This is a genomic window from Luteimonas sp. A534, from assembly GCF_054072805.1.
On sequence record NZ_JBSVRR010000005.1, the window covers coordinates 110980 to 166609 of the forward strand.

The window sequence follows — 55630 nt, forward strand, 5'->3', positions numbered from 1 at the left end:
GTCGCGCGCGCGCCGGTAGCCGGGGCCGACCTCGGCCAGCAGGCGGGTGCGTTCGGCATCGATGATCCTGCGGCCATAGCTGATCGCCAGCGTGGCCTGGTAATCGAAAGGAGCGAAGTCGTCGTTCTCGTAGCGGCCGCTGCCGATGAGGTAGTTGTGATCGTCGAACTTGTAGCCGCTGGCCGCGCCGAGTTCGTAGCGGTTGGCGCTGAGGTCGTAGCGCGTTTCTTCGGTGCCGTCGCCGTCGAAGTCGCCGGTGGCCTCGCCCTTGGCGCGCATGGCGGCGGCGTACCAGTCGTGCTTCCAGCTGTCGGTCTCGCGGCCGAAGGCAAGCCTGGCATTGAGGTTCTCGGAGCGCGCGTTGCCGCGCGACAGCGCGAAGCCCAGCTCGCCGGTGCCGGACCAGCCTTCGGGCGGCGCGGCACTGGCATCGTCCTGCGCCGAAGCCGGCAGGGGCACGGCGACCAGGGCCAGGACCAGGACAGGTACGAAACGGATGGCGCGATGATGCATGGGTGCAGTGATCCCTTGGTCTTGCGGTTTGTTTTCGTGCGCCGCCGGGCGGCGGCGGCTCAGCCGATCAGCTTGCCGGCGTACTCCGCCTTCTGCTCGCGCGCGAGCAGCCGGGCCAGGCCCTCGGCGGGGGTGATGTCGCCATGCAGGACTGCACGGACATTCACCGAAATCGGCAGCTCGACGCCGTGGGCCTCGGCCTGGCGCATGACTTCGTCGGCGGTCTGCACCGACTCCACCACCTGGCCGATCTCGCGCACCGCGTCGTCCAGGCTTTGGCCGCGGCCAAGGGCCAGGCCCAGGCGCCGGTTGCGCGACAGGTCGCCGGTGCAGGTCAGCACCAGGTCGCCGAGGCCGGCCAGGCCCATGAGGGTCTCGGAGCGGCCGCCGATGGCGAGGTTCAGGCGCAGCATCTCGTTGAGCCCGCGGGTGATGAGGCCGGCACGGGCGTTGAGTCCGAGGTTCATGCCGTCGGCCACGCCGGTGGCCACCGCCAGCACGTTTTTCATCGCGCCGCCCAGCTCGGCGCCGCGCATGTCGTTGCCGGTATAGGCGCGGAACGCGGGGCCGTGGAGGATATCGGCCACGGACTGGGCGAAGGCTTCGTTGTCACCGTGGACGGTGACCGCGGTCGGCTGCCCGGCCGCTACTTCCTTGGCGAACGATGGGCCGGTGACCACGGCCAGCGGCACGTCGGTACCCAGCATCTCGCCGGCGACTTCGTGCAGGAACCGGCCCGAGCCGGGTTCGAAGCCCTTGGTCGCCCAGGCCACGCCGGCATGCGCCGGACGCAGCGGCGCCAGCGTGCGGATCGTGTCGGCGAATGCATGCGACGGCACCGCCACCAACACGAGGTCCGCGCCGGCCAGCGTCGTGGCGAGGTCGGTGCCCGCACGCAGCCCGCGCGGCAGGGCGATGCCCGGCAGGTAGCGCGGATTGCCCTCGCCGGCGTTGATGGCTTCGGCCACGTCCGCGTCCCGGCCCCAGAGCCGGGTCGGGTGGTCGTGGCGCGCGATCAGCGCGGCGAGCGCAGTGCCCCAGGAGCCCGCGCCGAGCACCGCGACCGCCGGCTTGGCCGGCGATGCGATGGAAGGCTGCTCAACCACCTCAGGCGTTGCCGCCGGTCCCGCTGGTGGCCAGGTCGGTCGCACCGGCAGCCTGCTGCCCGGCCGCGCGCTGGCGCAGGCCCTCGGCGTACAGCGCGTCGAAGTTGATCGGCTGCAGCACGAACGGAGCGAAGCCGCCGGCCTGGATCAGGCTGGCAACGACCTGGCGCGCGTACGGGTACAGGATGGCCGGGCAGTGCGTGCCGAGCATCGCGTCAAGCGATTGCTCGTCGAAGCCCGCCATGTTGAACAGGCCGGCCTGCTGCATCTCGACCAGGTACAGGGTGTCCTCGCCCACCTTGCAGGTGAGGTTGATCCCGAGCACGACCTCGAACGCCACTTCGGAGATCCGCGTGACGCGCTGGTTGAGGTTCATCTGCAGCTGCGGCTGGCCCGTCTCGGCAAACGCCTGCGGCGACTTCGGGGACTCGAACGAGACGTCCTTGACGTAGATCTTCTCGACGGTGAACTGCGGCCCGGCAGGCTGCTCGGGGGCGGCACCGGCGGCACCGTTGGCGTTCGTGGCTTCTTGGTCGGACATCGGGTGTAGCTCCAGCGGAGTTCAGGTAAGAGGAGGATTATCGCATGCCGGGCACGGCTACTTTCCGCGTCCCTTGGCCAGCGGCAGGCTCTCGCCCTGCCAAGCGGCGATGCCGCCTTCGAGCACGTAGACCCGCTCGAAACCGGCTTTGCGCAGGCGCTTGGCGGCGTCGACGGCGGTCGTGCCCATCTTGCACACCGCGACCACGGGCAGCGTCTTGGCGCCGGCCAGGGACTTGGCTTCGGGGTCGAACTGGGCCATCTGCACGTTCTTCGAACCGGGGATGTGCCCCTTCTCGAATTCGGCCGACGGGCGCAGGTCCACCACCAGCGCGTTCTCGCGGTTGACCAGCGCGGTCAGCTCGGCCGGACGCAGGCCCTTGAAGCCGCGGAACACGCGCATGACCTCGGTGTAGACGATCGCCACGGTGATGCCGGCCAGTGCCAGCGCCAGCATGGGGTTGCGGCCAAGGAAGGCCGACAGTTCTTCGAAATTCACGTTGCGTGGCCTTGCGTCGGCGGGCAGCGATTGTCGCCCAGTGCAGGCGGCGGCGCAAAGCCGGGCCTGCGGCGGCAGGCCTTACTCGCCGCGCCAGAAGTCGGGCAGGCCGCCGGTGATCCACCAGGTGCGCGCCTGCTCGTCGTAGCGCCAGGACTCGCGGTAGCGCAGGCCGCGCTCGGCCATGGTGTGACGGTTGATGACGCCGATGTCGATGTCGCGCACCACGATGTCGCCGGTCGCCTGCTGGGCGCCCATCTCGCGGTAGTGGGAGACCTGGATCTGGTTGAAGCGCTCGAACTCGACCTCGGTCAGCGGATGCTCCTCGCGGTAGTCGGGGTCGACCAGGTTCCAGGCGCCTTCGAAGTCGCCCCAGCGGATCGCCGCCGACCAGGCGTACTGCGCGCGGTTCAGGGATTCGCCCTTGCCGGTGCTGGCGCAGCCGGGCAGCAGCAGCGCGCAGGCCAGCAGCACGAGGATGGCGAAGGCGGTGCGGTGGCGCGTCAGTCGCATGGCAGGGTCCCCGTGGCGTCGGCGGCCATGCTAACCCCTGGCGATGGCGGCGTAACCCGCGCGCAGGGTGGTGGCGATGCCGCCATCGGGCAGCGGCACGGTGGCGGCGATGCGCACCCGCGCGCGTCCGCGGCTGCGCAGCGCGTCGTCGAACGGCGCCCAGCCGCTGCCGTCGGCCAGCGCGGCGGTGGCCTGCAGGTCGCTGAAAAGCGGCGCCAGGTAGCGGATCTCGCTGTCGGCCACGAACACGTCGGCGTCGATGCCGAGCTGGTGGCAGCGCAGGGTGACCAGGCCCCAGCCGGCCAGGGTCATCAGCGACACCAGGCTGCCGCCGAAGGCACAGGCCTTGTCGTTGACGTTCAAGGCCAGCGGCGCGCGCAGGGTGAGCGTGTCGCCCACGCGCGCGGCGATGGCGATGTCCATGGCCGCCACCGGCGGCATCGAGCGGTAGTGCGCATCCAGTGTGCGGAGTTCGTCGTCCAGTTGCATCGAGCGCATTCGGTGTCGTGTCCGTGGGTCGTGGGGCCGCCGCCTTGCGGGCGTCGCCGCGAGGCACCAAGCTGATGCGATGCCTGCGCACGCCACCCCCGGGCGACTGTCCGGATGCTACGTCATCTCACTGCGACCGGTCGGTGGCCACGGCACCGTGCGCCGCGCCGCCGCGGCGCTGGGCGCGCGCACCCTGGCCCTGTCCCCGTGGCGCATTGCGCAGCTTGATGACCCCAACGTACGCGGCACGCTGCAGCGGACGTTGGCGTCGCCGCGGGTGGTGTTCACCAGTCCGGCCGCGGTGGCCGCGGCGGCCACGCTGCAGCCGCTGCGTCCACGCCCCGACCAGGCCTGGGCGGCCGTGGGCGCCGGCACCGCCCTGGCGCTGCGCCGTGCGGGCGCAGGCCACGTCGGATCCCCGGAACGGATGGACAGCGAAGGCCTGCTGGCCCTGCCCTCACTGCGCGATGTCCAGGGCCTGGACGTGGGCCTGGTGACCGCGCCGGGCGGCCGCGGGGTGATCGCCGCGACGCTGGCCCGCCGCGGCGCGCGCGTGCTGCGGGCCAACGTCTACGAACGCGTGCCGATCGCACCGTCGCCACGCGCGGTCGCCACGCTGCGCGCACTGGATGCGCCGGCCTGGCTGCTGCTGAGCAGCGGCGAGGCGCTGGAGCACGTACTGGCCACCCTGCCTGGCGACGCCCTCGCGCGCCTGCAGGAAGCCGCCGTGGTGGCTGCCAGCGAACGCCTGGCCGGGCTTGCCCGCGAGCGCGGCCTGCGTGTGGCCGCCGTCGCTGCCAGCGCGCGCGCCGCGGCGATGCTGGCCCAGTGCTCCGGGGCAGCGCCGAAGCCCTAACATGGGCGCCCCCATCCGCGCATTCCGCCGCACCCTGTGAACGCCACCGAGTCTCCCCAGCCCGCCACGCAGCCCGCGCCGCGACGTCGCACCTCTGCCCTGGCCTGGCTGTTGCTGCTGGTCCTGCTGCCGGTCGCCGGCACCCTGGCCTGGCGTGCCTGGCAGGCCGAGACCGGAGCGCGGCGCGCCGCCGACGCGCAGGAGGCCGTCCGCGTGGATGCGCTCGAGCAGCGCCTGGCCCAGTTCCGCGAAGGCCAGCAGGCGCAGGCCAAACGCATGCAGCAGGCCGAAGCCACCAACCGCCTGCTTCGCGATGAACTGCTGGCCATCGGCCAGCGCGCCGCCCTGTTGGAAGAGAGCGTGCAGCGCCTGGCCGATCCGGCGCTGGACGCCGCGCGCGCCCTGCGCCTGGACGAGATCGAACTGCTGCTCGCCCAGGGCCAGCAGCGCCTGTTGCTTGCCGGCGACCTCGAAGGCGCGCGCCGGGCCTACGCCCTGGCGGCGCGCCTGCTCGACGCGCTGACCGACCCCGCGGACATCGACCTGCGCCAGGTACTGGCCCAGGAACGCGCGGTGCTCGACGCGCTTGGCGCGGACCCGCGGGTGGCCGCCGTCGCCCGCATCAACGCCTTCGAGGCCGATATCGGGGCCTTGCCGGCGGGCCTTCCGACCACGGATCCCGCCTCGGACGCGGCAGCGCCCTGGTGGCAGCGCCTGGCCGGGCGCATCGTCGCCGTCCGCCGCAGTGATGATCGTCTGGCGGTGGACTCCGGCGAACAGGCCGCCGGACTCGCCGCGCTGCGCCTGGAGCTGGCGCTGGCACGCACCGCCGCCGAGCGCCGCGACGGCAGCGGGCATGCCGCAGCACTGGCGCGGGCGGCGACCTGGCTGCCGCGGCTGTGGCCGGATTCCCCCGCGCGCGACGCGCACCGGCGCGAGCTGGATGCCATCGCCGCGATGCCGCTCGAGCTCGCGCTGCCCGAGCTTGGCACCACGCTGGACCAGCTGCGGCTTCGCCGCGATCGTCCCGCGGCGGCGCCTGTCCCCGCGCTGGCTGGCTGAACGCAGGCTCGCGGTCCGGTGGCCATGAACACAGCCACGACATCCCCGTCGCTACGGTGGTCCGAGTATCTGGAGGTCTGCCATGAACCTGTTCCGCAACCTGCTTGTCTGGATCCTGCTGGCCATCATCGGCGCGCTCGCCTGGAACCTGCTCGCCCAGGATCCCGGCTACGTGCTCGTGCGCTACCGCGGCTGGGACTACACCACCAACCTGCTGTGGGTGTCGGTGGCCGTGGTTGTCGCGCTGTTCGCACTGTGGCTGCTGTGGTCGCTGGTGGCGGTGCCGCTGCGCGCCTTCCGCCGCCGCCGCGAGCGCCAGTCGCGCGAACGCCTGGGCACGGGGCTCGAAGCCCTGCACCAGGGCCATTACGCGCGCGCTGAAAAGCTGCTGCCGCAGGCGTCCGACGAGAGCGACGCCGCGGTTGCCCGGCTGGCCGCGGCCCGCGCCGCGCTGGCCCGCGGTGACCATGCCGCCGCGCGCAGCCACCTGGATGCGATCGACGCACGCCACGCCCTGACCCGCGCCATCGGGCGCGCCGAGCTGGCCCTGGCCGAGGGCCGCCCGACCGATGCCCTTGTGGCGTTGGACGATCCCGATGCGCAGCCGCTGTCGCCCCGAGGCCTGGCCCTGCGCGCCGACGCATTGGCGTCGTCCCGCCAGGCCGCCGAGGCCTATTCGCTGCTGGGTGCGCTGCGCCAGCAGCAGGCCTGGCCGGACGCGGCGCTGGCCGATCGCGAGCGCGTGTGGGCGGCGCAGGCGCTGGACGAGGCCACCGACGCCAATGCGCTGGCCGAGCGTTGGGAAGTCCTGCCCAAGCCCCTGCGCAGCGAGCCCGCCGTGGTCGCGGCCTATTCCGAACGCGCCGCCGCGCTGCGCTGGGAGGACGCCGCGACGTCGAGCATCGAACACGCGCTGGACACGCGCTGGGACGAAGACCTCGCCCTGCGCTACGGCCGACTGCCGGTGGAGCGCATCGAGCACCGCGTAGCCGCGGCGCAGCGCTGGCTGCAGCAGCACCCGGGCAGCCCGGCCCTGCTGCTGACCCTCGCCCGATTGGCGCGCGCGCGCGGCCAGTGGCCGCAGGCCGAGGACCATCTGCACCGCGCGATCGCGCAGGGTGCCGGCGCCGAGGCCTGGGAAGAGCTGGGTGACGGCCATGCCATGGCCGGTGACGACGCCCGCGCCCGCGCCGCCTACGCCAACGCACTGCGCGCGCAGCGTGGTGAAGCGGTCACGCCGTTCGCGGACCGCGACCTGCGCCAGGGCATCCACGACGCCGCCGCCATCGAGGACCGCGACGAACACGGCATGCCGCGCCTGCGCGAGTGAGCCCGCTCAGCGCTCCAGGATCGCGACCACGCCCATGCCGCCGGCGGTGCAGATCGAGACCAGCGCGCGGCCGCCGCCGCGTTCCTGCAGCTGGCGCGCGGCGGTCGCAACCACGCGCGCGCCGGTGGCGGCGAAGGGATGGCCGGTGGCGAGCGACGAGCCCACGGGATTGATCTTCACCGGGTCGATGCGGCCCATCGGCGCGTCGAGTCCGAGCCGGTTGCGGCAATAGTCCTCGCTCTCCCAGGCGCGCAGCGTGCACAGCACCTGGGCGGCGAAGGCCTCGTGGATCTCGTAGATGTCGAAGTCCTGCAGCGTCAGATTGTTGCGCGCGAGCATCTCGGCCACGGCCACGGTCGGCGCCATCAGCAGGCCCTCGCCGTGGACGAAGTCGACCGCCGACACGTGCGCGTCGCGGACGTGGCACAGCACCTCGTGCCCGTGCTGCGCCGCCCACTCGTCGGTGGACAGCAGGCAGGCGGCGGCGCCGTCGGTGAGCGGCGTGGAGTTGCCGGCGGTCAACGTGCCGCGGCCCGACGTGCGGTCGAAGGCCGGCTTCAGCGTGGCCAGCTTTTCCAGCGTGCTGTCGGCGCGCAGGATGTTGTCGCGCGACACGCCCCGGAAGGCCACGATCAGGTCATCGAAGAAGCCGCGCTCATAGGCCGCGGCCAGCTTGTGGTGCGACGCCACCGCGAGCTCGTCCTGCGAGTCGCGCGCGATGTTCCACTCCTTGGCCATGTCCTCGCAGTGCTCGCCCATCGACTTGCCGGTGCGGGGTTCGGCCACGCCCGGGAAGTCAGGCTTCAGTTCGCCCAGGCGGAAGCCTTTGAACTGCGCCAGCTTGTCCTTCGTGGTCTTGGCCGCATTGGCCGCGAGCAGCCGGCGCCGCAGCGCGCGACCGTAGACGATCGGCACGTCGGAGGTGGTGTCGCTGCCGCCGCCGATGCCGCTGTCGATCTGGCCGGTGGCGATCTTGTTGCCGATGGTGATGATCGAATCAAGCGACGTGCCGCAAGCGCGCTGCAGGGTGATGCCGGGGGTCAGCGGTGACAGCCCCGAGGACAGCGCCGCCTCGCGGCCGAGGTTCCAGTCGCTGGAGTGCTTGATCACCGCGCCCATCGCGACCTCGCCCAGGCGCTGGCCGTGGAGGCCGAACTTCTCCACCAGCGCGCCCAGGGTGCGCACCGACATGCCGAGGTTTCCGACGTCGGAATACGCCGTGTTCTGGCGGCAGAAGGGAATGCGGACGCCGCCGAGGACGGCGACGGGGCGACCATGCAGCATCTGGGACCTCGCGGGCGACCCACCGACCATGGCGGGCATAATGGAGCGAGTTTAGCGCCGCCCATGCGCAGGGCCAATGAACAAGACCGCATCCATTCCCCCCCGTAGCCCGCGAGTGCTCGGCGCGCTCGCGCTGGAGCTGGCACCGGGCACCCGCGCCGCGCGCGACGCGGTCCCGCAGGCCGACGGCGGCGCACTGGCCGCGCTGGTTGCCGCCGACCTCGCGAAGTTCGCCCCAGATGCCACCGGCCTCGACCTGACCCTGGTCGCGGCGCACTTCGACCCGGTCGAACTGCTGCGCCCCGGCTGGCCCCTGCATCAGGAACTGTGGCAGCTCGCCGCCAAGGCGCCGCGCGCGCCGGGCGGCGGCGCACGCGTGCTCGCGTTCGGCAGCCACGAAGGACAGCTCCCGGGCGCGCTGTCGCCGGCGCCGGAGTACTCCGGCGGCCCCCTGCGGCTGCTGCCCTTCGTCCTCGACGGCGACGCCGCCGCGCTCGCCCGCGTGTCCGCGCGCTGCGAGGCCGACCTGATGGAAGAAGGCATGGCCGGTGCCGGCACCGCGCTGGCCGCACAGGAGGCCTTCGGCATGCAGGTCGAGCACGCGCGCTACCTCACCGTGCACGACCTCTGTGCGCTCACCGCGATGCAGTACGAGCACGCCGGACTGGCGCCGCTGTGGCCGGTGCTGGAAACCGCGCTGCTGTCGCCCACGCGCGAGGCCTGGCTGGACGCGCCGCCGGAACCGCTGCTGCGCTATGCCGCGGGCGAGGTGCGGATGGCCTTGTTCACGCATGCCGGCTGGCTTGCCCGCCATGCCCCGGACGCCGCAGGCGCCGACGATGAGGCGCGCGCCCGGCTTGAGCGCCTGTACGCCCACTTCGAAGCCCGCCAGCGCCAGCTGTCCAGCCTGCTGCGCGCCCATGGCCTGGCAGTGGAGTTCATCCACTGCCGCGGCGACGCGCGGGCGGAGCTCGAGGCCCCGCCCGCGCGCTGAGTCACATCGACTGCGTGATCACGCCGCAGGCCAGGCGCGCACCGGCGTTGCCGGTCGGCTGGGTGGCGTAGTCGTCCGGATCGGCGTGCACGATCACCCCGCGGCCGAGCACGTCCGACGGCGCGCCGTCGGCAAGCGTGGCGCCGTCCAGGCGGGTGTCGATGATCGCCACGCCGGTATCGTCGGCCACGATGTTGTCGGTGTCGCCGACGTGGTGTTCGTCGGAACCGATGCGGCCGTGGGCCGCGCCCGCGGGATTGAAGTGGCCGCCGGCACTGGTGGCGTCGGGCGCGCTGCAGTCGCCGGTCTCGTGCACGTGGAAGCCGTGCTCGCTGTTGGGTGGCAGGCCGTTGACCTGGCCGGTGATCGCGACGCCGCCGTCCACGGCGGCGAACGCGATCTCGCCGGTGACCGAATTGCCCTCGGTCGCCGACAGGATGGCCACCGTGTGCGCTGGCGGCGTGGTGGTCATGTCGGGCGCGGTGTCCGCGGGCATGGCCGTCGGTCCGGCGGGAGGCGTTGCCGCCGCGTCGGGTGCATCCTGCGGCGGGTTGCAGGCCGCGAGGCCGAGTGCGAGCGAAGCCGCAAGCAGGGTCGTCTGGATCGTGCGCATGGGTGTTACTCCTGTTCCAGTGAGGCGCCGTCGGGCGCGATGGTGATGACGCCGCAGGCGATCCGCGCGCCGGTCGCGCCGGCGGTGGAGCCGAGCACGACGAGCGAACGCCCGGCGATGTCGTTGGCCGAGCCGCCGCCGAGCACGGCGCCGCGGACCCGCTGGTCGACGCGGGCCACGCCGCGTTCGTTGGCGATGATGCGGTCGCTGCCACCGTCCAGCGCGCCGCTGCCGCTGGCATCGAAGTACGGACCGGCGCTGGAGGCGTCGACAGCACTGCAGTCGCCCAGTGCGTGCACCTGCAGGACATGGGCGCCATTGCGGCTGAGGCCGCCGACGTCGCCGCCCAGGCGCACGCCGTCGGCTTCGGCGCGCAGGGTGATGCGGCCGCTGGCCAGCGTGGCCGAGGCCGCGGTCAGGTTGGCATGGGCCAGGCGCGCGGTGCCGGCATCCGCGCGCGGCGGGGGCGGCAGTGGCACGGGCTCGCGCTGGGCGGGCGGCGTGCTGGCACACGCGGCGAGCAGGCCGGCGGCGACAAGGGCGGTGATCGGGTGACGCATCGGTCTCACGGTGGTTCGCGGAAGCGACAAGGGTAGCCGCGCCGCGGTGTCGGATACGTGAGCCACGGATTCAGCGTCCTGGGCGGCGCGCACCGAGCTTTCGCGTCAGCGTGTTGCGCCCCAGGCCGAGGCGGGCGGCGGCCTCGCTGCGACGGCCGCCGGTATGCTCCAGCGCGACATCCAGCAACACCTGGTCCAGGCGCTCGCGGGCTTCGGCATGGATGCCGTCGCCGTGCGCGGCCAGCTTCGCGCGCGCCCAGTCACGCAGGTGGGCGGCCCACTCCGGGCCTTCGCCGGCTGCGGGCGCACTGGAGGCGCCGGTAGCAACCTTGTCCGGCCCCAGCGCATCCGCGAGATCCGCCGCGCCGATGACGTCACCCGGCGCCAGCGCGGCCAGCCGCCAACAGACGTTCTGCAGTTCGCGCACGTTGCCCGGCCAGTCGTACCCCTGCAGGCGCTCGAGTGCCGGGCGCGACAGGCGCTTGGGCGACGCGTCGAAGCGCCCCGCCGCGCGCTGCAGGAAGCCTTCGGCCAGGCGCGGGACATCACCCCGGCGCTCGCGCAGCGGCGGCAGCCGCAGGCGCACCACGTCCAGGCGATGCAGCAGGTCGGCGCGGAAGCTGCCGTCGCGGACCTTGGCCTCGAGATCCTGATGGGTGGCCGCGACCACGCGCACGTCGACGCGGATCAGCTCGCGGCCGCCGACGCGGAAGAACTCGCCCTCGGCCAGCACGCGCAGCAGGCGCGTCTGCAGCGGCAGCGGCATGTCGCCGATCTCGTCGAGGAACAGGGTGCCGCCGTGGGCCTGCTCGAAGCGGCCGACGTGGCGGCGCTGGGCGCCGGTGAAGGCGCCGGCTTCGTGGCCGAAGAGTTCGCTTTCCAGCAGCTCTGCGGGAATCGCCGCGGTGTTGAGTGCGACGAAGGGCCCGCGCGCGCGCGGCGATTCGCGGTGCAGCGCGCGCGCCACCAGTTCCTTGCCGGTGCCGGTCTCGCCGGTGACCAGCACCGACAGTGGCGCCTGCGCCAGGCGGCCGATGGCACGGAACAGCTGCTGCATCGCTGGTGACTCGCCGAAGAGCATGTCGTCGCCGTCGGTCGCGCTCGCCACGGCGGCCGGGACCGTGGCTGCGTCGCCGACCTTGCCCAGCGCGCGCGCGGCCAGGGCCACGGCGTCGTCGAGGTCGAAGGGTTTCGACAGGAACTCCTGCGCGCCGCCGCGGAACGCCCCGGCGGTGCTGGCAACATCGGTGTGCGCGCTCATCACCACCACCGGCAGCGATGGCAGCCGCCGCTTCAAGGCATCGAGCAAGGCCAGGCCGTCGTCGCCGGGCATGCGGACATCGGTGAACAGCAGCTGCGGTCGCGCGCCACCGCGGTCGAGCGTGGACAGTACGTCGGTCGCGGACTCGAAGCCGGTAACCGCGTAGCCCGCCTCGCGCAGCGCGGTGGCGAGCACGAAGCGCACCGCACGGTCGTCGTCGACGACCCAGATGCGGGCACCGTCAGTGCTGGTCATCACCCTTCTCCTCGACATTGCCAGCCACGCCTCGCGCCGGATCCGGGATCCTCGTGACCCGAGTCATCAACCGCGATCGCCGCTGCATAGGGCAGCAGCAGGGTGAAGACGGTATGCCCCGGCCGCGATCGGTAGGCGAGGCTGCCGCGGTGCTCGCGCGCCGCCTGCTGCGCCATCGCGAGGCCAAGCCCGCTGCCCTCGGCGCGACCCGACACCAGCGGCACGAACACCTGTTCGGCCAGCTCCTCGGGCACGCCGCGCCCGTCATCCACGATCTCCAGGCGCAAGGCGAGCGCGTGCAGCACGCTGCCGATGCGCACGCCGTGCTCGGCGCGCGTGCGCAGCACCACTTCGCCCGCGCCGGCCTCGAGGGCATTGCGGACCAGATTCCAGATCGCCTGCGTGAGGCGATCGGCATCGCCTTCGAGTTCCGGGAGGCTGGGGTCGTAGTCGCGCACCAGCTTCACCGCCCAGCCAGCGTCGGCCTCGGCCAGGCGAAGCACGCGCTCGAGCACGGCGTGGACGTTGAGCGGCGCGTACGGGTTCGGCGGTGCGGGATCGAGCAGCCGGTCGACCAGCTGCGCGAGGCGCGTGACTTCCGAGTCGACCAGATCGACCAGCTCGCGCGCCGAGGCGTCGTCGCCGGGAATGCGCCGCGCGAGGAGCTGGGCCGCGCCCTTGAGGCCGGCGAGCGGATTACGCAGTTCGTGGGCCAGCCCCTTGAGCGCGGCCGACATGGCCAGGGGCAGCGCCGCGACCGGGTCGCCGCCGGGGAATTCGTCGACCGGATGCAACTCCAGCAGCCAGCCGCCGGCCTCGCGCGGGGTCAGCCAGGCCTCGGCGAACCGTGGTGTGCCGCCGGGGTACGCCAGGGCCAGGCGTGGCAGGCGGACCAGGCCGGACGCGCTCGCGCCGCGCCCGGACAGCGCATGCCCGGCATCGGACGTCGAGCCAGCGTCGGCCGCCACTGCGCGCGCCAGCGCGTCGCCGTCCACCTCCAGCGCCGCCGCCGGAAGTCCGGCCAAGCGGCGCAGCGAAACACTCAGCCAGCGCCCGCTGGCCAGGTTTCCGGCCTCGACCACGCCCGCGACGGACACCGCGAACACGGGCGTGCTCAGCTGGTCATGGGCGGCGTGGAGTCCGGAAGGCATTGCACCAATTTAGTGCAATCCGGGGGCCGGGGCGACTGCGGGCACCACGCGTATTCCGGGCTGCCTGGAAGCCCGGAAGGTGCCCGCGACATGCGTCACGGCATCGGCGCCGTCCCTGTCGATCCCGGCAGGGGCGCGGCGACCACTCCTCTGCGGGCCACGAAATACCCCGCCACGAGCCCCAGCAGCAGCGCGGCGATCCCAAGCAGCGACCCGCCGCCCACATGCTCCAGATCGATCAGGATGACGTGTCGCGCCAGTGCAATGATCCCCACGACCAGCACCACCTCGAGTCGGAACACGCTTTCTTCGACATACGCCCGGATGGTGGCCAGCAGTTCGAGTCCGATCATCACCAGCAGCACGCCGGCGAACCCCCGCTCAAGCAAAGCCTGAAGATCCTGGACCGAATCGACTTGACGGGCGTGTTCGACCACGCCCTTGGCCAGCAGGTAGAACAGTTCCACTGTCGCGAGTCCGACAAGCAGGATCAGGAATACCTGCAGCCCCGACAGGATCACGCGTTCGAACCGTGTCGTGACCTGGCTTGGTGGCCAAAGTGCGCTCATCGGCACTCATCCTTTCCATCGTTACATGTGCAGGAGCAGGCCCAGCCGCCCGGCCTCGCGGACGAGGGACACGCTGTTGGTGGCACCCAAGGCCCGCATGATCGAATAGCGATGGGAATCCACCGTTCTGATGGATATGCGCAGGGTGACCGCGATCTCGCGCGAACGGAGGCCGCTCGAGAGCAACTGCAGGACACGCAGTTGCATGGGGGTCAGTTTCGGGACCGCTTCCTGTCCCGACACCCAAGGCCAGACTTCCGGACTCACATACACGCGATCGTTGACGACCTCTTCGATCGCCTTCAGCAGCTCCTCGCCCGCAGCCGCCTTGAGCACATACCCGCGCGCGCCCGCCAGGATGGCTTCGCGCACCATGGCCGGTTCCGTGTGCACGGTCATGAATATGACCGGGATCCTGTAGCCCGCGCTGTTGAGATTGCGGACAGCGGTGATGCCGCTGCAGCCGGGCATGGACACGTCGGTGATGATGAGGTCCGGGGCGTGCTCAACCGCGCGTTCGAACAGTGCATGTCCATCGGACACGATTTCGAGCAGTTCGCACTTTTCCGCCACCAGTCCGGCGATGCCTTCGGCGACCATCAGGTGATCGTCGGCCAAGAGGACGCGCGGACGATGCTCGGGGGTCATGCGCGCAGCTCCACGCTCACGCAGGTGCCCTTGCCAGGCCTGGACCGGATGCGGAACCGGCCGTCCACCGCGGTGACACGCTCCTTCATACTGACCAGGCCAAGACCCCTGCCGGCACTGGCGGCACTGGCGGCATCCACATCGAATCCGCAGCCGTTGTCCGTCAGATGTAGGCGCCACTGCGCTCCGCGTGCGAGCAGCACGATGCTGATGACGTCCGCGCCGGAATGTTCCATCGCATTGCGCACGGATTCCTGCGCGACGCGGTACATGCAAAGCGTCTGCTCCGGCCCGAGGCGGGTCGCTGAAGGATCGATCTGGCTCCTGACCAGCACCGTCCCGCCCCAGCAGCCTTCGGCACTCCGCGCCAGCTCGTCGATCCCGCCCGGCAGCCCGGCGTGCTCAAGCACGGCAGGATGCAGGTTGTGCGAGATGTTGCGGACCTCATCCATCAGCTCGCGGATCGACCTCCTCATGTCCTCGAGCGTCGGACGCACCTCGGCCGGCACCCTGCCCGCCACCGTGCTGAGCGCGATCGAGTACAGCGTCAGCTTCTGGTTCACCCCGTCGTGCAGCTCCCGGGAGATCCTGACGCTCTGCTCCTCCTGGTTCTGGATGATCCGGGCCGCGAGGCTCCGGTTCTTCTTGCCCTGGGCCAGGAGCCTTTCCAGCATCTCGTTGCGTTCCCGCGCCTGGATCGCCAGTGCGTGCACCAGCACCCCGGAAGCCAGGGCCCACATCTGCATGATGTAGCTGTTGATGAGATCGGTCTCGAACATGTCGACCCGGTCGAGCGCGACCGAAATGATGATCGCCGGGATGAATGCAACGGCCAGGCCCATGCTCGGCCCCAGCCGTCCGAACTGGAAGGCCGCCAGCATCAGCAGCGGCACCGGGGCGAACAGCAGCAGCGGAAGGCTGCTGACGTTGGCGGGCACGCCGTGCCAGACGAGGATCGACACCACCCACAGGATCACCGTCAACAACAGGAACGTGAGCGCGCTCGAACGGATTCCGCGCCACGGTGGCAAGCCTGAACGTGCGATCCCCACCGCCAGCGGCGTGATCAGCATGAAGCCGACCGCATAAGCCGCTGAACTCAGCATCCACAGGCGCGGCAGCGGAACATCGTCCCTGATCAGTCCCACCAGTCCTACGAAGCCGAGCGCGCAGGAAGAGGACACACCGATGACGATGACGACCACGAACCTGCCCAGGTCCCTGATCGTGGGGAGCATGTCCTGCTGTCCAGGCGGGACCCTGACCATGTGTGCACCGGACACGATGCATGCACTGATCCACAGGTAGCCCACGAACGGCACGAGCACCATGCCGTTGCGGATGGAAAAGGCCAATGTTCCGCCGGCAATGAAGCCCGCGACGAACGCGGGCCAGGCCCGGGGCGGACGCAAGACCAGGAACGCGAGCAGGAGACCGCCCGGAACCCAGATCGCCGTGATTTCCGCCGGCTCCACCAGCAGAACGTGGGCAAGCACCTGCCCCGCAAGACCGGCGAGAAATCCGCCGGCGGCAAGCAAACACCAGATCCACGCCCGACCGCTGCGGCGTGGCATCCCCAGACCAGCGATCTCCCGGGCTTCTCGTGCCGACATACGCCTCCCTGTCCTTGCGTCGCAAGGCAGTCCATGGCGGCGGATCCCCGGATGCGATTCTCGCGTTCATTCCACTTGAACTCAAGGCGGCAAATATCTCGGTGTTTCTACTGAGACGCTGTGCGCGCCCTGGTTCCGCAACGAAGCCAGTCGGCATTAATACCTAGCCCTGCGTCGGCCTTTTACTTCATTGACTGTCTTGGACCGAAATGGAACCTTCAAAACAGGACAACGGATGCAGTCGATCCCAACACCCGTGCGAGGTCACCATGCCGCCAGCATCGCTTGCATCCCGTGCCGGACCGACGCCAGGACGCATCCTGGCCGCGTTACTCGCCTCCGCCGGCGTGCAGGCGTCGGCCGCTGCCGCGGACGGCGAAGCCAACAACGGAACGGACCCGACGCGGCTCACCACCACCGCCGTGCTTGCCTACGAATACAACGATCTCGCGCCCGGCGGTTCACGGCACGCGCCGCGATTCGACCTGACCATTCCATTCGGCGATGGCGATCATTCCAGCGTACGCCTGCGCGTGCCGGCAGTGCGCAACGATGTGCTTGGCAACAGAGGCTTCGGACTCGGCGATGTTTCGATCATGGGTACGCACGTCTTCGGACTGACTCCGCAGCGCGGCATGGTCGTGCAGGGCGAACTGGTGTTCGACACCGCGTCGCGGCCCGAGCTCGGAACCGGGAGGAACGTCTACAAGGGCACCTTCATCTACGCGAAGTTCCTGCGCAGAGGCATCTTCGCGCCGGCAATCGTCCACAGCATCGACCTCGGGGGCGACAGCGGCAGGACGCATGTCAACACGACGTCGCTCGACTTCTACTACGTCCCCAGGCTCGCGAACCCGAAGCTGTTCGTCACCATCGATCCGTCGCTGACGTTTGACTGGGAAAACGACAGGCGATTCCCCAGCCTGGCGGTCACCATGGGCACCGCCGTCGGCCCCATGTTCGGAGGGCTGGGGCAGGTCTATATCAAGCCAACGCTGCTGGGCGGAAGCGACCGGCCGGGTGACTGGAGCATCGAGGTCGGCTTCAAGGTGCTCGGGTTCTAGGGCCGCGCCATGAATGATCGTATCGGTCGGACTGCATGGTTCGGCGTTTGCATGACTGCGTGCCTGTCCGGTGCCTTGGGCATGATCGCTCCAGGCGTCGTCCATGCGGCGAAGGCCACGGAAGCACCCTGCGCATCACCGGACGGAAGCCGGCCATCGATCGGCCTGGCGCTCGGCGGCGGCGGCGCGCGCGGCATTGCCCACATCGGGATCCTGAGGAAGCTCGAAGAACTGCAGGTCCCGGTGGACTGCATTGCCGGCACCAGCATCGGCGCGCTGGTGGGGGGGCTGTATGCGTCGGGTCATACCGTGGACGAGCTCGAGGCCCTGGTCGCGGGCATGGACTGGAAGCGCCTGTTCGACGACACGCTCGAACGCAGGGAGCAGTCCTTCCGCCGCAAACAGGACGACCGCCTGGGCCTGGCGACGGTCGGCCTGGGCCTGCGCCGCGGCAACCTCCAGGTCGCCCCGGGCCTGCTGCAGGGCCAGCGCATCCTCGCGCTGTTCGAGAAGGAAACGCTCGCGGTCAGTGCGATAGACGACTTCGACCTGCTGCCCATTCCCTACCGCGCAACCGCGACCGACCTCAACACGGGCGAGGCCGTGGTGCTCGGCAGTGGCAGCCTGGCCATGGCCATGCGCGCGTCGATGTCGCTGCCCGGCATCTTCCGGCCAGTGGAAATCGACGACCGCATCCTGCTCGACGGAGGCCTTGCCAGCCAGGTTCCGGTCGAGGTCGTGCGCGCCATGGGTGCGGACATCGTGATCGCGGTCGACGTGGGCACGCCGCTGACCGTCCACGGCACCGATGCCAGCGCCTTGGCCGTCGTCTCCCAGCTGACCACCATGCTGACCACGCGCAACGCCGCGGAGAGCATCACCGCGCTCGGCACCGGGGACGTGCTCATCGTCCCCGGACTGGGCACCGAGGTGGCGACCGCCGACTTCGACAAGGCCGATGCCGCCCTGAGGATTGGTGCGGAGGCCGCACGCGACGCGCACGGCCGGCTGGCCACGCTCGGCATCGACGAAGCCCGGTACGCGTCACACCTGGTGCAAAGGCAGGCCCGTCGCCCGGGCGGGGTGGTCGTCGAGTTCGTCACCATCGACAACACCACGCCCTATGCGGACGACGTGCTGGTCCGGGACGCCGACGACTGGATCGGGAAGCCCCTGCGGCCCGGGACGATCGAGGACGAACTGCTGCGCGCCTACAGCCTCGGGACCCTGGCCAGCATCACATACGAGGTCGCGGAGGACGACGGCCGCACCGGCATCATCGTGCGGGCGCGGGAAAAGACGCACGGCCCCAACTACCTCCAGGTCGGGCTGCGCACGGGCGTGGACTTCTCCGGCAACCACGAGAGCAACCTCCGTGCCGCGCTGCTGTTCTCGCCTGTGTCGCCCCATGGCGCCGAGGCCCGCCTGATCACCGACATCGGCACCGAACCCGGGATCAAGCTCGAGTACTTTCATCCCTTCGACGCACGCGGCCGGTATCAGGCCTATGCGGCGATCGGGTACAGCAGCCCCAACGTCCACCTCTACGGCGACAGCGGGAACAAGCTGGCAACGTACAACGTACGGACCTGGGGCGGCGAGCTGCTGCTTGCGCGCGAGTTCGGCAACCATGCTGCGCTGTCCGCCGGGATCAGGCGCTCGCACGGCCGGGCCGAGGTGGAGATCGGCTCGCCGCTGCTGCGCGAATTCGATTCCGACACCGGCGCTTGGTTCGCGATTGCGACCGTCGACCGCCTGGACAGCCTGTTCTTTCCCCGCTCGGGCTACTACGCATCGCTCCGCTATGACTCCGCGGTCGAGTCGCTCGGGAGCGACCTACCCTACGAGCAGGCGGGATTCGACTTCATCGTCGCGCATGCCGCCAACCGCCATGCGTTCCAGTTCGGAGGGGAGTACCACAGCACGATTTCCGGCCTCGCGCCGTTGCACGAGCGCTATCGCCTCGGTGGACGGGGCAGGCTGTCCGGCTTCCATTACAACGAGCTGACCGGGCAGCACTACGCCATCGTCTCCGCGGGCTACAGCTTCCAGCTCGCCGAGCTCTTCAGCCGCTCGGCCATCGTCGGCATGACGCTGGAATTCGGCAATGCCTGGGAACGGCGCTCGATGATGGCGTGGGACAACGGCATCCTCAACGGCAGCATCTACATCGGTTTCGACTCCTGGCTGGGCCCGCTTGTGTTCGGGTACGGGCTGCGGGAGGGCGGCGAGGGCGCGGCGTTCCTGGAACTGGGGAAGCCGTTCTGATGACACCGTGCCGGGCCCGCGGGCCCGGCACGATCTTCAGCGCGCGCGGGCGTCGGGGAAGGACCACGTGCCGTCGAGAAGCTCGCTGCGCGGACGGTACAGCCGCACCATGTAGTTCCAGCCGTCGCTGATGGGCAGGCAGTTGGGGGTGCCCGCGGTGCAGTCGCCGAACTGGATGGAAATCGACCCGTCGGCCGACTTCTCCCCGGTCACGCTGTTCACCACATAGGCGTCCAGGTCGTTCTTCTCGAAGTAGCCCTCGCGGTTGTAGACACTGACCGACCAGAACGCGTCGACCGGCACATCGGCAACGTCGAGCAGGTAGACCGCCTTTCCGTCGTTGCGTTCCGGGAACACGTTGAGGTAGATCGCGTCCTTGTCGGGATTGAGACCCCAGCCGGAGGCCGCGGCGATGAGCCTGCGCACGGGATCCACCGACGCCGGGCCCGGCCCCGCCGCATACCGCAGGTCGGGAAGCGTGCTGGACAGCGCGAGCAGCGCATTGCGCACCTGTTCCTGGCTGGCCATGTCCCACTCGGGCACCTCCAGGCGTCCCGGCCCGCCGGGCTGGCTCACGGTGATCGCGTCCTGCAGCGCGTTGGCTTGCCGCATGTCCTCCGGATCATCGGGGTCGGCAAGGATCCGCACGCCGACCATGACGTAGCGGGTGCCCACGCCATCACGGGTGAGCGTGTACGTCCCTGGCTCGTAGTAGACCTCCCGGTTGAAGTGGTCTTCATTGATCAGCATCGCCGAGAGGAAGCGCTCCCCCGCATCCGGCAGGGTCAGCTCCACGGGACCGGCGTCGAGATCGAAGACCGCTGAGGAATAGACCGTGTCCCGGTTCAGCCGGATGATGTTCTGGCTGTCGATGGGCGCCGGGACGCGGGTGTGCTGGAACTGTCCGAAGGCACCGACCTTCGCTTGGCCCGCCATGTACAGGTTCGATTCGGCGCGGATGAAATTGTCCGGCGTCACGAGCACCCTGCCGTCCGCATTGCGGACCCAGAACGCCTCGTCCGAAAGGTCGGGCACCCCGGCCGCCGCCTGCGGTTCCATTACAGCAGGGGGCGGAGCAGCCACGACCGCCTCTTCGGGGGCCGCGCGCTCGGCACAAGCTGCGAGCGCCGCCGCAACCGTGATCGCCAATGACACCCGGATCAATTTGCGCTTGTTCATGTTTCTGCTCCCTGGAAAGAGGTCATGCCATCGGTCCGGCCGGCCACGTAGCGGTCGGTCGGGAGGTCAGTCGGCCGCGCGCACAGCCGGCGGTTGCTTCCAGCGCCCATCCAGCATCTCCGGCTTCGGCCAGTACGCCCGCAGCACCATGAAGAAGGGACCGTCCGGTGCCGGCAGCCAGTTCGCCTGCCTCTCCGCCACTGGCGAATCCTTCTGCACGTGGATCGTGATGCCGCCGTCCGCATCACGGACCAGGTCGGGGACCATCGCAGAGTTGATCAGGTAACGATCGATCCCGTTGTCGATCAGCAGGCGACTCGGAAGCTCGTACATCGTGATCGACCAGAACGAATTCACCGGCGGCAGGCCGCCTGGCCCGAAGTGCATCGTGTAGCGATTGCCGGACGCATTCAACGGCACGCCGTCCGCGTCCGTGAAGTAGGCCGGATAGACCGCCTCCTCCTTGGAATTGCCGTAGATCCCCAGAACCGCGGATGTCATCCGTACCAGGTAGTCGTTGCCGAGGAATTGGCGGGTTCCGAATCCGTCCGCGCTGTTGTGCTTGCCGGTGTCGATCTCGACAGCCTTGAAAGCGGCGAACCCGACCCAGGCGTCTGCGATGCCCTGCTCCACGACCGCCAGTTGCTCCGGCGGGATCCCGGACGCGTCGAATGGTCGTCCGGGGGCGATGCCCGCGGCGGCGAACCGCTCCCGCAACGCGACTTCGCTCGAGTGCGTGGGGGCGAACTGGAGCAGGAAGTTCAGCACGCCGAAGAACTCCGGCGAGCTTTTCTGCGCCTCTGCCATCAGCGGGCGCTGGAACTGCATTGCGGGCGGCGCCGGCGGTGGGTCGACGCCGGCATACGCGGACAACGGCATCACGCTGAAGCCGGACTGGACCGCCTGCACGCCCGCGAGGTCGTCGGGGCCGAGCAGCTGGGTGCGGTAGAGCACGAGCGCCAGCTCGGTCTCCGAACGGATCACCGAGTCCACGCCGTCGGGCACGCCCCCTTCCCAACCAGGCCCGGCCAGCAGATAGCGGCCGGCCGCGTTACCGGTGGCGCGGCTGCCCACATAAGCGAAGTTGTGGGTATAGAGGTCGATGAACTGCAGCGCGTAGTAGCGGTCGCCGTCCACTGCCGGCACGCTGAGCACCAGCGGCTCGCGGCGCAGGTCTGCGCCCAGGAAGGAATAGGGCGTGTCCGAGTTCGGGGTCTGGATCGCCTTGTCCTGTGGCGTGAACACGCGGGCGATGTTGTGGACTTCGTTCCAGGGCCCCTTGTATTCCGGATCGTTCCGGTCGACGAAGTACGAGTACATCACCCGGTAGTTGTCGACCATCGGATAGCCGTAGACGTACGCCTCCCTGTAGACCGCGGCATCGATGGAAGCCGCTGGTGCCGATGCTTTCGAAGCGCGGGTGGGCGCACCGCTCGCGCATCCGGCCAGCGCAGTGGCGACCATCGCGCCCATGAGCAGCGTCGCCGCAATTCCTGCGACGCGCCGCTGGCGTGCGGATCCCGTCCGGGTGCCGGCGGGGTTCATCGTGTCAGCGTCCATCTCACACCCTCCTGGTTGCCATGGGACCCGCGCGCCCTGGTCTTGCCAACGCGGACTCAGAAAACGAATGCGTATCCGAAGAGCGGGCCGCTCATGGCCAGGTCCACCTTCGCGCCGCCGTCTTCGATGGCGATCTCCAGGTGCCGGTAGCCGACTACCCACGCTCCGTTGGACGTGCGGTACTGCGCGATGAGGCTGGCGTTCCATGCGTCCTCGGTGTCGCCGAACGACCCGTCCGCGCGTGCCGTCAGCCGCCATCGCTCGCTGAGGACCCAGCTGTACCTCCCGCCGGCCATGACATCGAGGTAGTTCTTGCCGACGTCCACGACGTGACGGTCCAAGGCCGGGTTGAGCGGCTCGATCACGAGCTTCAGGTCGGCGTCGAGATACCGCAGGCCTCCGAAAAGATCGAGCCCCTCCAGCCTGCTGCCGCCGGGCGACCAGACCCATGCGGCTTCGAACAGCCGCGTATCGAGATCCGCCTCGTAGTCGGCGAAGCTGCGATGGGTGGAGTCGGAAATCCCCAGATAGGTGAAGTCGAGGAACAGGCCGTGGCGCGCGCCGCCGCCCTCGACGTGCAGCTGCAGCGAACCATCGAGCTTGTCGAGGATGTCGCGGAACTCCATTTCCGAGGAGCCGGCTACCGGCGGCAGTTCGGTGCGCAGGTCCGTCTGGATGCTCGATGCCCAGGCGTAGGGTTGGACGGCCCATGACCACTCTTCGGCCGCAGCGGGGCATGCCAGGGCGATGGAGGCGATTGCGACGGCCGCAAGGGCGGTCAGCTTTCGAAAGCGCGATGCCATGCCGTACCCCGCATGCTCGGAGAGGAGGTGCGGATCGAGTCTGCCACCGCCCATTCGCGATACATATCCGGGGAAAGCGCAGATCGCGCTAAGCAGAAATACTGAGTCCCGCCTCGGTACCGGGCGGGCGCGTCAGTCCGCGCGCTGCGGCGCCAGGCCGGCCCCGCCGGGAAGCGTCAGCGCATGCAGGATCCGCAGGTCTTCTTCGTCGAGGACGGTTTGCGCATCACCGCGGAAGCGCAGCCGGAACGCACGGACCACGGCCCCGGTATCCGTGGTGTCGTAGCCCACCAGCCGCAGCGCGCGCATGGCATCGAAGCCTTCCGGCGCCGGCGGTGCATCGTCGGCCGGCCAGATTCCGAACCCGGCCTCGGCCAACCGCTTCCACGGGAACAGCGCACCCGGGTCGATCTTGCGCGACGGTGCGAGGTCGGAATGGCCGATCACCTGACTGCGCGGGATGCGCAGGCGTTCGCACAGGTCGTCGAGCAGGCGCAGCAGCGCCTGCACCTGCGGCTCGGTGAAAGGCTCGCGGCCGTTGTTGTCGATCTCGATGCCGATCGATGCCGAGTTGAGGTCGGTAATCGTGCCCCAGCGGCCGCCGCCGGCGTGCCAGGCGCGGTGGCCGTCAGCGACGAGCTGGTAGATCGCACCGTCATCGCCAACCAGGTAGTGCGAGCTCACCGGCCCGCCGCTGTTGCGCGTGCGCAGGGTGTGCAGGCTCTGCTCGACCGAGTCCTGCTCGGTGTAGTGCAGGACGATGACGACCGGGCGTCGTTCGTCGTGGTTGGGCGACGGCACCCAGGTCGCCATCGGATTGCGAGGCGGCTGGTGGGCGCAACCGGCGAGCAGGGCAAGGCAAAGGACTGCCGCAAGGGGTTTGACGTTCATGCGGCAATCGAACCTCTGATGGCCAGGCAATGCAAGGTGGCGGAAGAAGCGGCGCCGTGACCTGAGGGGCCCCGCCGCGGCCGGGAGGCCTTCGCGGCTCATGTCCCCCGGCATCCGCCTGGCGGCGGATGCCTCCTCCTTTACTTCCCCGCGAAGGCCTCCCGGCCACGACGGGGCTCGGCGTTGCTGCAGGTGCGCGGGATACCGGCTTTGCTCCTGGGGCCACTGCGTATTGCTGCGCACCGGGGGCCAAGGCCCTTGAGAGCGAAGTGAAGGAGGAGGCGATGGCCGCAGGCCAGCGCCGGGGGACATGAGCACTCAAGGGCCTTGGCCCCCGGCACCTCGGCGCCCCAGCGCCCCGCGTCAGATCGCGTAATACATCTGGTATTCCAACGGATGTGTCGCCGAGCGGAACGCAGTGACCTCCTTCATCTTCAGCGTGATGTACGCGTCGATGAAGTCGTCGCTCATCACGCCACCCGCCTTGAGGAACTCGCGGTCGGCGTCGAGCGCTTCCAGCGCCTGGTCGAGCGAGTGGCAGACGGTCGGGATGCCCTTGGCCTCTTCCGGCGGCAGGTCGTAGAGGTCCTTGTCGCTGGGGCCGCCCGGGTCGATCTGGTTACGGATGCCATCCAGGCCCGCCATCATCAGCGCGGTGAAGGTCAGGTAGCCGGCGTTCATCGCATCGGGGAAGCGGAACTCGACACGGCGCGCCTTGGGATTGGACACGTAGGGGATGCGGCAGGACGCGGAGCGGTTGGACGCGGAGTACGCCAGCATCACCGGCGCCTCGAAGCCCGGCACCAGGCGCTTGTAGCTGTTGGTGCTCGCGTTGGTGAAGGCGTTGATCGCGCGCGCGTGCTTGAACACGCCGCCGATGTACCACAGCGCGGTCTGGCTCAGGCCGCCGTAGCCGTCGCCGGAGAACAGGTTGGTCCCGCCCTTCGCCAGCGACTGGTGCACGTGCATGCCGCTGCCGTTGTCGCCGACCAGCGGCTTGGGCATGAAGGTCGCGGTCTTGCCGTTGCGGTGGGCGACGTTCTTGACCACGTATTTGGTGGTCAGCAGTTCGTCGGCCTTCTGCACCAGCGAGCTGAACTTGGTGCCGATCTCGCACTGGCCGGCGTTGGCGACTTCGTGGTGATGCACTTCGATCTCGATGCCGACCTGCTCCAGCGTCTTGCACATCTCGGCGCGGATATCGTGCAGCGAGTCCAGCGGCGCCACGGGGAAGTAGCCACCCTTCACGCCGGGCCGATAGCCGGTGTTGCCGCCCTCGTACTCGCGACCGGAGTTCCACGCGGCTTCTTCGGAGTCGACGTGGAAGAAGGTGTGGCCCATGTCGTTGGCATAGCGCACGGAATCGAAGATGAAGAACTCGGGCTCGGGGCCGAAGAAGGCCTGGTCGGCGATGCCGCTGGACTTGAGGAAGGCCTCGGCGCGACGCGCGATGCCGCGCGGATCGCGGTTGTAGGCCTGCATCGTGGTCGGATCGAGCACGTCGCAGGTGAGCACCATCGTCGGGTCAGCGGTGAAGGGATCCAGGAAGGCGGTGCCGGGATCGGGCAGCAGCACCATGTCCGACTGGTGGATGCCGCGCCAGCCGCCGATCGAGGAGCCGTCGAACATCTTGCCGTCCTCGAACAACGCCGGCTCGATGACCGACACCGGGTAGGTGACGTGGTGCTGGACGCCGCGCATGTCGGAGAAGCGCAGGTCGACGAATTCGACCCGGTGGTCTTTGATCAGCTTTTCAACGGTGTCGAGGGACATGGAGGGCTCCGGTGCTCAAGGATGGGTCCCGGGCGCGCCCGGGTGTCGGGGAGGAAGTATCGCAAGCGCCGTGCCATGCCCCAGGTGATTGAATTCCTTGGGGCAGACCGGGACGGCAGCCCCGCACTGCACCAATCAGGTGCGGATCCAAGATATATCGCACCAAACGGGTGCGGCCAGGGCATCGGCTATGCTGCCGCGTTGATCGCCGCGGCCGCCCGGCCTGTGGCCATCCTCCCCACCCACAGCACGACCACCGCCTGGATCCTGACCGATGACCGACCCGCTGGCCGCCCTGCTCCTGGGCATCCTTGAAGGCCTGACCGAGTTCCTGCCGATCTCCAGCACCGGCCACCTGCTGATCGCCCAGCGCTGGCTGGGCGCGCGCTCGGACTTCTTCAACATCGTCATCCAGGCCGGCGCGATCCTCGCCATCACCCTGGTGTTCCGCGAGCGCATCACCGCCTTGGTGACGGGCCTGGGCGACGCCCGCAACCGCGACTACGCGATGAAGCTCGCAGTCGCCTTCCTGGTCACCGCCGCGGTCGGCCTGCCGGTGCGGCTGCTGGGTTGGGAGCTGCCGGAGACGGTCACGCCGATCGCCTGGGCGCTGGTGATCGGCGGCGTGTGGATGATCGTCGCCGAACGCCTGGCCGAACGCCGCCCCGACGGCACCGACGTCACCTGGACGATCGCCATCCTGGTCGGCCTGGCGCAGGTGCTGGCGGGCGTGTTCCCGGGCACCTCGCGCTCGGCGGCGGCGATCTTCATCGCCATGCTCGCCGGCCTGAGCCGGCGCCGGGACGCAGCCGAATTCGTGTTCCTGGTCGGCATCCCGACCATGTTCGCGGCCAGTGCCTACACCTTCCTCGAGCTCGCGATGGACGGCGGGCTGGGCGGCGAAGCCTGGGCCGACGTCGGCATCGCCTTCGCCGCGGCCACGATCACCGGCTTCATGGTGGTCAAATGGCTGCTCGGCTACATCGAACACCACCGGTTCACCGGATTCGCGGTGTATCGCATCCTGCTCGGCGCGGCGCTGCTGCTGTGGTTGCCGGTGGGCGATTGAGGTCCACGCAACCCCGTTCCCGCGCATTGCGCGTTAACCCAGGTCCCTGCCCCGGAGTCACACCATGAAGCCACTGCTCGCACTTGTCCTGCCGCTCGCGCTGGCCGCCTGTTCGCCCGGCACCAACGACGCCGCGCCCCCCGCGACACCCTCGCCCGCCGCGGCCCCGGCGGCGCCCGGCACCGCGCCCGCACCGGACCTCGCGGCCATGCTCGGCGCCCACCACTGGCAGCTCGACGCCGCGACGGCCGCCGATGGCAGCCGCATCGACGCCCTCTTCGCGAACACCGACGCCGCGCTGCAGCTTGATTTCGCCGACGGCCGGATTTCGGTGTCCAACGCCTGCAACCGCATGGGCGGCGACTTCAACCTGGAAGCCGACGCCGTCGCCTTCGGCCCGATGGTGAGCACCCAGATGGCCTGCGCGGAACCACTGATGGCGATGGAGCGCGAGGCCCACACCCGGCTGTCGGGCAGCCATGCGCTCGCGCTCGACGGCGGCGAGCCACCGCGGCTTGCGCTCACCAACGGCCTGGGCGACCGCCTGGTCTTTATCGGCGCGCCGACCGCGCGCACCCGCCACGGCGGCGAGCCCGAGCGCGTGTTCCTTGAAGTCGCCGCCGAGCGCGTCGACTGCCACCATCCTCTGATGCCCGAGTATCGCTGCCTGCAGGTCCGCGAGATCCACTACGACGACAGCGGCCTCAAGCAGGGCAGCGGCGAATGGGGGCCGATGTACGAAGAGATCGAAGGCTTCGAACACACGCCCGGCGTGCGCACGGTGCTGCGCCTGGACCGCTACCAGCGCCAGAACGTGCCGGCCGACGCATCGGCCGTGGTGCACGTGCTCGACATGGTGGTGGAGCAGGAGCAGGTGGCTGCCGCCGAATAGGCGGGAGTCGCGAGGCAGCGGCGGCCGGATCCTCCTGCGGGAGGGGCTGTCGCAGCGACGGGGTCCGTCGCCATCGCAGCTATAGCTGCTCCCACAGGTGGCCGGTGTGGGAGCAGCTATAGCTGCGATGGCTGCTCCCACAGGTCGCTGGTGCAGTCGTCTCAGGCGTGGGAAGCGTGCAGGCTGTAGCTGCCCCAGGTGGCGGCTTCGGCCAGCACATGGCCCTGCATTGCCCGCAGCACGTCGCCGGCGGTGAACCGTTCCGGCAGCTCCAGCCGCTCGACGTCCAGCGCGAACACCCGGAAGAAATAGCGGTGCACCCGCAGGTCGTGCGGCGGCGGGTACGGACCGTCGTAGCCCAGCCAATCGCCGGCCATGTCGGCGTCGGCGGCAAACCAGCCGGTGTAGTCGTTCAGGCCCTGGCGCGTGCCGGCCGGACCGGCCGGCGCGCGCTTGCCGCCCTTGGTCACGCCCTCGCTGCAGCTGCCGGCGGCGATCGCGGTGACCTGCGGCGGGATGTCCACCATCGCCCAGTGCACGAAGTCGCCGCGCGGATGGTCGACCGGGATGTCGGTCCCGTCGTCCGCGGCCAGCGCCGGATCCGTGGGCGCGTCGGCATCGATGCACAGCAGCGCGAACGAGCGCGTGCCGTCGGGCGCGTCGCCCCAGGACAGCTGCGGGTTGCGGTTGCCGCCCAGGCCGTCGGGCGCGCCGAAGGCGAACCCGGCGGGGATCGGCTGGCCGTGGGCGAAGCTCTCGCTTGTGACGTGCATGGTCGTGCTCCTCGGGGTCAGGCGTCCGGATAGCCGAAGCGGCGCGCCACCGGCGCCAGCGCCGCGAACGGTCCGGCAAGCAGGTCGGCATAGCTGCGCCACGCGCCGGCGCTGAAGCGCGGGTTGCCGAAGAGGCCGCGTGGCGGCGTTGGCAGCTTGACGCCAAGCGCCTCACCCATCCGGGCGGACATCGCCGGCGGGTCGTCGGCGATGTCATCGACGCGCAGCAGGTGGTGGGCCACCAGGTCGAGTTCATGCAGCGTGGCGATCTGGGCGAGCGCGACGGCCAGCCAGTCGGCCGCGGCCTGCGGCGTCCCCGCCGTGAACGGCGTGCTGGCGCCGAACGCGATCCAGTCCATGAGCATGTCGCGCGGGTCGCGCAGCATGACCAGCAGCCGCGCCTCGGGCAACGCCGCGCGCACCACCGAGGTGTAGCTGTTGTCCCACCACGGCAGCCAGTCGATCACCGCGCCACGGATGCCGCGTCGCGGCAGTGCGGCGCGCCAGGTGTTGATCACCGTTGGTGCATCGAGCTTGCCGGCGGCGACGCCCGTCCAGGAACCGATGTCCTGGAAGACATCGGCCGGTGGCGAGCCGCCGACGCGGTCGTCGCGGAAGGTCGGCACGGGGCGCAGGAGTTGCGCACCGCGCTCGGACAGCCCGCCCGGCAGGCCCAGCAGGAACGCCACCGGCGGGGCGTCGGGTGCCGGGGCCGCGGCTTCGGGCCATTCGGCCGGCGCAGGGGTGGCCTCGGGCAGCGGCAGGCGATTGCCGGGAGCCGCTGCGTCGGGCCGGTTCCAATGCGCCAGCGCGCCGGCGAAATCGCCCGTGCGGTGCCGCGCCAGGCCCAGGCGCACTTCAAACGTCGCCTTCGCTTCCGGGCGCAGGTTTTCGCGCCCAAGCACCGACTCGATGCGCCGCAGCGCCTGTGCAGGATCGGTCTCGAGCAGCGCGTCCGCCAGCCGCACCTCGGCGCCGAAATGGCCCGGGGCGAGTTCCAGCAGCGCGTGCGCCGCGGCCGCGACGTCCGACGGTCGCCCTTCGCTGGCATGGAAGGCCATCTCCGCATCCAGGGCATTGATCGACGTGGGGCTGTGCCGGCGCCAGCGTTCGATCAGCCTGCCGGCGGCCTCGCCGAACGGGTCGAAGACCAGGCGCGCGCGCCACAGGCCGTCGTTGTCCGGCGCGGTCGCGAGCGCCGCGTCAAGCATCGCCCGCGCTTCGTCGACAGCGCCCAGGCGCCGCCAGGCCTCGACGATCGCGGTCGTGGCGCGGGGTTCGCCCGGCAGCGCGGAGAACGCCTCGCGCAGGTGTTCCAGCGCACGCGCCGGCCGGTCCGCCACGAGCTCGAGCTCGCCGGCAAAGCGCCGGACCTGGGGCGTGGCGGTGGCCGTGTCGGCCAGCAGCGGCGCCAGTTCGTCGATGGCGTCCCGTGGGCGCCCCTGGCGCTCCTGCAGGAGCGCGATCATGAGGCGGGCGTCCCTGCCTGGCGGCGAGATCTCCAGCAGCTTGCGGAAGGCCTGCTCGGCAAAGGCGAAATGGCCCTCGTGGAAATGCGCAAAGGCCAGCGACTGCAGCGTGAGCGCATCGCCGGGGGCCCGCTGCGCGGCCGCGGACAGCTGCGCGACCGCGGCGGCACCGTTGCCGCGACGTAGCGCGATCATGCCCGTCAGCGCCTGTAGCGCGGGGTGCTCCGGCTCCACCCGCTCGGCCAGCCGGACCTGGCGCTCGGCTTCGGCGAGGTCGCCGCGCGCCAGGGCCAAGTGCCCCTGCGTGGCGTAGGCAGCGAAATGGTTGGGGTCAATGCCCACGGTGGCCCGCAGCGCCTGCTGCGCCGCTTCCGGGTCGCGCATGCCGAGCTGGAGGCTGGCGTGTTCCATGTGCAGGTCGGCGTCGTCGGGTGCCAGCGCGATGGCGACGAGGACCGCGTTGCGAGCCGCCTCGAGATCGCCGCTGACGCGCAGCGCCAGCGCCAGCATGCGCTGCGCTTCGACATTGCCGGGAGCCTCGGCGGCAAAGGCGCGTGCTGCATCCAGGGCGGCTTCGGTATCGCCGCCGCGCAGCGCATCGAGGATCTGTTCTTGCATAAAGAGGCTGTCCTGCCGGCGCGGCGCGCCGAAAACCCGGATTGTAGCTTGCTGTCGACGCGCCTCAGCTGGCGCCGGCCAGCTGCGCGGCGACCCAGCGCTCGGCGTAGCCGCCCAGTCGCGGGCCTTCGATGAAGCCGCAGTGGCCGCCCCACTGCGCGAGCTCCAGCTGCGCCGCGGGCGGCAAGACCAGCTGGTGGAAGCCCTCCACCGGGATCACCGGATCGTCGGCGCTGGTCAGGATCGAGGTCGGGATCGTGAGGCCGGCCAGGCGGTCGCCGGCGATCGAGTAGCGGTCGAAGTAGCCTTCCAGGCTGCCGAAGTCGGTGTGCCGCAGCACCAGCCACTCGGTGAGTTCGCGCATGCGCAGGCGCAGCACCGCGTCGTCGAAGCCGACATGGCTGGGGAACAGTTCCCGCTTGCGCAGCAGCGACCGCCGCCAGCTGCGCTCGAAGTGGCGTACGTACAGCGGCAGCCCCCGCTCCATCGCCTCCATGGTGCGCGCCGGATCAAGCACCGGGCACACCGCCGCCACCGCATCCAGCGGCAGGCCGGCCGCGGGCGCCCGCAGCGCCAGGCGCAGCGCGAAGTTACCGCCCAGCGAATGCCCGGCCACCACCAGCCGCGGGCGCGGCATGCGGGTGGCGACGTCGAGCGCCGCGTGCACCACTTCATCGATGCGCGCGGAATGGAAGATGTCGGGGTTGAGGTGGTGGCTGTCGCCGTGGTCGCGGAAGTTGAGCCGGAACACGTCGTAGCCGCGCGCCAGGAAGCCGGCCGCGGCCAGGCAGACGTAGGCCGATTCGGCGCTGCCCTCCCAGCCGTGCAGCAGCAGGGCCATGCCGCGCGGCTCCACGCCCGGCAGCCCGGTGTGCAGGCCGATCAGGCGCACGCCGTTGCCGCCATCGACGATCAACTGCTGCGTCCGCGCGCCGGCGGCGGCCAGCGCGGCCAGGCCCTTGCGCCGGCGCGGCAGGCTGCCGGCCAGCACCGATTGCACGTGGGGGTTGCGCAGCCAGCGCGGCGGACGGTAGCCGCTGGCGTGCGCCGGACTCACGGCCCCTGCAGGGCGGCGACGATGCGCTCGCGGGCGACCCTGGCAATCGCCGCGCGGCCCTCGGCCTCGCCCGGCATCACCGGCTCCAGGAACACCACCTCGGCAACCCGCGAGGGCTCGCCGAGCAGGCGCAGGAAGTTGCCGAGGAAGTGCTCCCGCGGCCAGAACGCGACATCGCGCTGGGCCTCGCCGCCGGCGCCATAGCGCAGCGCCACCGGCTGCACCGGCACACCGGTCTCCACCGCGGCCATGAAGATGCGGGCATGGAACGGCCCGACCTCGCTGCCGTCGCGGGTGCGTCCCTCCGGGAACACGCCCACCGACTGGCCGGTGCGCAGCCGCGCGATCATCACGTCCAGCACGCCGCCGAGCGATTCCTGGCTGCCGCGCGCGTGGAAGATGGTCCCGCCGCGGCGGGCCATGCGCCCGACCAGCGGCCAGCCTTCGATCTCCTGCTTGGCGACGAAGCCCATCATCCGCTGGCTGTGCAGCGCCGAGATGTCCATCCAGCTGACGTGGTTGGCCACGAACAGTGTGGCGCCGGGCAGCGGCGTGCCCAGGCGGCGCGTGTGCAGGCCGAAGATCCGCAACAGGCCGCCCTGCCAGGAACGGACCAGGCGGGCGCGCAGGCTTTCGCCGCCAAGGTCGATGCGATCGCTGGGCAGCATGAGGCCGATCATCACCAGCGGCAGGTGCACCAGCGCGTGCCAGAGCAGCATCGGTACGCGCAGCGCATAACGGCCCGCGCGCGCCAGGCGGTCGCCGGCGGGCGTGGTGTGGACATGGGGGGAACGCATGGCCGGAACGATACCGGATGGCCCCGGGCCCGGGTAGCAGCGGACAGACGCTCAGGCCGCCGGCACCACCGCCAGGGTCAGTCGCGAGATGCAGGCCAGGCGGCCGCGGGCGTCTTCGATCCGGATCTCCCAGACCTGGGTGCTGCGCCCGACGTGCAGCGCGCGCGCGGTGCCGGTGACGCGGCCATCGCGCACGCCGCGGACGTGGTTGGCGTTGATCTCGATGCCGACGCAGACCTCGCCTTGGGCGACGCACATGTTGCCGGCGCTGCTGCCCAGGGTTTCTGCCAGGAGCACCGAGGCGCCGCCGTGGAGCAGGCCATGGGGCTGCAGGGTGCGGGCATCCACCGGCATGGTCGCGACGAGATGGTCGTCGCCGATATCGATGAACTCGATGCCCAGGGCTTCGATCGCGGTGCCCTTGGACAGGGTGTTGAGGGCGGCCAGGTCCAGGCGCTGGCGGAAGATCGAAGTCGGGGTGTTCATGAGGGGATTCCGGTTCCCGGGCTGGCGGCAGGGGCGCGCCAGCCTAGGTTCGGTTCCCCCCCGGGTCAAACAGCATCGATCAGACCAGGCGGAAGCGTGCGATCGGCTGGCTGGCCGGGGCGTAGCGGTGGGCGGCGGCGTAGCCACTGCTGCGGCCGTAGCCGGTGCCGAAATCGCGTGACGGGTAGCGAGAGGGGAGCGCTGCATTGCGGCTGGTGGCGGTGGAGGCGGCGGGGGCGACCAGGGCGTTGGAGTCGGTGCGGTACATGGCGGTGTCCTTTGCTGGGGGGTGTGGCTTGGTGTGTTGGTAGACTACTACACCACCCGCCTACTGCAATAGGTCAAAGGTCATGATCGCCCGTTTCGGCGGTCCTGCCGACGAACGGTCATCCGGAAGGAGGTTCAGAGGATCGGGGCGAGCCCGGCGCCAAAGGCGGTGAAGATGCGCGTCAGCAGGCTGCGGAAGCCGATGCTGACCTCCGGGAAGTCGCCCACGGGCTCGTGGCACGCGCGGAAGTGCGGGTCACGGATCGACGGCGGCTCGGGGCAGTCGGGGCCGGGGCGGAACTCGTAGCTGGTGGCATAGCGCGTGGGCCAGAGGTCGAACACCGGCAGCGATTCCGAAACCTTGCCCAGCGAGTAGTCGAGACCGGAGAGCACCACCGGTCGATCGCGCGGGGCGATGGTCCAGGCGTTGGCGGGCGCCATGTCACGGCGGATGCTGGCCGCGAGCGCCTGCGCGAAGGCGGGGTCCTCGATCACCACCGCGCTCTCGGTGTTGTAGTTGTCGCCGCGCGGATCGAAGTTGTGGGTGCCGACCACGCCGATGCGCTCGTCCACCACCAGCGACTTGCCGTGCAGGCCGAAGCGCACGCCGCCACGCTTGAGCGGCACGCGGTCGTGCGCGGAGAAGCCCGACCAGCGCAGCGCCGAGTACTCGCGCTCCAGCGGCCGCGGCCGCGAGCGGCCTTCGTCGGCCTGCGCCGCGCCGGCATCGCCCAGATCCACGGTGCCGGTCGCCTCGACGTCGATCGGCGCGTCCTGCGGAAAGGGCTTGAACTCGTGGATTTCGAAGCCGAATTCGCGCAAGTGGCGGCGCTTGTACTTGTACGACAGCGCATAGGTGATGAAGGCGTCGGTGGCCGCCAGGCTGTTGGTCGACACCAGCACCCGCGGCGGATCCTCGCGCTGCCGAAGTTGGCGGAACAGGTCCTGCGCCGAGGGCGACAGCACCAGGTAGGGCGTCTGCAGCAGGATCTCCTCCTGCGCCCCTTCGATCAGCTCCAGCAACCCGCGCGTGGACGGCGCGACCTCGTCATGACCGGCGCGGTGCTTCTGCGGCAGGTCGGAGATGAAGACCACCTCCCCCACCGGCAGCGACTGGGCCGCGAGCGCGCCGACCAGCATCGCGTCGTCGGCGTCGCGCGAGATCCGCTCGACCCGGGCCGGCAGCGTGAAGGGTTCGTGCGGCAGTTCCGGCACGCCGTCGCGCAGCAGCAGGCGGCCGACATCCGAGAGGCCCGGCAGGCTGCGGGTCAGTCGCGCGTCCCAGTACAGCTCGAAGCTTGCGGCCATCTCCGCCACCACCGGGCCGGCGACATACAGGTCGCGGTCGCGGAAGTTGTATTCCGGGTCCCAGTCGTAATAGCTGTCCTGGTAGTTGCGGCCGCCGGTGATGCCGGCCACGCCGTCGACCAGCAGCAACTTGTTGTGCATGCGCTGGTTGAGCCGGCGCCAGCAACAGGCCGCCGCCAGCACGTACTGCGGATAGTTGATGCGCGCGCGCCCGAGCACCGGGTTGTAGATGCGCATCTCGAAGTTGACGTGGGCGCCGGCCAGCGCCGCCAGGGTCTCGACCTCGCGCAGCGCCGAGAGCTGGTCCACCAGCACCCGCACCGTCACGCCGCGCCGCGCCGCCGCCAGCAGCTCGTCGAGGAACATGTGGCCGGCGTCGTCCTCGTCGAAGATGTAGGTCTGCACGTCCACGCTGTGCTGCGCCGACCGCACCATGCTCAGCCGCGCCAGCAGGGCGTCCTGGCCGTAGTCGAGGATCAGCGCGTGGTGGCGCGGCGCATCGGGCGCGCTGGCCGCGAGCGCGTCGACACCCAGGGTGCGCAGCGGCGACGGGGTGGCGCAGGCGTCTTCGCGGGCGCAGTCCACCAGCACCGAGCGCGCCTCGTCCGCGATGCGCGTCGCAGCCGCACCCTGCTCGGGGGTCAGCGCGCAGCCGCCGCCGGCCAGCAGCAACCAGGCGAGAACCAGCAGTCGTGCCCGCATCGTCACTCCACGCCGCCCTGTGCGCGAATGCGCAGCTGGAAGCGGACCTTGCGGCCGATCGCGAAGCTCCAGCGGGTCATGCCGTAGTCGGCGCGGTCGATGATGCCCGCGGCCAGCACCGGGCAGTCCACCGCCGGCCGGCTGCAGGCCGAAGGCAGCATCGTGAACACCTCCCGCTGCTGCACGTCACGGATCTGGAGCACGCCGGGCAGCGCGCCGCCATCCACCAGCAGCGCGAGAACGAAAGGGTCGGACACGAAGGTGATGGTCGGATAGCGCTCGGACTCGAAGAAACCCTTGCCGCGCGTGAGGTGCGTGTGGCGCAGGTTGCCGAGGATCTCGACGTCGGTCGCCGACAGCGACAGCCAGACCTGCTGGCGGCCGTCGCCGAGGTCGCTCAGGCGGCCATCGAAGACCGGGAAGCGGCCGTCGACCACCTCGCCCCAGCGGGTGACGAGGCTGAATCCAACCTCGGACCGCAGCGGGTCGATCTCGGCCGCGCGGACAGGGGCCGCGGCCGCCAGCAAGGCGACCACCACGAGTACGCAGGCGTGCAGGCCGGCACGGCTCACGGCCACCAGAAGTCGACGAGCATGGCCGCGCCGGGTTCGACCTCGGCACCCACCTGCAGCCGCAGCACCGCGACCGCCCCCGGGGGCATGCCCCGGTAATCGCCCGACTGGCCGCTGTGCAGCAGCGCGGCGAGGCGCTCGAGTCCCGGATTGTGGCCGACGATCATCAGCCGCCCGACGTCGCGGTGCTGGTCGGCCAGCGCCGCCAGCGTGCCCGCGGTGGCGTCGTAGATCGCCGGTTCCAGGCGCTGGTCGACATAGCCGATCACGCCCAGCACCGCCTCCAGCGTTTCGCGGGTGCGTCGCGAAGGCGAATACAGCACCTGGTCGGGCAACAGCTTCTGCTCGAGCAGCCAGCGGCCGGCGGCTTCGGCCTCGGCCTGGCCTTCCGGCGACAGCGGCCGGTCCATGTCGGCATGGCCGGGCCCTGCCGCCTCGGCGTGGGCATGGCGCAGCAGCAGGATGTCCCTGGTGTCGTTTTCCATCGCGCGATCCTCCATGCCGTTCCGTGGGCCCGTCACGCCTTGCGCAGCCACTTCAGCAGCGGCGCCCAGTCTTCCTGGTGCTTGCGCACCTGGGCCGAACGATAGTCGAACATGCTCCGGCCCAGTCCCGTGAGCAGGATGTAGGCCTGGCTGTCGCGCAGCGAGGCCACCACCGGATAGGGCCACTGGTCGAGCAGCTCGAGCGTGGCCTGCGACGCATTCGTCCAGGGCTTCATGCGGTTGGCCACCAGGCCCACGCGCAGGTCGCCGCGGCGGACGCGGTGATGCTGGGCCAGGGTATTGAGGAAGGGCACCGTGGCGTCCAGGTCCAGCGCCGAAGGCTGCACCGGCACCACCACGGCGTCGGCGTGTTCAAGCCAGTGTTCGAGGTCCGCCGCCATCGCCCCGGCCGGGGCGTCGATCACCACGCGCTGGGTGTCCTCGGGGAGCGACTTCCACGCCGTCTTCGCGCGGCTGGCGCCGGCGATCGGCAGTACCGCGGCGTCCAGCCCGGCACGGCGTTCCGCCCAGCGCGTGGAGGACTGCTGCGGATCGGCATCGATGATCGCCGTATGCAGGCCCTCGACCGCGGCGTGCGCGGCGATGTGGGTCGCGATCGTGGTCTTTCCCGCACCGCCCTTGGAACTGGCCACCAGCACTGTCTTCATGCGCCCTCCGGTCACGTTCGCCAACGTACGGCAGTCGAGGGTACACCGCCCGGCGCAGGATCGCGCACATAGAATGCCTCCGTTCCCGACACCCTCCGCGTGTGACAGATGAGTGACCTGAAGGACCTGGCCGCGCTGATCCGCGCCGACACCCCGCTGATCATCGTCGAGACCCCCGACGAGCCGCGGGTGGTCGAACTGTTCCGGCAATCCCTGCTGCACGTCTGGCGCGCGCTCTACCGCTGGACCATCACCGAAGGCCTGCGCCGCCTGGACCTCGACGGCGAGGACCCGGCCGAAGACGCGCCCGACGCCACCACCACGCTGCGCGCGATCCATGCCGCGGAACAGCGTGGCGTCTACCTGCTGCTCGATTTCCACCCCTACCTGGGCTACGCCGGCACCCAGCGCATGCTGCGCGACCTGGTGCAGCGCCGCGGCTGCCTGCCGCACGTGCTGGTGCTGGTGGGCCACAAGGTGGAACTGCCGGCCGAACTCGAGGCCAAGGCGGTGCGCTTCCGCACCCGCCTGCCCGACGCCCGCGCCCTGCTCAAGCTGGTGCGCGAGGAGGCCGAACGTTACCAGGTCGAACACGGCGGCCGCCGCGTCGAGGCCGATGCCGAGGCGGTGCAGCTGATCGTCCGCAACCTGCAGGGCCTGTCGCTGGGCGACGCCGGCCGCATCGCCCGCCAGCTGATCTTCAACGACGGCGCGCTGCGCCACGATGACCTGCCCCGCCTGGCGAAGCTCAAGTTCGAGCTGCTCAACCGCAGCGGCCACCTGCACTACGAGTACGACACCGCCGGCTTCGCCGACGTCGCTGGCGCACGCGCGCTCAAGCGCTGGATCGACCAGCGGCGCGCGGTGTTCACCTCGGGCAGCGCGCCGCCCGGGCTGGATCCGCCCAAGGGCGTGCTGCTCTTGGGCGTGCAGGGCTGTGGAAAGTCGCTGCTGGCGAAGTCGATCGCCGGCGGTTTCGGCGTGCCGCTGGTGCGGCTGGATTTCGGCACGCTGTACGACAAGTTCCACGGCGAGACCGAGAAGAACCTGCGCGCCGCCCTAGAATCGACCGAGCAGCTCGCACCCTGCGTGCTCTGGATCGACGAGATCGAAAAAGGCCTGGCCTCGTCGACCGGCGACGGCGACGGCGGCGTCTCGCGGCGCGTGCTCGGCTACCTGCTGACCTGGATGGCCGAGCGGAAATCACACGTGTTCCTGGTGGCCACCGCCAACCAGGTGCACGACCTCCCCGCCGAGCTGTTGCGCAAGGGCCGCTTCGACGAGATTTTCTTCGTCGACCTGCCCGGTGCGGACACGCGGCGTGAACTGTTCGCGCTGCACCTGGGCAAGCGCGAACTGGACCCGACGGCTTTCGATCTCGACGGCCTGGCCGCCGCGGCCGACGGTTTTTCCGGCGCCGAGATCGAGCAGGCGATCGTCTCCGGCCTGTACGCCGCGCACGCCGCCGGCACGCCACTCAACGACTTCATGCTGCGCGCCGAGATCAAGCGCACCCGGCCGCTGTCGGTGGTGATGCGCGAGCAGGTCGAGGCGCTGCGCGGCTGGGCGCGGGGACGGACGGTGCCGGCGGACTGAAGGGCCTGCGCGCGGGCAACGCGCAGGCGCGCCGGTCAGTCGGCGTTGATCAGATGCGGGCGCGTGCCGTGGCGGGCGTCCATGGCGTTGCGCTCGGTGTGCAGCAGCTCGAGCTCTTCCTTGGCCAGGCCGCCGTGCAGCGTTCTCTTGAGTCCGTTGAGCCACGGGACGCGGTGGGGATCGGGCAGCGCGCGCACATCCAGCCGCAGCTGGTAGCGCGCCTCCGGCGTCATCGCCATGTACTCGCGGGCGCTGGGCAGGGCCGGCACCGCGGTCGGTCCGGACAGCACGAACCGCAGCCCGCGTCCGATGGCCGCGGGCACCACACTGCCGTGGTCCTCGCCCGCGATCTCGGCCATGTCCACGATCATGCCCGGGGCCGCCGCCAGCTGCTGGGCCGCGGCGCGCGCTCGCGTGACCTGCCCGCGCTGCGTGAGATCATCCCGGGCTTTCGCCGCGCTGTCCGGGCTGCTGGCCCAAGCGCGCGGATGCACAGCCTCCTCGAACTCCGCGGCCAGCAGCATCACCCGCACCGGCGTATCGCCCGGCGTGCGTGCCTTCGCGAAGGCTTCGACCTCACCGCTCAGGCCGTGGCCGCCAAACCAGAATGAACTGCTCATGCCGACGTAGCTCTCGAAGGCATCCGGATGGCGCGTCATGACGCGCGTTGCGAACATGCCCGCAAGCGAATGCCCCATCAGCGTCTGCCGGGCGCGGTCGACCCTGTAGTCGCGTTCGATCCGGGGCTTGAGCTCGCTCTGGATGAACTCGAAGAAGTCCGCCGCGCCGCCCGTGGGCGCCTTTGCACGCGGCTCGGCCACGGGCACCGTCAGGTCCCAGGTGCGCCGCGCGCCGATGTCGGCACCGGGTGGGTAGCCGATGCCCACCACCAGCGCACCGGGATCCGGCCCGGCGTCACCCCTGCGTGCATGTGCACGCACGGCTTCGACCGTGGTCAGGAACATCGCATTGGCGTCGAGCACGTAGATCACGCGGTAGCCGCCTTCGGGCGCCGGATAGTCCGGCCAGGCCACGAACACCCGGTATTCCAGCCCGGTGCGCGAGCGCAGCAGCGTGGTTTCGGAGTCGGGCAGCGTGACCGGAACCACCGGGGTCGCGGCAGGCTGTGCCCAGGCCAGGCAGCCGGCGGCCGGTGCCACGACGGCACATGACGCGGCCAGCAGGCCGGGCAGCAGGAAACGGTACAGACGCGTCATGTGGCGGTGCTCCATCGATTACCAGCGCTTGTCGAAGGCCAGGACCAGCGAACGGCCCAGCGCCGTCGCGTTGGCCGGGTCGTAGGGATCGGCCAGCGAGTCGTTCGCGGCCGTGCCGCCGTCGACGAAGGGCGGGGTGCGATTGGTGAAGTTGACCGCTGCGAAGTTGATGCGCGAATCCTGGAAGAAGCCGCCGATGCCGGAGAGATCGTAGTCGACGTTGAGGTCGAAGGTGGTCCAGGAATCGATCCTGACCGGACGCGTGGCCGCCACCGGCATGCCCTGCGCATTGGGCACGAAGCAGCCGCTCGCGCATTCGTAATCGTCGACGTAGTTCATGGTCAGCGTCGCGCGGACGTTGCCGGACTGCCACGACACGCCCTGCTGCGAACGCAGCTCCACCGGGTTGCCGACCGGGCTGTACTTGCCGAGCTGGTCGACGTAGTCGCCGCCGGGAATGGCCTGGACCTCGTAGCTCTTGAGCCAGGTGCCGCGGGCGAAGACGTCGAAGGCACCGGCGCCCGCGGTGTCCCAGCCGTAGCGCAGGCTGAAGTCGACACCGTCCATCTTCAGCGAGGCGAGATTGAGCTGGGTGGCGTTGACGATCATGGCCACGTCCCCGGGCGCCTGCACCGGACCCGCGCCCAGCTGCCCGAGGTAGCGCGGGTCGTTCTCGATCAGGGCGCGCACGCGATCGATGCCGGGGTTGATCTCCAGGCTGTCGATGTACGGCGTGCTGCCGGTGGCAAACAGCTGCGCGAGGATGCCGCCCAGCGCGCCGGCCTGGATGCGCACGATGCGGTCGTCGACCTTCAGGTTGAAGTAGCTCGCGCCGATCTTCAGGCCCGGGGCCCACTCGGGCGCGTAGTCGAAGCCCAGCGTCCAGGTTTCCGACTCTTCCGGCCGCAGCGTGGGGCCGGCGCCACCGCTGACGACGATCGCGGTGAAGGTGCAGTTGCCCGGACCGCCCGGGGTGCCGGTGACGCCGTTGAGCGGCACCATGGTGGTGTCGCAGGGCGCGTTGTACAGGTCGGCACGCATGAAGGCGCCGTTGCCGCCCGTGATCGGCTGCACGCCGTTGTAGGCGTAGCGCATGGGCGGCGCATGGAACGACGTGCCCCAGCTGCCGCGCAGGCTGAGGTTATCGGTCGGCTTGAAGTCCAGGCCGACCTTCGGGTTGAAGGTCGAGAAGTGGCCCAAGCCGCGGCCGCGCTCGTAGCGCCCGGCAATCGACAGATCGAGCTTCTTCGCGAACGCCGAGGCGTTGTCCTTGCCGATCAACGGGAACGCAAGTTCCGCGAACAGGGCGGTGACGTCGCGCTGCGTGGTGCCGAAGCGGGCGTACTGGTCTTCGATGCTGCGCCAGTTGAACTCGAGTTCGCCGCCGATGTGCTCGCGCCGCCAGTCGACGCCCGCCGCCAGCTTGGCGGTGCCCCCGCCCATCGCGAACAGGTCGCCGTCGACCTTGAAGCTTGCCTGCGCCAGCCAGGAGGTGAAGTCGAGGTTCTCGTAGCCGATCAGCTGCGACAGCACCTGCTCGGACAGGCCTTCGGTGGTCCAGGGATTGAAGGGCTGGTAATCGAGCTGCGCGCAGTACGCCAACGCCGCGGGACTGGCGTTGCCGGGGAGCCCGAGGCTGCACTGGATCGAGGTCGGCGCCTGCACGCTTCCGCCGGCGGTCGTGGGCAGGTAGTCGTAGATGTTCGCGTTGCGCTGCACGTCGGAATCACGGCTCTGCTCGTCGCGGCTGTAGGACAGCGCCGCGTCGCCGCGCCAGCTGCCGCCGAGCTCGAAGCTCGCACCGATCGATGCCGCCAGGCTGTCGACGCCCACCTCGCGGCCCAGCGGCCGGTCGTCGACGACCACGCCGAAATTGTTCACCACGCCCGGGATGAAGTACGGGTTGGACGGACCGAGAGTGCCGTAGAGCGGGAGATAGCCCTGGTTGTACTCGCCGCGGCGACGCGTATAGCGTAGGTCGGCATACAGATCGGTGGACTCGCCGACGCGCTGCTCGAAGCCGAGGAATGCGGCATGCCGGTCCATCTCCGGCAGGATGTCGACCATCTCCCACGCGTTGTAGGTATTGCCCACGCCGTCGGTGACCGCGACCAGGTCGGCCGCGGTGAGGCCGGTGCCCGCGCCGCCGGGGACGCGATACACCACGTTGCCGTTGCCGGCGGCACCGCCTGCGAACAGGTTGGCCGCGCTGCCGGCGCGGGCCGCGGCGCGGCGCCAGTTGACGCCACCCCGGCTGCTGAAGTCGCCACCGTTGTGGATGCCAAGGTCGGTCGCGAGCAGGTTGTCCTGGCGGTTGAACTCATAGCCAAGCACCATGCCGCCGCCGTCCCACTGCCGGCCCCAGGTCTGGCCGAACTGGTACTGGTTGGCGCCGCCGTCGGTGGTGCCGACGCGGAAGGTGGTGTGCGCGCCGTCGTCGCTGCGCTTGAGCAGGATGTTGACCACGCCGCCCACGGCATCGGATCCGTAGACGGCCGAGGCGCCATCCAGCAGCACTTCGATGTGCGACACGGCATTGGTCGGGATGTTGGAGATGTCGACGAAGTCGCCGTACTGCCCGGACGCGGCGACGCGGCGGCCGTTCACCAGCACCAGCGTCGACAGCGCGCCGAGGCCGCGCAGGTTCACGCCCTGGCCGCCGGTCATGTTCGAGCCGGCCACGCTCGCGTCCTGCCCGCCCTGCGAGTTGTCGCTCATGCCCACGCCGCCGGCGAAGTTGGCCGGCAGCTCGCGCAGGAAGTCGCCGATGGTCGCCTTGCCGCTGGCCTTGATCTCCTCGGCGCCGATGACCAGCACCTCGTTGCCTGCCGGCGTGGCGCCACGGATGTTGGTGCCGGTCACGACCACCGTGTCCAGCGTGTGCCCGACATCGGCTCCGGCCTGCGGCGTCTGGGCCTGCAGTACGCCCGAGATTCCCAACGCCAGCAGGCTGACGCCGCCGACCACTCCCCTAAGACAACGTGCACGCTTGCTCATGATGCTTCCCCGGAAGATCCTGATGGGTGAATCGCCGTGCATGGCGATCGATTTCTTCCATCACACTGATGCGGTGACAGGCGATGGACGTGGTGGCCGATATGAGCAGAGGCGTCGAATGAATGTCAACAAATTCCGATATTTTTACCGGATCGCTCGGCGGTTGATCGTCACTGCGGCGAACAATGTTGATTAAAATCGATAATTCTCAATCAATTACGCACACTCGCTCACCTGCTTCCGCAATCATCGGGGGTGGCGGATGCTGCATCGCGTCACGGTTTTGCGCATTGATTTCCGAAATTCCTGCGAGCATCCTGCATCCATGAGCCAGCCAGATCCGGCGCCGCCGTCGGCGCGCACGCTTGCCCGCCAGGCCTACCAGCGCCTCCGCCAGGACATCGTTGCCGGACGCCTGGTCCCGGGCAGCAAACTCAAGCTTGAATCCCTGGTCCAGCAGTACGGCATCGGGATGTCGCCCCTGCGCGAGGCCTTGGCCCGCCTGGTCGGCGACCAGTTGGTCAATTCCCAGGAGCAGCGCGGCTTCTGGGTGGCGCCGCTGTCGCTGGACGAGCTCGACGACATTTCACGCGTGCGTACCCTGGTCGAGACCGAGGCGCTGCGCCTGTCGATCGAGCACGGCGACGACGCCTGGGAGCAGCAGGTCCGAGCGGCCTTTGCCGGACTCAGCGAAGTGGAAGCCGAACTCCCTTTGTCCGGCGATGCAGCGCCGCAGGCGCTCGTGGACCTGTGGGAGGCGCGCAACCACGCCTTCCACACCGCGCTGATCGCCGCCTGCGACTCGCCCTGGCTGGCCAAGCTGCAGGAACTGCTCTACCACCAGGCCGAGCGCTACCGCCGGGTGTCGCTGAGCTATTCGAACCGCCGCCGCTTCGTGCACGACGAGCACGTGGAGATCTTCGAAGCGGCGATGGACCGCAATGCCGTGCGCGCCTGCCGCCTGACCCAGGATCATCTGATGCGGACCTATGACGTGGTCCGCGACGCGATGTCGAAGATGCAGGCGCTGGAAGGCGGCGCCCCTGCGAGGGCCTAGCCCGGGCTGCAGATCCGCGGATGGCTGCGGAGCAGCTCACGGGTGCGCTCGAAGCCCTCCACCGCCTTCGGATCGAAGGCCTTGGTGCCTTCCGACACGTACAGGCCCACGATCAGGTGGCCGTCCCGGCCATAGAAGCCGAGGATGCGGGTGAACTTGTCGGGCTTCAGGGTCGGCAGCTGCAGCGCCCAGATCTGCTCGACCTCCTGCGGGGTGATGTGCCCGTGCACGCCCGCGCCGTCGTCGGCGTACATGTCGTACCAGAGCGGGCTGTAGCCCGCCTGGGTCTGCGGCACGGTGCTGGGGAAGTTCCAGGCGTGCATGCCGCCCGACGTGAACACCAGGCCGATCTTCGTGTCCTTGCCCCAGGCATCGATGGACTTCCAGACCTCCTCGAAGAACAGGCGGTTCGAACGCACGCCATAGGCCTGGTCCGGGTGCAGCGCGCTGACCAGGGTGGCCTCGGGCATGCGGTACAGCCGCGCCGCGGCCGGCGGCGGGCCGCCCGGGCGGATGTTGGCGTAGTAGTTCTGGACCACGCGGGCATCGTCGACCGACGCGCACAGGTCCTGCGCATGGGCAGGTGCGGCCATGCCGAGCGCGAGCAGTAGTGGCAGGCGCGACAGCAGCGTCCTGGAATTCATCAGCAGTCCTTGGGCAGGGTGAGTTCGGGGTCGCCGTGGGCGAGGTAGTCCCACATGCGTTCAAGCAGCCGTCCGTTCCACGTGGCACGCGCGCCGGACTCGGCCGCGGTGAACGCGGTCGCGTCGAGGCCGGTGGCCAGGCAGTCGAGTTCGACCCGGGCTGCGTCCTCGAGGTACCAGGTCAGCACCACGGCCATCTCCAGCGAGTCGCCGGCCACCACGGCGCCGTTGCCGCGCATCACGATCGCGCGCGCGTCGCCGAGCTGCTGCACGAGCGCGTGCGCGCTGGCGTCGTCGCGCACCAGCAGCGGATCGTCCCAGAGCGGCGGCCGCGGATGGAAATAGCTGCCGAAACCGTGCCGCGCCACCGGGGTGCGGCCGAGCACGCCCAGGCTCATCAGCTTCGGCGGCTGCACGCGGGCGACGCCGCCGACCGCGGGGCGGGCGCGGTAGATCTCGCGGTGGATGCGCACTTCGGGCAGCACGCCTTCGGGCAGGGGTCCGTCGATCGGGACCACGGTGCAGGCCTCGCCCTCGCCCACCAGGCCGAGCGGCTTCGACGGCCCGACCAGGAAGTGGCCTGCGTCCAGGCGCAGGCTGCAGTGCCCGTAGGCATGCACCAGGCCTTGTCGCGCCAGCGCGCGGGCGGCAACGCGAACCCGGCGCGTCTGGTCGGCGCCGGGCGTGGGCACCCCCGCGCTCACGTGCGGAACTCGCGGATGTCGGGCCGGGCGCCCCACTCGCAGAAGCCCTTGGGCCCGAACTCGAACTGGCGCTCGCGGTAAAGCAGTTCGTCGGCGATGTCGCACACGCCCGAGGAATACTCGAACACCATGCCGTCGGGCCCTTCGAAATACAGGAAGCGCGCCGACGACGTCGGATGCTTGCCCGGGCCGAACACCACCGGGATCCCGCGCTCGCGGATGAAGTTGAAGGAGCGCTGCACGTCGTCGGTGCGTTCGACCTGGTGGTTGATGTGCTGGATGCCGGCGCGGTTGGTCGGGAACAGCGCGATCTTGTGGTGGATCGCGTCGATGCGCAGCAACGGCGCATCGCCGATGCGGTCGCTGACGCGCGCATTGCAGATAGTGGTCCAGAAGCGCTCGTCGCGCGCGGCGTCGGTGGTGCACAGGCCGACATGGCTGAAGCCGGTGATCCCGGCGTCGCGGCTGCCGTGGTAGCGCCGTCCGCTGACCGCAGGACGCCAGGCGAATTCGATGCGGTTGCCGGTGGGGTCATTGAACCCGATGAACGCGCGCACCTTGCGCTGGTCGGCCTCGGCGGCCGTACCGACGTGCACGGCATGGCCAAGCGCCTCGAGCTGCGTGGCGGCGGCCTCGAGCTCGGCCATGGCATCGACCTCGAACGCGACCACTTGGTCGGCCGGGTCGCCCTCGAAATAATACAGCGTGTGTTCGCGCTGGTCGGAGCGGAAATAGGCGGCATGGCCGGCTGTTTCGCCGACCTCCAGGCCGAGGATGGCAGTGGCGTAGCTGGTTGCGGCCGCGAGGTCGCGCGTGCCCAGTCGCACGTAGCAGACATCGCGCAGCCTGATCACGGCTTGCCCACCTCGCGCAGCTGCGGCCGCGGGCGCCCGACGCCCTGGGCGCAGTACTCGGGAATGTCGCAGGCGCTGCCCCAGGCGCAGTACGACGACGGCACCGGGGAAAACTGGCGCGGCCTCGCATCGTCGCCCGGCTCGCTTCCCTCGGCCACCGCGGTGTACAGCGTGCCGTCGGCACCCTCAACACTCAGGAATACCTGGTCCGACGTGCAGCGCCGGCCCGGCCCGTGGCGCAGCGGCAGCCCCTGCTCGCGGGCGCGGTAGGACAGCTGCATCACCTTGTCGCAGGACTGGAGCCCGAACTCCACCGACACCAGCCCGGCCGCGTCCGAAGGATGCAGCGACAGGCGGTGGTGGGCGCGGTCGAACCCCAAGTAAGCGGCGTCGCCGATCCAGTCGGCGATGCGCATCCCGAACACGCCTGTCCAGAGCGCTTCGTCGCGCGCGATCTCCGGCGTGCGGATGGCCACCGCGGCCAGGCCGACGAGGCCGCTGTCATGGCCCGGGTGGAACCGCCATCCCTTGTGCAAGGGACGCACCACCAGCTCCACGCCCAGCCCGCCGGGCGTGGTGAAGCCAAGCAACGCCCGCACCTGGCGCCGCGCGGCAAGTTCCGGGTCGCGGATGTCGGCCACGCCCTGCGCAAGCAGCAATGTGGCCGCGCGCTCCAATGTCGCCTCGTCGCGCACTTCCAGCCCGATCGACGGCCGCGCCACGCTGCCGCGCTCGAACAGCAGGGTGTAGTCGCGATGGTCGCTGCGCAGGGCCACGACGTCGTTCGCGCGCCAGGCCTCCTGCATGCCCAGCAGGTCCATCGCGGCGGCGGCCGAAGCCACGGGGTCGGCGCTGCCCATGCGCACGTAGCGCAGGTCTTCGATGCTGATGGTCATTGCGTACTCCCCGGGTTGCAGTGACGGATGCGCGCCCCTAGCCCAGCCGCCGCTCCACGATGCGCGCGAACACGCTGGCGGCCACGGGCAGCAGCCCGTCGTCGAAGCTGAAGGTCGGGTGGTGGCACATGGCGCTGTCCATGCCCAGGAACAGGTAGGCGCCGGGCCACTGCTCGAGCATGTACGAAAAATCGTCTGAGAACGGATAGGCGCGGCGGTCGGTTTCGACATTGCCTTCGCCGAGCACATCGGCGATCGCCTGTGCGGCCAGTGTGGACTGCTCCGGGCCGTTGATGCACGGCGGGCAGGAGTGCGGGAACGTGCAGGTGATGTTGCAGCCCGACATCAGGGAATAGCCTTCGCACAGCGCCTTGAGGCGCGCCTGCAGCGCATCGTGCACCTCGGTGGACAGCGCGCGCATGGTGCCGCTGAGCGAGGCCGTGGCCGGGATGATGTTGTGGGTGGTGCCGGCCTGCAGCTTGCCGACATTGATCAGCGCGGCTTCCATAGGATCGATGTGTCGGCCCACGATGGCGGAGATCTCCACAGCCAGGCGCGCGGCGACCTGCAGCGGGTCGGTCGCCTTGTGGGGCGCGGCCGCATGGCCGCCGACGCCTTCGATCCCGATCTCGAACACCGCCAGCGACTGCAGCGTCGCGCCCGGACGCACGCTGGCCCGGCCCCGGCCGAGCAGCGGCATGTTGTGGAAGGCATAGACCTCATCGCAGTGGAATCGGGTGAACAGCCCGTCGTCGATCATTTTGATCGCGCCGCGCCCGCCTTCTTCGGCCGGCTGGAAGATCAGCACCACGCGGCCGCTGGCAGGAGGGTGCGCAACCAGGTGCTTGGCGGTGCCGAGCAGCGCCGCGGTATGGCCATCGTGCCCGCAGGTATGTGCGACGCCTTCGCGCTGCGAGCGGAAGGGCAGTTCGTTTTCCTCGTCCATCGGCAGCGCGTCCATGTCCGCGCGCAGGCCGATCGACAGGCCGGGCTTGCCGCTGTCGATCACGGCCACCACGCCGGTGCCGCCTAGGCCGGTGTGCACCTCGAGGCCCAGCGACTCCAGCACTTCGGCCACCAGGGCGGCGGTGCGGAACTCCTCGAACCCAAGTTCGGGCCAGGCGTGGATGCGCTGGCGCCAGTCAGCCATTTCGGAGGCAAGACCCTCGAGCGCGGGATGGATGGAGGTCATGGGGACTCGGATGGCGGGAGGCAGGACTCGCGGAGTCTGGATAGGACCATAACCGGCAGAGCACGTCAAACTTAATTTCGATATTTGTTGCATCCAACAGGCAGTGTTTGGCATATTTCGCCTGAATCGTTTGACTAATTTCGACTTTTTCGCCAAGACTGCCCCAACAGCCCCCGCCATGCGTGGTCGGCAGGGCAACCGAATTCCGCCAATCCCGGCGCCACCCGTTTCCGGTACGGACACCATGACCCTCGCCGCCGCGCCCGACCCCAGCCTCCCCGTCATCACGCACTTCATCGACGGGCGCCCGCGGGCATCGTCGCAAGCGCTGTTCGAAAATCGCGACCCGACCACCGGTGCGGTCGCAGGCCTGGTGCACGAAGCCGATGCCGCGATGGTCGACGAAGCAGTGGCCGCGGCGCAAAGGGCGCTGCACGGCCCCTGGTCCAGGTTTACCGATGCCCAACGCGCGGACGCCCTGCGCCGCATCGCCGAAGGTGTCCGCAGCCGCTTCGACGAATTCCTCGCCGCCGAGATCCGCGACACCGGCAAGCCGGCGGCGATGGCCAGCCACCTCGACATCCCGCGCGGCGCCGCCAACTTCGACGTCTTCGCCGACCAGATCGCAAACAGCGCCACCGAGAGCTTCCGCACGCCCACGCCCGACGGACGCGGCGCGCTCAACTACGGCCTGCGCACGCCGCGCGGCGTGATCGCGGTGATCTGCCCCTGGAACCTGCCGCTGCTGCTGATGACCTGGAAGGTCGCGCCGGCGCTGGCCTTCGGCAACACGGTGGTGGTCAAGCCGTCGGAGGACACCCCCTCGACCACGACCCTGCTGGCCGAGGTAATCCGCGATGCCGGCGTGCCCGATGGCGTGTTCAACGTCGTGCACGGCTTTGGCCCCGACAGCGCCGGCCAGTTCCTGACCGAACACCCCGGCGTCGACGCCATCACCTTCACCGGCGAGACCCGCACCGGCACCGCGATCATGAAGGCCGCCGCGGCCGGCGTGCGTCCGGTGTCGTTCGAACTGGGCGGCAAGAACGCCGGCATCGTCTTCGCCGACTGCGACCTCGATGCCGCGGTCGCGGGCATCGCGCGCGCGGCCTTTCTCAACACAGGCCAGGTCTGCTTGGGCACCGAGCGCGTATATGTGGAGCGCCCGGTGTTCGACACGTTCGTGCAGAGCCTGAAGGCCGCCGCCGAGGCCCTGGTGCCCGGCGCGCCCTACGACGAGGCCACCAGCTTCGGCCCGCTGATCAGCGCCGCCCACCGCGACAAGGTGCTGTCCTATTACCGGCGCGCGCGCGAAGACGGCGCCACCGTCGTCACCGGCGGCGGCGTGCCCGACATGCCGGCCGCGCTCGCCGGCGGCTACTGGGTCCAGCCCACCGTCTGGACCGGGCTTGCCGACGACTCCTCGGTGGTCACCGAGGAGATCTTCGGGCCCTGCTGCCACGTCGCGCCCTTCGACCGCGAGGACGAGGCCATCGCCCGCGCCAACGCGAGCCCCTATGGCCTTGCGACCACGATCTGGACGCAGGACCTCGCGCGCGGGCACCGCGTCGCCGCCGCGATCGAAGTCGGCGTGGCCTGGGTGAACTGCTGGTTCCTGCGCGACCTGCGCACCGCCTTCGGTGGCGCCAGGCAATCCGGCATCGGCCGCGAGGGCGGCGTGCACGGGCTGGAGTTCTATACGGAGCTGCGCAATGTCTGCATCAAGCTCTGACGCGCGCACCGATCCGGGCATTCGCCGCGCCGCCACCATGCTCGGCGAAGCCGCGCGCAGCGGCGTGGCCTGTGATCCGCCGGGCACGCTGTTCCAGTCGCAGGGACTGGCAGGGGCCTACGCGGTGCAGTCGCTGCTCGCCGGCGAAGCGGAAGCCTCCGGCCGGCGCGTGGTCGGCCGCAAGATCGGCCTGACCTCGGCCTCGGTGCAGCAGCAGCTGGGCGTCGACCAGCCCGACTTCGGCCTGCTGTTCGACGACATGGAATACGGCGACGGCCGGGAGATTCCGCTATCGCGCCTGATCCAGCCCCGGGTCGAGGCCGAGATCGCGTTCGTGATGGAGCGCGACCTCGACGACGAGCGCCCGGGCATGGGCCAGGTGCTCAATGCCATCGGCTACGCACTGCCCGCGATCGAAGTGGTCGACAGCCGCGTGCGCGACTGGCGCATCGGGATCCTGGACACCATCGCCGACAACGCCTCGTCGGGCGTGTACGTGCTCGGTGGCTCGCCGAAGAAGCTCGACACGCTCGACCTGGTGCTTTGCGGCATGAGCCTGGAGAAGTCCGGCGAACCGGTGTCGGTAGGGTGCGGCGCCGCCTGCCTGGGCAATCCGCTCAATGCCGTGGCCTGGCTTGCGCGCACGGTCGCGCACATGGGCCGCCCGCTGCGTGCGGGCGACATCGTGCTGTCGGGCGCGCTCGGGCCGATGGTGCCGGTGGCGGCCGGCGACGTCTTCGAAGCGCGGATCTCCGGCCTCGGCCGGGTCGGCGCGGCATTCACGCGGGAGTAGCGGCATGACCACGACGAAGGTCGCGATCCTCGGCTCCGGCAACATCGGCACCGACCTGATGATGAAGCTGCTGCGCAACGGCATCCGCCTGGAGATGGGCGCGCTGGTCGGCGTCGATCCGGCGTCGGACGGCCTGCAGCGCGCGATGCGCCTGGGCGTGGCGACCACGCACCAGGGCCTCGACGCCCTGCGCGCGCTGCCTGGCTACGACGACATCGGCATCGTCTTCGATGCCACCTCGGCCGGCGCGCACCTGCGCCACGCCGCGGTGCTGGCCGCCGACGGCAAGCGCGTGGTCGACCTCACGCCCGCGGGCATCGGCCCGTACGTGGTGCCGGCAGTGAACCTTGACGCGCACATCCATGCGCCCAACATCAACATGATCACCTGCGGGGGCCAGGCCACGATCCCGATCGTGGCCGCGGTCGCTGGCGTGGCGCCGGTGAGGTATGCCGAGATCGTGGCGTCCATCGCCTCCCGGTCCGCCGGGCCCGGCACCCGCGCCAACATCGACGAGTTCACGCAGACCACCGCGCGCGGACTGGAGACCGTCGGCGGCGCCGCGCGCGGCAAGGCGATCATCGTGCTCAATCCGGCCGAGCCGCCGCTGATCATGCGTGACACCGTGTACTGCCTGACCGAAGGCGGCGACGTCGATGCGATCCGCGCCGCGGTCGAGGCGATGGTGGCGCGCGTGGCCGCCTATGTCCCCGGCTACCGGCTCAAACAGGCGCTGCAGTTCGAAGCGCTCGACGCCGCGGCCTGCGCGGCGATCCTGCGCCAGCCCGATGCCGCGCCTGGCTTAAAGGTGAGCGTGTTCCTGGAAGTGGAAGGCGCCGGCCACTACCTGCCGGCCTACGCCGGCAACCTCGACATCATGACCTCGGCCGCGCTGGCCGCCGCCGAGCGCATCGCCGAACTGTCGTTCGCCCCGGAGGCCGCGTGATGGATCGCCTCTACATCCAGGACGTGACCCTGCGCGACGGCATGCACGCCATCCGCCACCAGTACGGCGTCGAACATGTGCGCGCCATCACCCGCGCGCTGGACGCGGCCGGGGTCGCGGCGATCGAGGTCGCGCACGGCGACGGGCTCGCCGGCTCCAGCTTCAACTACGGCTTCGGCCGGCACGCCGACCTCGAGTGGATCGAGGCGGTGGCAGAAAGCGCCACGCGCGCCATCGTCACCACCCTGCTGCTGCCCGGCATCGGCACGGTGCACGAGCTGCGCGACGCGGTCTCCGCGGGCGTGCGCTCGGTGCGCGTGGCCACACACTGCTCCGAGGCCGACGTCGCCCGCCAGCACATCGAAGAAGCACGCCGGCTCGGCATCGACGTCGCGGGCTTCCTGATGATGTCGCACATGCTCGAGCCTGCCGCGCTGGCGGCGCAGGCGCTGAAGATGGAGTCGTACGGCGCCCACTGCGTCTACGTCACCGACTCGGGAGGCGCATTGACCATGGACGCCACGCGCGAGCGCGTGCGCGCGCTGCGCCAGGCGCTGCGGCCGGAGACGCAGATCGGCATCCACGCCCACCACAACCTGTCGCTGGGCGTGGCCAATTCCATCGTCGCGGTGGAGGAAGGCGCGACCCGCGTGGATGCCTCGCTGGCCGGCATGGGCGCGGGCGCTGGCAACGCGCCGCTGGAGGTCTTCGTCGCCACCGCCGAGCGCATGGGCTGGAACCACGGCTGCGAACTGTTCGGCCTGATGGACGCCGCCGACGACCTGGTGCGCCCGCTGCAGGACCGTCCAGTGCGCGTCGATCGCGAAACCCTGAGCCTGGGCTACGCCGGCGTGTACTCGAGCTTCCTGCGGCACGCCGAGAAGGCGGCGGCCGACCATGGCCTGGACACGCGCGCGATCCTGGTCGAGCTCGGCCGCCGGAGGATGGTGGGCGGACAGGAAGACATGATCGTCGACGTGGCGCTGGACCTCGTCGCGCAACACACACAGGAGGCCGCGGGATGAGCCACGCCGACATCGGGGCGCTCGCCGAGCGCCTGGACACCGCCGCGCATACCGCTGCGGCCACGCCGCAACTCGAACAGCCGATCACGCTCGACGAGGCCTACGCGGTGCAGCACGCGAGCGTTGCACGCCGACTGGCGCGTGGCGAATCGCGCATCGGCATCAAGATGGGCTTCACCAGCCGCGCCAAGATGGTGCAGATGGGCGTGTCCGACCTGATCTGGGGGCGGCTCACCTCGGGCATGCTGGTCGACGACGGCGGCAGCGTTTCGCTGTCGGACTACGTGCACCCGCGCGTGGAGCCGGAGATCGCCTTCCTGATCGGCAAGCCGCTCGCCGGCCGCGTCACCGCGGCGCAGGCGCTGGCCTGCGTGGAGGCGGTCGCGCCTGCGCTGGAAATCATCGACTCGCGCTACCAGGACTTCCGCTTCTCCCTGACCGACGTGGTCGCCGACAACAGCTCGTCCTCGGGCTTCGTCGTCGGCCCGTGGCGCAGCCCGGCGACGGACCTCGACAACCTCGGCCTGGTGATGGCCTTCGACGGCCGACCGCAGGCGTTCGGCTCCACGTCGGCCATCCTCGGCCACCCGCTGCGCTCGCTGGTCGCGGCGGCGCGCGTGGTCGCGGAAGCCGGCGAATCCCTGTCCCCGGGCGACCTCGTGCTGGCCGGCGGTGCCACCGCCGCCAGCACGCTGGTCGCCCTCTCCTTCGTGTCGCTCGAGATGCAGTCGCTCGGACGCTGCGGTTTCCACGTCGAGGCCTGATCCATGCCCCTGATCCACGCCAACATCCTGGCCGGTCGCAGCCATGCGCAGAAGGCCGCGTTCGCGCGCGCCGTCACCGACGCCGCGGTCGCGCACCTCGGCGTCCCCGTGACCGCCGTGCGCGTGATCTTCCATGAGATCGAGCCCGCCGACTGGTTCACCGCGGGTGAACCAAAATCGCCGCCGCCGGGTTCCGGCTGACATCGCACCAACCGCACCTGCCGCGCGCATCTCCATCCCGAGCGAACCCGACCATGCCCGACGCCGTGTCCCCGCAGCCTCCCGCTTCCCGCGCCCGGGCGTTCCCGCCGAAGCTGTGGTTGCTCCTTGCGGTCGTGCTGGCCGTGACTGCCGCGACCGAGTGGCTGGGCCCGATGGCGGTGCCGCTGTGGTCGGCGCAGATCGTGATCCTGCCGATGCTCGTGGCCCTGCTCCTGACCACCCTGCTCGCCGCCTGGCACGCGCGCCTGCCCGCGGCGCTGCGCCTGGGACCACCGGTGCAGCGCTATGCGGGCCGGCTGCTCAACGTCGCCCTGCTGCTCTTCATCGTGAAGCTGGGCCTGATGGCCGGCTACTCCATGCCGGTGCTGCGCGAGGTGGGCTGGGCGCTGGCGTTCCAAGAAGTGGGCCACGCCTTCGGCACGATGGTGCTGGCGCTGCCACTGGCGCTGCTGCTGGGCATCAAGCGTGAAACGGTGGGCGCCACGTTCTCGATCGGCCGCGAGACCGGCATGGTCATCATCGGCCAGAAGTACGGCATGCAGTCGCCCGAAGGCCGCGGGGTACTGGCCGAGTACATCACCGGCACCGTGCTGGGCGCGGTGTACATCACCCTGCTGGCGAGCTTCGTGGCGTCGCTTGGCATCTTCGATCCGCGCTCGCTCGCCATGGGCGCGGGCATCGGTTCGGGCAGCCTGATGGCGGCGGCACTCGGCCCGATCACGGCCGGGCACTCCCCGGAGATCGCGCGCGAACTCACGGCGATCGCCGGCGCGGCGAACCTGATCGCCGGCGTGGTCGGTTTCTACGTTGCGGTGTTCATCACCCTGCCGCTGTGCAACTGGCTGTACGTGCGCCTGGAACCGGTATTGGGCCGGACCGCGCTCGCACGGCACGCGCCGGTGGCCGATCGCCTCGATCCGGACGAAGCGCTGGAAGACGAGGACGACACACCGACCTTCGTCGACGGGCTCCTCGCCCTGCTGCTGATGGTGGCAGGCATCACCGTCAGCAACGCCATCGGCCACAGCGTGCCGCCGCTGCAGACCCTGCCGGGCGCGGGCGTGATGGTGGGCATCGTGCTGCTCGGGCTCGCGCTCAAGCGCGCCGTGCCGAAGCTGCCACTGATGCTGTTCCTGGCGGTGGCGGCCACGCTGGCCACGATCCCCGGTGCCTGGCCGCTGGCCGACGGCGTCACCACTGTCGTCAAGCAGGTGGAGTTCATGAGCATCACCACCACCGTGCTGGCGCTGGCCGGCTTCTCGGTCGCGCGCAAGCTGCCGATGTTCCGCCGCCTCGGCTGGCGGATCGTGCTGGTGTCGCTGACCGCGGCCACCGGCGCCTTCCTCGGTTCGGCGACGATCGCCGAGCTGTTCCATTGACGTGAGGCCACCGGCCATCCACCAGGAGCCCGGCATGTCGATGCCATGCACGAACGACACCCAACCGGCCGATGGCAGGCGACGTCCAAGCGCCAGGCTGCTTGCCTTGGCGCTGTTCGCGTCCGCCATAAGCATCGCGCATGCACAGGAAGCCGCCCCCGACAACATCGCCGCCCTGCGCAACGAGCTCGAGGCGCTGAAGGCCGAACAGGCCGAGCGCGATGCCAGGATCCAGCGGCTCGAAGACTGGCTGCTCCGGCTTGCCGGCGAAGCCACCGCTCCTGCGCCGACAACTGCCTTGGCAACCGCTGCGCCGACGCCGGCGCCGGTCCCAGCGCCGGCATCGGTGGCCGCGGCCCCCGCCGACGCTTCACCCCGGCTCAGGGTCTCGGGCGACTTCCGTCTGCGGGCGCAGGGCGACGGGTCGGACGACGGCGCCAGGAACCGCAGCAGCATGCAGGTGCGCGGCCGCCTCGGCGCCACCTGGGCGGCCAGCGACCGCGTCACCGTCGGCGCGCGCCTGGCCACCGGCGACGCCAATGATCCCAACAGCAGCGACGTGCAGCTGTCCAATTGGCTCGACGACCTCGAGGTGAGCCTCGACATGGCCTACGTCCGGTTCGACGCCGGCCGCCTCAGCCTGTACGGCGGCAAGATGCCGCAGCCGTTCGTGCGCAGCGACCTGGTCTGGGACGGCGACGTCAATCCGCAGGGCATCGGCGCCACGTGGCAGGCACCGCTGGCCACCGGCGGCACCGTGCGCGCCAACGCCCTCGCCTTCCTCGTCGACGAAGACGCCGCGGGGCCGGACAGCCGCATGTTCGGCGGCCAGCTCGGCTATGTGTCACCGGCCGACCAGGCCTGGGCCTTCGATGTCCATGCCGCCTACTACCGCTACGGGCTTGGCAGTCTGGCCGGCGCCGACAACGGGGACTTCCGCAGCAACCTGCGCGCGCCCGACGGCAGCTATCTGTCCGACTTCCATCTTGCCAACGCCATGGCCGGCGTCACCTGGACCGGGCTCGACGCGCAATGGCCGCTGCGGCTGGCCGTCG

54 protein-coding genes (2 of these 54 running past the window's edge) are annotated in these 55630 nt (G+C 70.2%); 18 read left to right on the forward strand and 36 right to left on the reverse strand.

The window, feature by feature from the left end; genetic code table 11:
• The 6 genes from ACW5F0_RS12340 to ACW5F0_RS12365 all read right to left on the reverse strand — a co-directional run.
• Positions 1-513: the 5' portion of a DUF481 domain-containing protein gene (locus ACW5F0_RS12340; RefSeq protein WP_456999831.1), read on the reverse strand. It extends 276 nt beyond the left edge of the window; the window shows 513 of its 789 coding nt (coding positions 1-513); its start codon is at positions 511-513; its stop codon lies beyond the left edge, outside the window.
• A 59-nt stretch (positions 514-572) separates the two neighbouring features.
• Entirely contained in the window at positions 573-1601 is a 1029-nt protein-coding gene (locus ACW5F0_RS12345; protein WP_456999873.1) for an NAD(P)H-dependent glycerol-3-phosphate dehydrogenase, read from the reverse strand.
• Positions 1602-1620: 19 nt separating this feature from the next.
• Positions 1621-2160: a protein-export chaperone SecB gene (gene secB / locus ACW5F0_RS12350; RefSeq protein ID WP_456966098.1), complete on the reverse strand. Its 540-nt coding sequence runs from the start codon at positions 2158-2160 to the stop codon at positions 1621-1623.
• 57 nt (positions 2161-2217) lie between these two features.
• Complete coding sequence (locus ACW5F0_RS12355) at positions 2218-2658, reverse strand: rhodanese-like domain-containing protein (RefSeq protein WP_456999832.1); 441 nt, start codon at positions 2656-2658, stop codon at positions 2218-2220.
• Between the two features lie 81 nt (positions 2659-2739).
• The gene (locus ACW5F0_RS12360; protein WP_456999833.1) at positions 2740-3171 is read right to left on the reverse strand and encodes a hypothetical protein; all 432 of its coding nucleotides are present in this window, start codon (positions 3169-3171) and stop codon (positions 2740-2742) included.
• Positions 3172-3201: 30 nt separating this feature from the next.
• Positions 3202-3660 (reverse strand): YiiD C-terminal domain-containing protein, encoded by a 459-nt coding sequence (locus ACW5F0_RS12365; protein WP_456999834.1) that lies wholly within the window; start codon positions 3658-3660, stop codon positions 3202-3204.
• Positions 3661-3739: 79 nt separating this feature from the next.
• Here ACW5F0_RS12365 and ACW5F0_RS12370 point away from each other — a divergent pair, with 79 nt between their 5' ends.
• The 3 genes from ACW5F0_RS12370 (at position 3740) to ACW5F0_RS12380 (ending at position 6908) form a co-directional block, all read left to right on the forward strand.
• Positions 3740-4516 (forward strand): uroporphyrinogen-III synthase, encoded by a 777-nt coding sequence (locus ACW5F0_RS12370; RefSeq protein WP_456999835.1) that lies wholly within the window; start codon positions 3740-3742, stop codon positions 4514-4516.
• A 36-nt stretch (positions 4517-4552) separates the two neighbouring features.
• A complete protein-coding gene (locus ACW5F0_RS12375) occupies positions 4553-5578 on the forward strand; it encodes a uroporphyrinogen-III C-methyltransferase (RefSeq protein ID WP_456966093.1) in 1026 nt (341 codons plus the stop codon).
• Between the two features lie 82 nt (positions 5579-5660).
• Positions 5661-6908: a heme biosynthesis HemY N-terminal domain-containing protein gene (locus ACW5F0_RS12380; protein ID WP_456999836.1), complete on the forward strand. Its 1248-nt coding sequence runs from the start codon at positions 5661-5663 to the stop codon at positions 6906-6908.
• 6 nt (positions 6909-6914) lie between these two features.
• On the opposite strand, the gene ACW5F0_RS12385 is transcribed toward ACW5F0_RS12380, so the two are convergent.
• On the reverse strand, positions 6915-8192 hold the full coding sequence (locus tag ACW5F0_RS12385) for an acetyl-CoA C-acetyltransferase (protein ID WP_456966091.1): 1278 nt from the start codon (positions 8190-8192) through the stop codon (positions 6915-6917).
• A gap of 76 nt (positions 8193-8268) precedes the next feature.
• Between ACW5F0_RS12385 and ACW5F0_RS12390 the strand changes: the two genes are divergently transcribed.
• Positions 8269-9186, forward strand: coding sequence for a hypothetical protein (locus ACW5F0_RS12390; protein ID WP_456999837.1), 918 nt, complete (start codon positions 8269-8271; stop codon positions 9184-9186).
• 1 nt (position 9187) lies between these two features.
• Here ACW5F0_RS12390 and ACW5F0_RS12395 read toward each other — a convergent pair whose 3' ends face one another.
• From ACW5F0_RS12395 to ACW5F0_RS12425, 7 genes are all read right to left on the reverse strand, one after another.
• Positions 9188-9799: a superoxide dismutase family protein gene (locus ACW5F0_RS12395; protein WP_456966089.1), complete on the reverse strand. Its 612-nt coding sequence runs from the start codon at positions 9797-9799 to the stop codon at positions 9188-9190.
• Between the two features lie 5 nt (positions 9800-9804).
• Complete coding sequence (locus ACW5F0_RS12400) at positions 9805-10359, reverse strand: superoxide dismutase family protein (RefSeq protein WP_456966088.1); 555 nt, start codon at positions 10357-10359, stop codon at positions 9805-9807.
• A 70-nt stretch (positions 10360-10429) separates the two neighbouring features.
• Positions 10430-11875 (reverse strand): nitrogen regulation protein NR(I), encoded by a 1446-nt coding sequence (ntrC, locus tag ACW5F0_RS12405; protein ID WP_456966087.1) that lies wholly within the window; start codon positions 11873-11875, stop codon positions 10430-10432.
• A complete protein-coding gene (locus ACW5F0_RS12410) occupies positions 11875-13026 on the reverse strand; it encodes a two-component system sensor histidine kinase NtrB (protein ID WP_456999838.1) in 1152 nt (383 codons plus the stop codon). Before ACW5F0_RS12410 ends, ntrC begins: the two co-directional genes overlap by 1 nt.
• Before the next feature lie 95 nt (positions 13027-13121).
• Positions 13122-13595: a phosphate-starvation-inducible PsiE family protein gene (locus ACW5F0_RS12415; protein WP_456999839.1), complete on the reverse strand. Its 474-nt coding sequence runs from the start codon at positions 13593-13595 to the stop codon at positions 13122-13124.
• A 21-nt stretch (positions 13596-13616) separates the two neighbouring features.
• Positions 13617-14243 carry a response regulator gene (locus ACW5F0_RS12420; RefSeq protein WP_456999840.1) on the reverse strand — a complete coding sequence of 209 codons (627 nt, stop codon included), beginning with the start codon at positions 14241-14243 and terminating at the stop codon, positions 13617-13619.
• Positions 14240-15856: an ATP-binding protein gene (locus ACW5F0_RS12425; RefSeq protein ID WP_456999841.1), complete on the reverse strand. Its 1617-nt coding sequence runs from the start codon at positions 15854-15856 to the stop codon at positions 14240-14242. Before ACW5F0_RS12425 ends, ACW5F0_RS12420 begins: the two co-directional genes overlap by 4 nt.
• 269 nt (positions 15857-16125) lie before the next feature.
• Here ACW5F0_RS12425 and ACW5F0_RS12430 point away from each other — a divergent pair, with 269 nt between their 5' ends.
• The gene (locus ACW5F0_RS12430; RefSeq protein WP_456999842.1) at positions 16126-16920 is read left to right on the forward strand and encodes a hypothetical protein; all 795 of its coding nucleotides are present in this window, start codon (positions 16126-16128) and stop codon (positions 16918-16920) included.
• An 81-nt stretch (positions 16921-17001) separates the two neighbouring features.
• Positions 17002-19188 carry a patatin-like phospholipase family protein gene (locus ACW5F0_RS12435; protein ID WP_456999843.1) on the forward strand — a complete coding sequence of 729 codons (2187 nt, stop codon included), beginning with the start codon at positions 17002-17004 and terminating at the stop codon, positions 19186-19188.
• Positions 19189-19224: 36 nt separating this feature from the next.
• On the opposite strand, the gene ACW5F0_RS12440 is transcribed toward ACW5F0_RS12435, so the two are convergent.
• From ACW5F0_RS12440 to glnA, 5 genes are all read right to left on the reverse strand, one after another.
• The gene (locus tag ACW5F0_RS12440; RefSeq protein ID WP_456999844.1) at positions 19225-20367 is read right to left on the reverse strand and encodes a DUF1254 domain-containing protein; all 1143 of its coding nucleotides are present in this window, start codon (positions 20365-20367) and stop codon (positions 19225-19227) included.
• A gap of 66 nt (positions 20368-20433) precedes the next feature.
• Entirely contained in the window at positions 20434-21912 is a 1479-nt protein-coding gene (locus tag ACW5F0_RS12445) for a DUF1254 domain-containing protein (protein WP_456999845.1), read from the reverse strand.
• Positions 21913-21983: 71 nt separating this feature from the next.
• Entirely contained in the window at positions 21984-22784 is an 801-nt protein-coding gene (locus ACW5F0_RS12450; RefSeq protein WP_456999846.1) for a hypothetical protein, read from the reverse strand.
• A gap of 78 nt (positions 22785-22862) precedes the next feature.
• Entirely contained in the window at positions 22863-23621 is a 759-nt protein-coding gene (locus ACW5F0_RS12455; RefSeq protein ID WP_456999847.1) for an N-acetylmuramoyl-L-alanine amidase, read from the reverse strand.
• Between the two features lie 363 nt (positions 23622-23984).
• Positions 23985-25394, reverse strand: a complete 1410-nt coding sequence (glnA, locus tag ACW5F0_RS12460; RefSeq protein ID WP_456966084.1) for a type I glutamate--ammonia ligase — start codon at positions 25392-25394, stop codon at positions 23985-23987.
• Between the two features lie 274 nt (positions 25395-25668).
• Here glnA and ACW5F0_RS12465 point away from each other — a divergent pair, with 274 nt between their 5' ends.
• Both ACW5F0_RS12465 and ACW5F0_RS12470 read left to right on the forward strand, forming a co-directional pair.
• Positions 25669-26463, forward strand: coding sequence for an undecaprenyl-diphosphate phosphatase (locus ACW5F0_RS12465; protein WP_456966083.1), 795 nt, complete (start codon positions 25669-25671; stop codon positions 26461-26463).
• Positions 26464-26527: 64 nt separating this feature from the next.
• Complete coding sequence (locus tag ACW5F0_RS12470; RefSeq protein ID WP_456999848.1) at positions 26528-27355, forward strand: DUF4377 domain-containing protein; 828 nt, start codon at positions 26528-26530, stop codon at positions 27353-27355.
• Between the two features lie 161 nt (positions 27356-27516).
• On the opposite strand, the gene ACW5F0_RS12475 is transcribed toward ACW5F0_RS12470, so the two are convergent.
• From ACW5F0_RS12475 to ACW5F0_RS12520, 10 genes are all read right to left on the reverse strand, one after another.
• Positions 27517-28128: a YbhB/YbcL family Raf kinase inhibitor-like protein gene (locus ACW5F0_RS12475; protein ID WP_456999849.1), complete on the reverse strand. Its 612-nt coding sequence runs from the start codon at positions 28126-28128 to the stop codon at positions 27517-27519.
• Between the two features lie 17 nt (positions 28129-28145).
• Entirely contained in the window at positions 28146-30215 is a 2070-nt protein-coding gene (locus ACW5F0_RS12480) for a tetratricopeptide repeat protein (RefSeq protein ID WP_456966080.1), read from the reverse strand.
• A 64-nt stretch (positions 30216-30279) separates the two neighbouring features.
• Complete coding sequence (locus tag ACW5F0_RS12485) at positions 30280-31272, reverse strand: YheT family hydrolase (RefSeq protein ID WP_456966078.1); 993 nt, start codon at positions 31270-31272, stop codon at positions 30280-30282.
• Positions 31269-32069, reverse strand: coding sequence for a lysophospholipid acyltransferase family protein (locus ACW5F0_RS12490; protein ID WP_456999850.1), 801 nt, complete (start codon positions 32067-32069; stop codon positions 31269-31271). The genes ACW5F0_RS12485 and ACW5F0_RS12490 overlap by 4 nt, the downstream gene beginning before the upstream one ends.
• A gap of 51 nt (positions 32070-32120) precedes the next feature.
• Entirely contained in the window at positions 32121-32555 is a 435-nt protein-coding gene (locus ACW5F0_RS12495) for a hotdog fold thioesterase (protein ID WP_456966076.1), read from the reverse strand.
• 79 nt (positions 32556-32634) lie between these two features.
• Positions 32635-32823, reverse strand: a complete 189-nt coding sequence (locus ACW5F0_RS12500) for a hypothetical protein (protein WP_456966075.1) — start codon at positions 32821-32823, stop codon at positions 32635-32637.
• Between the two features lie 134 nt (positions 32824-32957).
• Positions 32958-34838, reverse strand: a complete 1881-nt coding sequence (locus ACW5F0_RS12505; protein WP_456966074.1) for a phospholipase D family protein — start codon at positions 34836-34838, stop codon at positions 32958-32960.
• Positions 34835-35404 (reverse strand): YceI family protein, encoded by a 570-nt coding sequence (locus ACW5F0_RS12510; protein WP_456966073.1) that lies wholly within the window; start codon positions 35402-35404, stop codon positions 34835-34837. Before ACW5F0_RS12510 ends, ACW5F0_RS12505 begins: the two co-directional genes overlap by 4 nt.
• Entirely contained in the window at positions 35401-35889 is a 489-nt protein-coding gene (locus ACW5F0_RS12515) for a SixA phosphatase family protein (protein ID WP_456966072.1), read from the reverse strand. Before ACW5F0_RS12515 ends, ACW5F0_RS12510 begins: the two co-directional genes overlap by 4 nt.
• 32 nt (positions 35890-35921) lie before the next feature.
• The gene (locus ACW5F0_RS12520; RefSeq protein WP_456966071.1) at positions 35922-36557 is read right to left on the reverse strand and encodes a nucleotide-binding protein; all 636 of its coding nucleotides are present in this window, start codon (positions 36555-36557) and stop codon (positions 35922-35924) included.
• A 108-nt stretch (positions 36558-36665) separates the two neighbouring features.
• Between ACW5F0_RS12520 and ACW5F0_RS12525 the strand changes: the two genes are divergently transcribed.
• A complete protein-coding gene (locus tag ACW5F0_RS12525; protein WP_456999851.1) occupies positions 36666-38153 on the forward strand; it encodes an AAA family ATPase in 1488 nt (495 codons plus the stop codon).
• Between the two features lie 35 nt (positions 38154-38188).
• Here ACW5F0_RS12525 and ACW5F0_RS12530 read toward each other — a convergent pair whose 3' ends face one another.
• Positions 38189-39370, reverse strand: coding sequence for an alpha/beta hydrolase (locus ACW5F0_RS12530; protein ID WP_456966069.1), 1182 nt, complete (start codon positions 39368-39370; stop codon positions 38189-38191).
• An 18-nt stretch (positions 39371-39388) separates the two neighbouring features.
• Positions 39389-42367, reverse strand: coding sequence for a TonB-dependent receptor plug domain-containing protein (locus ACW5F0_RS12535; protein ID WP_456999852.1), 2979 nt, complete (start codon positions 42365-42367; stop codon positions 39389-39391).
• 325 nt (positions 42368-42692) lie between these two features.
• Here ACW5F0_RS12535 and ACW5F0_RS12540 point away from each other — a divergent pair, with 325 nt between their 5' ends.
• Complete coding sequence (locus ACW5F0_RS12540) at positions 42693-43424, forward strand: GntR family transcriptional regulator (RefSeq protein ID WP_456999853.1); 732 nt, start codon at positions 42693-42695, stop codon at positions 43422-43424.
• On the opposite strand, the gene ACW5F0_RS12545 is transcribed toward ACW5F0_RS12540, so the two are convergent.
• From ACW5F0_RS12545 to ACW5F0_RS12565, 5 genes are read right to left on the reverse strand one after another with little or no spacing between them, the layout of a single operon-like run.
• Positions 43421-44068 carry a ChuX/HutX family heme-like substrate-binding protein gene (locus tag ACW5F0_RS12545; RefSeq protein WP_456966066.1) on the reverse strand — a complete coding sequence of 216 codons (648 nt, stop codon included), beginning with the start codon at positions 44066-44068 and terminating at the stop codon, positions 43421-43423. The genes ACW5F0_RS12540 and ACW5F0_RS12545 overlap by 4 nt on opposite strands.
• A complete protein-coding gene (locus ACW5F0_RS12550; protein WP_456999854.1) occupies positions 44068-44772 on the reverse strand; it encodes a class II aldolase/adducin family protein in 705 nt (234 codons plus the stop codon). The genes ACW5F0_RS12545 and ACW5F0_RS12550 overlap by 1 nt, the downstream gene beginning before the upstream one ends.
• Positions 44769-45626 carry a VOC family protein gene (locus ACW5F0_RS12555; protein WP_456966064.1) on the reverse strand — a complete coding sequence of 286 codons (858 nt, stop codon included), beginning with the start codon at positions 45624-45626 and terminating at the stop codon, positions 44769-44771. The genes ACW5F0_RS12550 and ACW5F0_RS12555 overlap by 4 nt, the downstream gene beginning before the upstream one ends.
• Entirely contained in the window at positions 45623-46522 is a 900-nt protein-coding gene (locus ACW5F0_RS12560) for a hypothetical protein (protein ID WP_456999855.1), read from the reverse strand. The genes ACW5F0_RS12555 and ACW5F0_RS12560 overlap by 4 nt, the downstream gene beginning before the upstream one ends.
• 37 nt (positions 46523-46559) lie before the next feature.
• Positions 46560-47714 (reverse strand): amidohydrolase, encoded by a 1155-nt coding sequence (locus ACW5F0_RS12565; RefSeq protein ID WP_456999856.1) that lies wholly within the window; start codon positions 47712-47714, stop codon positions 46560-46562.
• A gap of 244 nt (positions 47715-47958) precedes the next feature.
• On the opposite strand from ACW5F0_RS12565, the gene ACW5F0_RS12570 reads away from it, so the two are divergent.
• The 8 genes in view from ACW5F0_RS12570 to ACW5F0_RS12605 are tightly spaced (at most 53 nt apart) and all read left to right on the forward strand, a layout consistent with a single transcriptional unit that may run on beyond the window.
• Entirely contained in the window at positions 47959-49446 is a 1488-nt protein-coding gene (locus ACW5F0_RS12570; RefSeq protein ID WP_456966061.1) for a 2-hydroxymuconic semialdehyde dehydrogenase, read from the forward strand.
• On the forward strand, positions 49427-50239 hold the full coding sequence (locus tag ACW5F0_RS12575; protein ID WP_456966060.1) for a 2-keto-4-pentenoate hydratase: 813 nt from the start codon (positions 49427-49429) through the stop codon (positions 50237-50239). The genes ACW5F0_RS12570 and ACW5F0_RS12575 overlap by 20 nt, the downstream gene beginning before the upstream one ends.
• Positions 50240-50243: 4 nt before the next feature.
• Entirely contained in the window at positions 50244-51185 is a 942-nt protein-coding gene (locus ACW5F0_RS12580) for an acetaldehyde dehydrogenase (acetylating) (protein ID WP_456966059.1), read from the forward strand.
• Complete coding sequence (gene dmpG / locus ACW5F0_RS12585; protein WP_456999857.1) at positions 51185-52210, forward strand: 4-hydroxy-2-oxovalerate aldolase; 1026 nt, start codon at positions 51185-51187, stop codon at positions 52208-52210. Before ACW5F0_RS12580 ends, dmpG begins: the two co-directional genes overlap by 1 nt.
• Positions 52207-52974, forward strand: a complete 768-nt coding sequence (locus ACW5F0_RS12590) for a 2-keto-4-pentenoate hydratase (protein WP_456966057.1) — start codon at positions 52207-52209, stop codon at positions 52972-52974. Before dmpG ends, ACW5F0_RS12590 begins: the two co-directional genes overlap by 4 nt.
• A 3-nt stretch (positions 52975-52977) precedes the next feature.
• The gene (locus tag ACW5F0_RS12595; protein WP_456966056.1) at positions 52978-53175 is read left to right on the forward strand and encodes a tautomerase family protein; all 198 of its coding nucleotides are present in this window, start codon (positions 52978-52980) and stop codon (positions 53173-53175) included.
• A gap of 53 nt (positions 53176-53228) precedes the next feature.
• Positions 53229-54575 (forward strand): DUF3100 domain-containing protein, encoded by a 1347-nt coding sequence (locus ACW5F0_RS12600; RefSeq protein WP_456999858.1) that lies wholly within the window; start codon positions 53229-53231, stop codon positions 54573-54575.
• A gap of 34 nt (positions 54576-54609) precedes the next feature.
• Positions 54610-55630, forward strand: partial view of a putative porin gene (locus ACW5F0_RS12605; protein WP_456966054.1) — the 5' portion only. It continues 338 nt past the right edge of the window; only the first 1021 of its 1359 coding nucleotides appear in the window; the start codon lies at positions 54610-54612; its stop codon lies beyond the right edge, outside the window.

Coding starts and splice junctions, on each gene's coding strand:
- secB (WP_456966098.1), bottom strand. CDS start 2,160: ATGTCCGACCAAGAAGCCACGAACGCCAACGGTGCCGCCGGTGCCGCC.
- ACW5F0_RS12360 (WP_456999833.1), bottom strand. CDS start 3,171: ATGCGACTGACGCGCCACCGCACCGCCTTCGCCATCCTCGTGCTGCTG.
- ACW5F0_RS12365 (WP_456999834.1), bottom strand. CDS start 3,660: ATGCAACTGGACGACGAACTCCGCACACTGGATGCGCACTACCGCTCG.
- ACW5F0_RS12370 (WP_456999835.1), top strand. CDS start 3,740: ATGCCTGCGCACGCCACCCCCGGGCGACTGTCCGGATGCTACGTCATC.
- ACW5F0_RS12380 (WP_456999836.1), top strand. CDS start 5,661: ATGAACCTGTTCCGCAACCTGCTTGTCTGGATCCTGCTGGCCATCATC.
- ACW5F0_RS12385 (WP_456966091.1), bottom strand. CDS start 8,192: ATGCTGCATGGTCGCCCCGTCGCCGTCCTCGGCGGCGTCCGCATTCCC.
- ACW5F0_RS12390 (WP_456999837.1), top strand. CDS start 8,269: ATGAACAAGACCGCATCCATTCCCCCCCGTAGCCCGCGAGTGCTCGGC.
- ACW5F0_RS12395 (WP_456966089.1), bottom strand. CDS start 9,799: ATGCGCACGATCCAGACGACCCTGCTTGCGGCTTCGCTCGCACTCGGC.
- ACW5F0_RS12400 (WP_456966088.1), bottom strand. CDS start 10,359: ATGCGTCACCCGATCACCGCCCTTGTCGCCGCCGGCCTGCTCGCCGCG.
- ntrC (WP_456966087.1), bottom strand. CDS start 11,875: ATGACCAGCACTGACGGTGCCCGCATCTGGGTCGTCGACGACGACCGT.
- ACW5F0_RS12410 (WP_456999838.1), bottom strand. CDS start 13,026: ATGCCTTCCGGACTCCACGCCGCCCATGACCAGCTGAGCACGCCCGTG.
- ACW5F0_RS12415 (WP_456999839.1), bottom strand. CDS start 13,595: ATGAGCGCACTTTGGCCACCAAGCCAGGTCACGACACGGTTCGAACGC.
- ACW5F0_RS12420 (WP_456999840.1), bottom strand. CDS start 14,243: ATGACCCCCGAGCATCGTCCGCGCGTCCTCTTGGCCGACGATCACCTG.
- ACW5F0_RS12425 (WP_456999841.1), bottom strand. CDS start 15,856: ATGTCGGCACGAGAAGCCCGGGAGATCGCTGGTCTGGGGATGCCACGC.
- ACW5F0_RS12430 (WP_456999842.1), top strand. CDS start 16,126: ATGCCGCCAGCATCGCTTGCATCCCGTGCCGGACCGACGCCAGGACGC.
- ACW5F0_RS12435 (WP_456999843.1), top strand. CDS start 17,002: ATGATCGCTCCAGGCGTCGTCCATGCGGCGAAGGCCACGGAAGCACCC.
- ACW5F0_RS12440 (WP_456999844.1), bottom strand. CDS start 20,367: ATGAACAAGCGCAAATTGATCCGGGTGTCATTGGCGATCACGGTTGCG.
- ACW5F0_RS12445 (WP_456999845.1), bottom strand. CDS start 21,912: ATGAACCCCGCCGGCACCCGGACGGGATCCGCACGCCAGCGGCGCGTC.
- ACW5F0_RS12450 (WP_456999846.1), bottom strand. CDS start 22,784: ATGGGCGGTGGCAGACTCGATCCGCACCTCCTCTCCGAGCATGCGGGG.
- ACW5F0_RS12455 (WP_456999847.1), bottom strand. CDS start 23,621: ATGAACGTCAAACCCCTTGCGGCAGTCCTTTGCCTTGCCCTGCTCGCC.
- glnA (WP_456966084.1), bottom strand. CDS start 25,394: ATGTCCCTCGACACCGTTGAAAAGCTGATCAAAGACCACCGGGTCGAA.
- ACW5F0_RS12465 (WP_456966083.1), top strand. CDS start 25,669: ATGACCGACCCGCTGGCCGCCCTGCTCCTGGGCATCCTTGAAGGCCTG.
- ACW5F0_RS12470 (WP_456999848.1), top strand. CDS start 26,528: ATGAAGCCACTGCTCGCACTTGTCCTGCCGCTCGCGCTGGCCGCCTGT.
- ACW5F0_RS12475 (WP_456999849.1), bottom strand. CDS start 28,128: ATGCACGTCACAAGCGAGAGCTTCGCCCACGGCCAGCCGATCCCCGCC.
- ACW5F0_RS12480 (WP_456966080.1), bottom strand. CDS start 30,215: ATGCAAGAACAGATCCTCGATGCGCTGCGCGGCGGCGATACCGAAGCC.
- ACW5F0_RS12490 (WP_456999850.1), bottom strand. CDS start 32,069: ATGCGTTCCCCCCATGTCCACACCACGCCCGCCGGCGACCGCCTGGCG.
- ACW5F0_RS12495 (WP_456966076.1), bottom strand. CDS start 32,555: ATGAACACCCCGACTTCGATCTTCCGCCAGCGCCTGGACCTGGCCGCC.
- ACW5F0_RS12500 (WP_456966075.1), bottom strand. CDS start 32,823: ATGTACCGCACCGACTCCAACGCCCTGGTCGCCCCCGCCGCCTCCACC.
- ACW5F0_RS12515 (WP_456966072.1), bottom strand. CDS start 35,889: ATGGAAAACGACACCAGGGACATCCTGCTGCTGCGCCATGCCCACGCC.
- ACW5F0_RS12520 (WP_456966071.1), bottom strand. CDS start 36,557: ATGAAGACAGTGCTGGTGGCCAGTTCCAAGGGCGGTGCGGGAAAGACC.
- ACW5F0_RS12525 (WP_456999851.1), top strand. CDS start 36,666: ATGAGTGACCTGAAGGACCTGGCCGCGCTGATCCGCGCCGACACCCCG.
- ACW5F0_RS12530 (WP_456966069.1), bottom strand. CDS start 39,370: ATGACGCGTCTGTACCGTTTCCTGCTGCCCGGCCTGCTGGCCGCGTCA.
- ACW5F0_RS12535 (WP_456999852.1), bottom strand. CDS start 42,367: ATGAGCAAGCGTGCACGTTGTCTTAGGGGAGTGGTCGGCGGCGTCAGC.
- ACW5F0_RS12540 (WP_456999853.1), top strand. CDS start 42,693: ATGAGCCAGCCAGATCCGGCGCCGCCGTCGGCGCGCACGCTTGCCCGC.
- ACW5F0_RS12545 (WP_456966066.1), bottom strand. CDS start 44,068: ATGAATTCCAGGACGCTGCTGTCGCGCCTGCCACTACTGCTCGCGCTC.
- ACW5F0_RS12560 (WP_456999855.1), bottom strand. CDS start 46,522: ATGACCATCAGCATCGAAGACCTGCGCTACGTGCGCATGGGCAGCGCC.
- ACW5F0_RS12565 (WP_456999856.1), bottom strand. CDS start 47,714: ATGACCTCCATCCATCCCGCGCTCGAGGGTCTTGCCTCCGAAATGGCT.
- ACW5F0_RS12570 (WP_456966061.1), top strand. CDS start 47,959: ATGACCCTCGCCGCCGCGCCCGACCCCAGCCTCCCCGTCATCACGCAC.
- ACW5F0_RS12575 (WP_456966060.1), top strand. CDS start 49,427: ATGTCTGCATCAAGCTCTGACGCGCGCACCGATCCGGGCATTCGCCGC.
- ACW5F0_RS12580 (WP_456966059.1), top strand. CDS start 50,244: ATGACCACGACGAAGGTCGCGATCCTCGGCTCCGGCAACATCGGCACC.
- dmpG (WP_456999857.1), top strand. CDS start 51,185: ATGGATCGCCTCTACATCCAGGACGTGACCCTGCGCGACGGCATGCAC.
- ACW5F0_RS12590 (WP_456966057.1), top strand. CDS start 52,207: ATGAGCCACGCCGACATCGGGGCGCTCGCCGAGCGCCTGGACACCGCC.
- ACW5F0_RS12595 (WP_456966056.1), top strand. CDS start 52,978: ATGCCCCTGATCCACGCCAACATCCTGGCCGGTCGCAGCCATGCGCAG.
- ACW5F0_RS12600 (WP_456999858.1), top strand. CDS start 53,229: ATGCCCGACGCCGTGTCCCCGCAGCCTCCCGCTTCCCGCGCCCGGGCG.